The organism is Subtercola sp. YIM 133946 (assembly GCF_036553535.1).
Classification (GTDB): Bacteria; Actinomycetota; Actinomycetes; order Actinomycetales; family Microbacteriaceae; genus Subtercola.
On sequence record NZ_JAZHPE010000051.1, the window covers coordinates 1 to 52597 of the forward strand.

The following is a 52597-nucleotide window of genomic DNA, read 5'->3' on the forward strand; positions in this document are numbered from 1 at the left end:
TAGCGGGCCGCAGGCACGCGTATCGAAACCACCCCATGCGGAAGGGTTTCGATACGCGACGCATCGCGTCGCTACTCAACCCGCGAACTCGCCACGAACGTTGGTTGAGTAGCGGGCCGCAGGCACGCGGATCGAAACCACCCCATGCGGAAGGGTTTCGATACGCGACGCAGCGCGTCGCTACTCAACCAGTGAGGGCGAGCTTCTCGCGGATCTGGCGCTTGGTGCGGCCGAGCATGCCGGTCATGCCCCTGATGCGCAGCGGCGACACGGCCTGGGTGAGCCCGAGCATCTGCGGAAAGTCGTCGGGAACGGCCAGCACCTCGTCGGCGGTCAGACCGCTGAGCCCCTGCGCGAGAATCGAGGCGAAGCCGCGCGTCGTGGGCGCCTCCGCGGGCGCGGTGGCGTACATGTGCACGACGCGGTCGGCGTCGACCTCGACGAAGATGAACACCGGCGACTGGCACTCGGTCACCTTCTCGAAGAGATCGGGATGATCGCGGTAGTGCTCGGGCAGGTCGGGCAGCTCGTTCGAGAACTCGAGCAGCAGCTGCAGCCGGTCTTTCTGCGTCAGCTCGAGGAAGTCGTCGCGAATCTCGGCCAGGGCCGGGTGCAGCGCCTCGCTGGGGGTGGACTCAGACAGCGGCATCGGCTACCTCGAGACGTGCTCGCCGCGGTCTGCGCCCTGCACGATGGGCACGCGCACGGCTGAGCCCCACTCGGTCCACGAACCGTCGTAGTTGCGCACGCCCTCGAAGCCGAGCAGGTGGGTGAGCACGAACCAGGTGTGGCTCGACCGTTCGCCGATGCGGCAGTAGGCGATCACGTCGTCACTGTCGTCGAGGCCCAGGCCCTCGCGGTAGATCTCGTTGAGGTCGTCGAGCGGCTTGAAGGTGCCGTCTTCGGCCGCCGCCTTCGCCCACGGCACGTTGTGCGCGCTCGGGATGTGGCCGGCCCGCAGGGCGCCCTCCTCGGGATAGGCCGGAGCGGTGGTGCGTTCTCCGCTGTACTCTTCGGCCGAGCGCACGTCGATGAGCTTTCCGCCCGCGTCGAGGTGGTCGAGCACGTCGTCTTTGAAGGCGCGGATCTCGACGTCGCTGCGCTCGGCGATCGGGTACTCGCGAGGGGTGATGTCGGGTTCGTCGGTGGTGATCGCGCGGCCCTCGGCGATCCACTTGTCGCGTCCGCCGTCGAGCAGCCGAACATCCTCGTGGCCGAACAGGCTGAACACCCAGAGGGTGTAGGCGGCCCACCAGTTGCTCTTGTCGCCGTAGATGACCACCGTCGAGTTGCGGTCGATACCACGGCTGCCGGCCAGCATGGCGAACTGCTCGCCGAAGATGTAGTCGCGGGTCACCGGGTCGTTGAGGTCGGTGTGCCAGTCGATCTTCACGGCGCCCGGAATGTGCCCGGTCTCATACAGCAGCACGTCTTCGTCGCTCTCGACGACGACGAGGTCGGTGTCGCCGAGGTGCTCAGCCAGCCATTCGGTGCTCACCAGACGGTTCGGGTGGGCGTACTCGGCGAATTTGGGCGTGGTGTCGGCTTCGACAGCCATTGTTACCTCCGGTTTGCGGCCGTGCGGCCGGTGGATCAAAGTGCGCTTTAATTACTGTGATGACAACTGACAGCGGCAGTACAACTATTCCCTTGCACCTTGTCGATCTGCGGCCCACCCTGAGCGGGGCCGAGATGGCTGCCGTGTTGGTTCCTCCGCGCCAGTTTGACACGGCATCCTTCGAGTCCTACAGGCCCGACCGCGATTACCCGTCACAGGGCGAAACACTGCACAGGGTGCGTGACTTCGCCAAGACGTGGGGGCCGGTCAAGTCGGGCGGCCTGTTCGGCCGCGGCAAGAAGGGCGCCGCCGCCGCCAAGCCGGGCATCTACCTCGACGGTGGGTTCGGTGTCGGCAAGACACATCTGCTCGCGGCCCTCTGGCACGCGGCACCGGGGCCCAAGTACTTCGGAACGTTCATCGAGTTCACCGCCCTGGTCGGCGCCCTCGGCTACGCCGAGACCGTGAAGCTGCTCACCGGCGCCACGCTCATCGCCATCGACGAGTTCGAGCTCGACGATCCGGGCGACACGATGATGATGACCCGCCTGCTCGGCGACCTGGTGGCCACAGGCACCAAGATCGCCGCGACCTCGAACACCCCGCCGAACGCGCTGGGCGAGGGTCGGTTCGCCGCCCAAGACTTTCTGCGCGAGATCCAGGCGCTGGCCGACCGCTTCGAGATCATCCGTATCGACGGCCTCGACTATCGCCGGCGAAACATCGAGGGGCACGCGCGCACCCTCGACCAGGCCGGCCTCGACGAGGCGGTGGCCGCTCTCGACGCCGCGGGCAGCCGCTACACCGTCGACTCGTTCGCCGAGGTCATCGGCTTTCTCGGCTCGATCCACCCGTCGAAGTACGTCAAGCTGCTCGACGGGCTCGACGCCCTCGTCATCACCGACGTCGAGGTTCTGCTCAACCAGACGGATGCCCTGCGGTTCGTCGCCTTCATCGACCGCGTCTACGACGCTCAGCTGCCCGTGTACGCCACCGGCCTGCCGCTCGACGAGGTCTTCGCCGGCGACATGATGAACGGCGGCTACCGCAAGAAGTACCTGCGTTCGGTGTCGCGGCTCATCGCGTCGACGCAGCGCTGACATACCCCCCGAAAGAGGGGTTCAAACTTCAATCGAATTGTCGGCAGCTCGAAACACAGTTGTTACAAAGCCGTCAATCGCGTTACGAACGCGAAACATAGATTCACTCCTCCCGAAACCTCGACCCACGAAGCTAATGGCGTAGCCGAGGCGAGCAGACCCGATTCGTGGGGTACGTCTGCGCACCGGTGCAATTACTCGGTTCGAGAGAGGTAAATTTTCGATGATGTTTCTAGCAGACGATCCAACAGCGCTAGACGTCCAAGGCTCGGTCAACGCCTTGTGGCTGCTGGTCGCCGCTGCCCTCGTTCTCATCATGACCCCCGGCGTCGCCTTCTTCTACGGCGGCATGGTCAAGGCGAAGAGCGTTGTCAGCATGATGATGATGAGCTTCGGCGCGATGGGCCTGGTCGGCGTGCTGTGGGTGTTCTATGGATACGGCATGTCGTTCGGTACGACCGCCATCCCCGGCCTGCTCGGCAACCCGTTCGACGGCTTCATCTTCTTGCAGAGCTTCCTCGGAATCGGTGACGGCGGTGGAATGGACCCCGACCTCGCCAGCCTCGCCTTCGTCGGATTCCAGGCGACCTTCGCCATCATCACCGTCGCCCTGATCTCGGGTGCGATCGCCGACCGCGCGAAGTTCGGGGCCTGGATGGTGTTCGCCGGGTTCTGGGTGACCATCGTGTACTTCCCTGTCGCGTTCTGGGTCTTCAACCTCTCTGAGGGCTGGGCGCCGACCTGGGGTGTCAACGACTTCGCCGGTGGTACCGCGGTGCACATCAACGCCGGCGCGGCGGGCCTCGCGCTCGCTCTCGTGCTCGGCAAGCGCATCGGGTTCCAGAAGGGCATCCAGAAGCCGCACAACGTTCCGCTGACCCTGCTCGGCGCCTCGCTGCTCTGGTTCGGCTGGTTCGGCTTCAACTCCGGTTCTGAGGCCGCCGTCGACGGTGTCGCCGCCATCGCCTGGATCAACACGCTCGCCGCCCCCGCCGCCGCCATCATCGGCTGGCTGATCGTCGAGAAGATCAAAGACGGCAAGGCAACCTCGATCGGCGCCGCATCGGGCGCCGTGACCGGCCTGGTCGCCATCACCCCCGCGTGTAACATCCTGACGCCCGGCTGGGGCCTGCTGCTCGGACTGCTGGCCGGTGCGCTCTGCTGCCTCACCATCGAGCTGAAGTTCAAGCTCGGCTTCGACGACTCGCTCGACGTGGTGGGCATCCACCTCATCGGTGGTCTGTTCGGTACCCTCTACATCGGTATCTTCGGCGCCGGCATCGGCCTGCTCGACACCGGCAGCTTCGCGCAGCTCGGCAAGCAGGCCGGCGCGGCGTTCGCGGTGATGGGTTACTCCTTCGTTCTCGCCTGGATCATCGGCACGATCATCCAGAAGACGATGGGCTTCCGTATCACGAGCGAAGACGAGATCGCGGGCGTCGACACTGTGGTTCACGGCGAAGAGAGCTACGCGCTCGACCCGGCCTGACAACCGCACCTGCACCAGCAGTAGACAGCAGAAGAACCGGGCGTCGCTCCTTCGGGAGGGCGCCCGGTTCTTCGTCGTTCCAGGGCCTGCTAGTCGCTCTTCAGCAGGTTCTCGCGCACCTGGCGGCGCAGCACCTTGCCGATGAGCGACACCGGCAACTCGTCGATCTCGACCACCCTGCGGGGCACCTTGTAGGCGGTCAGATGCTCGCGGCAGAAGTCGCGGATCGCCGTCTCGTCGAGCTGTTCGCCCGATTTCAGCACCACCGCAGCGACGACCTCCTCGTCGCCCCTCGGGCCCGGCAGCCCGATGACGGCCACGTCGTCGACGGTCGGGTGCATGCGAAGGGCGTCTTCGACCTCAGACGGCGCCACGTTGAAACCGCCCGTGATGATGAGCTCTTTGATGCGGTCGACGACCGACACGTAACCGTCTTCGCTCAGCGAGACGATGTCGCCGGTGCGGAACCAGCCGTCTTTCAGCAGAACATCCTTGGTCTGGTCGGGCTTGCGCCAGTACCCCTGGAACACCTGCGGGCCGCGGATGAGCAGCTCGCCGGCCTCGCCGAAGGCCCGGTCAGTCGCCACATCATCGGGGTCGACCACGCGGATCTCGGTGTTCGGAAACGGCAGCCCGATCGATCCGGCGCGGCGCGTGGGCCCCACCGGGTTGGCCAGGGCCACGGGCGAGGTCTCGGTGAGTCCGTACCCCTCCACCAGCCGACCGCCCGTGAGGTTCTCCCACAGCTCGACTGTCGGCACGGGCAGCGGCATCGCGCCCGAGATGGCGTACCGGATGCTCGTCAGGTCGATGCCCCGCTCGGTCGCGGCCTGGGCGAGACGCTGGTAGATCGGCGGCACCGCGGGCAGAAAGGTCGGTGGATGCTTCTTCGCCGCCTTCAGCACGAGGTCGACGTCGAACCGCGGCAGCAGCACGAGCCGCGCACCGATGCTCATCGCGAAGGTGAGGCAGAGCGTCAGCCCGTAGGCGTGGAAGAGCGGGAGCACGCCGTAGAAGACCTCGTCGCCGTCGTTCAGTCCGGGCACCCAGGCGCGCCCCTGCAGCGCGTTGACGTGCAGGTTGAGGTGGGTGAGGATCGCCCCCTTCGGCGTGCCCGTGGTGCCGCTCGTGTACTGCAACAGCGCGACGTCGTCGACACTGGGGCCGGGCACCGACGCTGCGATGCGGCGGTTCTGCAGCAGCGATTCCCACGTGGTGGTGTGGCGCACCTTGGCATAGAGGGCCGTGCGCGACTCGCGCGCCTTCTTCACCGGCAGCCGCAGGGCGATGCGTGTCGAGAGCGGCATGCCCCTCACGATGTCGACCGAGACGAGCTGTGTGATGCCGAGGTCGTCGGGCATGTTCTGGATGGTCTCGCACACCTTGTTCCAGGCGATCGCCACTGTCGCGCCGTGGTCTTCGAACTGGTGCCGCAGCTCGCGCGGTGTGTAGAGCGGATTGTGTTCGACCACGATCGCGCCGAGCCGCAGCACGGCGTAGAACGCCACGACATGGGCCGGGCAGTTCGGCAGCACCAGGGCGACCCGGTCGCCGTGCTTCACTCCGAGCGTGCGCAGGCCCTCGGCGGCCCGTTCGATCTGCTCGCCCAGCTCGCGGTAGGTCGTCTCCTGGCCGAAGAACTCCAGCGCGACAGAGCGGCCGAAGCGGGCGACGGAGTCGGCGATGAGGTCGACGAGCGAACCCGTCGGAAGCTCGATGTCACTCGGCACGCCTTCGGCGTAGCTCGACAGCCACGGCCGGGGAGTGGGTGATTCGACAGAACTGCTGGTGCTCATCAACGTGCGGGCTGCCCTTCGTGGCCTCGATGCCAAACTTCAGACCTCATTATGCGCACGATCGACAGGCCGGGCCGAAGTCGGCTGTCGACAACCCACAATCGCACCGGGATGTTCGCTTCGGCATTAGCACGAATCGTGAATCGGCGCCACGGTCTATTCGGCGTGCACGGGCCGCACGTACGCTGAATGACGAGCGATGCCCGAACTGGGGCACACAGAAGAAGGAGCAGCACTATGGGACTTCTTGACAACGCTAAAGAGGCCGCAGAGGCCACCGGCGAGAAGATCAGCCGCACCGTCGACGACGTCAAGGGGCGCGTGTCAGACAAGGCCGACGAAGCGAAGGCCAACGCCGACGTGAAAGCCGCCGAAAAGAACCGCGACGCGACTGAGGCGAAGAACGACTACAAAGAGAGCCTGCGCGACTAGGTTCTCTTCACCAGACTCGAGGCCCGGCTGCCCTGCGAACCGCAGGCACCGGGCCTCGTTCGTTCTGCCCACCGCACCATCGCCTAGGGTGTGCTCATGGGTAGGTTTCCGGGCTTCGTGCGCGCACTGTTCTCCGGTACGCCGAGGGTTTCTCGCGCACCGCGCGTCTCCCGCGCACCGGCGGCCGCGACGGCCACGGTGCAGGTCGATCCGCGCAGCGTCGCCGACGTGCGGCTCGGCTACGCACCCAAGGCAGACTCGCGGCCAGACCCGGGCGAGATCGTCTGGACGTGGGTGCCCTACGAGGAGAACGACGGCCGCGGCAAAGACCGCCCCGTGCTGATCGTGTCGCGACTGACCTCGTCGACGTGCCTCGGCGTGGCCCTGACGAGCAAGTCGCACGAGGGCGACCGGGGCTCGGTGGCCATCGGCTCGGGCGCCTGGGATCGCAGCGGCCGGGCATCCTGGGCCCGCATCGACCGTCTCTTCTGTGTGCACGACCGCGGTATGCGGAGGGAGGGGTCGGCTCTGGATGCCCGAACCTACGCCGTCGTCGCGCAGGCCATCAGGGCGCGCTACCGCTGGTAGACCGGCGCGTCAGGGGCCGTCGGGCGTCACCTCGTTCGCGGCAGGGCCGCCCGTGGTGTCGCGGTTCGCGGTCGTGAGGATGAGGTGCGCGACCAGCGCCGTCCAGCCGGTCTGGTGCGAGGCGCCGAGCCCCTGCCCGGTGTCGCCGTCGAAGTACTCGTAGAAGAACACGTTGTCGCGCCACCGCGGGTCGGTCGAGAGCAGGTCGTAGCGGGCATCCGCCGGTCGCCGGCCATCGCTGCCCGGTGTGAACAGCGAGATCAGCCGGGCCGAGAGCGCGTCTGCGACCTCGTCGAAGGTGAGGAAGGTGCCGGAGCCCTCGGGGAATTCGACCGTGGTCGTCGGCGAACCTGTGGCGCCGTAGTTGCGCAGGGCCTCGACGAAGAGCACGTTCAGCGGAAACCAGACCGGCCCGCGCCAGTTCGAGTTGCCGCCGAACAGCCCTGACGTCGACTCGGCCGGCTCGTAGTCGACCGACGCCTCGACGCCGTTCACCTCGACACTGAACGGATGGTCGCGGTGGTAGGCCGAGATGCCCCGGATGCCATGGTCGGAGAGCATGCCCTCTTCGTTGAACACCTTCGCCAGGATGCGTTTGAGGCGGTCGGGCGACACCAGGGCGAGCAGGAACGACGGCACCCCGTCTTTGTCGTGCTGGTGGAACGACTGCGCCATCTCGGGGTGGATCGACACAAACCACACCACCCGGTCGCGAAACTCGGGCAGCGCCACGAACTCGTTCGTGTCGAAGACCAGCGACGCCACCACCGGCACGAGCCCGACCAGCGAGCGCACCTTCATCGGAACGTCGCGGCCGTCGGCGAGGTGCAGCACGTCGTAGAAGAACGCATCCTCCTCATCCCACAGGCCGGTGGCGTTCGCCGAGTTCGCGATCTGCAGGAAGTGCTCGATGAACTTCGTCGCGACATCTTCGTACGAACGATCGTTGCCGGCCAGGCGCAGGGCGATGTTCAGCAGGTCGAGGGCGTACATCGCCATCCACGCCGTCGAGTCGGCCTGCTCGAGGTAGCCGACCTCGGGCGGCAGTTTCGACCGGTCGAGCGGGGCGATGTTGTCGAGGCCCATGAAGCCGCCCTCGAAGAGATTGTTCTCGCCGCGGTCTTTGTTGTTGGTCCACCAGGTGAAGTTCATCAGCAGCTTGTGGAAGACGCGGGCGAGGAAGCCGTAGTCGGTTCCGCCGTCGAGCAGGAAGACGTGCAGGGCCGCCCAGGCGTGCGTAGGCGGGTTCACGTCGGAGAAGTTCCACTCGTAGGCGGGCAACTGCCCGCTCGGGTGCATGTACCACTCGCGCAGCATCAGAATGAGCTGCGCCTTGGCGAACTCGGGGTCGATGTGCGCCAGCGTGACGCAGTGGAAGGCGAGATCCCAGGCGGCGAACCACGGGTACTCCCACGGGTCGGGCATCAGAATGACGTCGTGGGCGTCGAGATGCCGCCAGCTGCCGTTGCGCACCGCCGCACGGCCGGCCGGCGGCGGGGGAGTCGCGGGATCGCCGTCGAGCCACTTCTGAACGTTGAAGTGAAAGAACTGCTTCGACCAGAGCAGCCCGGCGAAGGCCTGCCGCAGCACGCGAGCCTCGTCGGCCGAGGCCGCCGACGGCGTCAGCTCGCGGTAGAACTCGTCGGCCTCGCGCCTGCGACGGTCGACCACCGCGTCATAGCTCGACGTGTCGATGCCGAGGTCGGCCGGCGCGGCGACGTCGAAGTGCGGCTCGTCCGCGCTCGTCAGCCGCACCCTGATCACCCGCGACTGGCCCGGCTGCAGCGTCACCTCGTAGTGCAGCGCCGCCTTGGTGCCGACCTCCTCGGGGTTGACCGTCGCCGCACCGTCGACGATGAAGTCGTTGATGCCGTCTTTCGGGTACGCAGGCGAATCGGCCGCGGCCTCGCCGAAGACGCGGGCGGTGTTCGTCTCGTTGTCGCAGAACAACGGATGCCCGTCACCCGCCACACCCGAACCCTCACCCTGCAGATACAGCATTGCGGTGCTCGCCTGTCGCCCGACCACGCGTGACCCCTCGCGCGACAGCTGCGGCTTCGGGTCTTCGTTCGCATACCCCCAGGCCCAGGTGTTGCGGTACCACAGTGTCGGCAGCACCTGGATGGTCGCGGCATCCGGCCCCGCGTTCTCGACCGTGATCTGCATGAGCAGGTCGTGCGCACCCTGCTTGGCATAGTCGACGGTCACCACCCAGTACCTCGATTTGTCGAAGACTCCGGTGTCGACGAGCTCGTACTCGGGCTCGGTCTTCGAGCGGTTCGCGTTCGTCTCGACGAGGTCGTTGTACGGGTAGGCGGCCTGCGGGTAGTGGTAGCGCCACGAGTTGAACGAGTGGGTGGGGGTGCCGTCGAGGTACCACCAGTACTCTTTGGCGTCTTCGCCGTGGTTGCCCTGCGGGCCGGCGAGGCCGAACATCCGCTCTTTCAGAATCGGGTCGGCGCCGTTGTGCAGGGCGAGGGCGAGACACCACTTCTGCCCCAGGTCGCTGAACCCGGCCATGCCGTCTTCGTTCCAGCGGTAGACGCGGCTGCGGGCGTGGTCGTGCGGAAACGACGCCCAGGCATCGCCGTCGGCGCTGTAGTCTTCGCGCACCGACCCCCACGCGCGCTCGGCGACGTACGGGCCCCAGTCGCGCCATTCGACCTCGCCGCTGTTCGCCTGCGCCAGCCGTCGGTGCTCTGCGTCGATGTCGTGCCCGTCAGTCGCCATAGGCTCATTCTGGCGTACAGCGTGCTCGTGCGGCATCGACCGCTCGGTTGGATGCTCGGCGAGGCGTCTCGGCCGCCGTCGCACGTCTGCCGCCTGAACGACGGTGGCCGCCGTGGCGCCCCGGCCGCCTGTGCCGCTAGCGGTCGACCCTGCGGTAACCGCTCTCGAGCAGGGTCTCGGCGCGGTCGCGGTAGAGCTCCTTGACGTTGCCAGGGCTCTCCGCCCACGAGTCGCCGGGCTCCATCGTGTGAAAGATCAGCCGGGCGAGGCGTTCGAGGTCACGCGGGGTGGTCTCCCGGGTGCGCCACTCGTCGGCGATGCGGGCCACGCTCTGCATCGTCTCTTCGTACGACTGGCGCAGATCGCCGATCGTCGCCTTCACGCGGTCGACGAACGGGGCGTCGGGGGAGCTGGGAACGTCGGTCGTGGCGTTCTTCTTCGGGTACGTGTTCCAGTCGGCACGTGCGCTGCCGTAGGGAGCCATCGGGTGAGGCCTTTCGGGTTCGAGACAAACGTCGAACGCGGTCATCTGCGCCCGACACCTACTCAATCTACGAGAAGCTGGAGAAAACTCAACACCCCAGAACGGGGAGACGGCGAGCTCACAGCCACCCCCGAGCGGGCTCGCAGTCTCGAGGGTCAGGATGGCCCTGTCGGCGGCCCCGCCGGCGCCCTGACGCCCCGGCGGATTGGTGGAGAACCATGCATGACCTGATCGACGATGCGGTGAAGGGCGGCGTTCTGCTCGCCGCGACGTGGGCTGTCGTGGCGGTGCCGGTCGCCCTCGTGCTGGGCCGCATCCTGCACGCCCGCGAGTCGCGGGGCTGACCCCGGCTCGCAACGAGAGCCCTCAGCCGTAACCATCGGCTGGAGCCGACAGCTCGAACCGTCGGCCGAAGGCGTCAGGGGCGGCGCCAGGCGAAGATCATGGCGGCACCGAGTAGAGCGACGACAGCGGCCGAAACGATCCAAAGAACGAGCACGATACCCCCCAGGTAGTCCTTCGACACTACCACCCCCGAACGGGGTACAAAAGTCTCACGGGGGGGGGGGGGGGCAAAGAAAGAACCCCGGCCTGAACGCTGTGACAGCGTCAGACCGGGGCTTGGGGGTGGGCGATACCGGACTCGAACCGATGACCTCTTCGGTGTGAAAGTGTCTAAGCCGGTTCAACCCTGTTCAGCGAAGTGCAACACGGTGCAACGACTCCCGCGCCGTTATAGGGATCGGGAGCCCCTGAGCTTCAGTCTCGTGACTTCTCGTTCAACATCGTGACGCGTGCGAGATTCAAAGTTTGCCCCAGATTTGCCCCAGACGGGGCAGGGAGCGCGAATGCGACATCATCATGCTGCACTGGCGCGAGGTGCGCGTAGATCATCGTGGTCGTAATGCTGGCGTGACCGAGCAGCTGCGACACTCGCTCGATCGGCACACCGCCTTGGATCAGCCACGACGCGTATGTATGCCGCAGATCGTGGATGGTCGGATTGAGATCCACGAGGCCGGCCGCCTTCACAGCCGGCGCCCACACCCGCTGTGAGAAGTTCCGGTCGTCCCGCGCCCCACCACGGGGCGCCGGGAACAGGAGCCCAGATCGGCACATGCCCTCCTTGTGGCGCAGCCCGCACGACGGCGCTGAGACGATCTGCAGTCGTTCCACGACCCACGGGAGCACAGGCACGTGTCGCTGCCGCTTGCCCTTCGGATACGGCTTGATCTCGGTACCGTCCCACACGTCCGCGATCGTCACCAGTCCGCGTCGCAGGTTGAGGTTGTGTGTGTGCTGGCCGGCCATCTCGCCCCAGCGGGCGCCGGTGCCGACAAGCCAGTCGAGGACCGCACGGTCAGTCTCTCCGGGGACCGCGCTGACGAGCGCGTGGTACTGCTCTTGAGTGAGGTAGACCTGCCGGCCGGGTGCGAGCGGTGCCAGCTTGATTCTGAGCGCGGGGTTCGCGCCGATCAGGTCCGCGTCGACGGCGGCAGACAACGACGAGACTAACACGTTCAGGATGCGGCGCACGGTCTTGCCAGCACGATACTTGGCAGGTTGACCCTCGCGGGCCGTGTTCTCGGCAGCGATGTCGTTGACCCACACCTGCACATCGTGCTTGCGGATGTCGATCAGAGGCCGATCCTTCCAGAACGGCATGATGTGTGTGCGAATCATGCTCGCCTCTGACGACCTCGTCGAGTTCTCGATGACACGGGCACGGTCCCAGCGCTCGAACCACTCGCCCCAGGTGATCTGGCCGAGCTTCGGGTCTCGCCATCCTGGCGTGCGCGCCTCAGCTTCGAGCTGCGCTGCCGCTCGTTCTGCTTGCGCCCTTCGGGAGTACTCCGAGGCGGTCGACCGACGGCCGCCATCCGCTACGCGATAGAGGCCGCGGTACTTCCCCGTAGGGAGCTTTTCTGCCCAAGCCATTTGGGTTCCTGTCGTGAGTTGAGGGGGAGCGAGAGGTACGTCTCGAGCATGTGCGGTGTGACGTCGAGTTCGAGGCACCACTGCGCCTGGTCGGTGTGGACTCTGGCGATCGCGGCGAGGTGGTCTGGTGCGATGAGGTGTCGGGCGGCCCAGCGGTCTGCGAGGAATTCGTTCCGGGGTGTGGAGTCGTCGTGTCCGAGGCAGACGTGACCGAGTTCATGGGCGAGGATGCTGCGCTCGTGAAGTGCCCGCATCCCTCGTTTGAGGATGATGGTGCGGCGTTCGGGGATCCAGAGGCCGTGAGCAGTGCGAAGCCGTCCGAAGACTACTTCGATGTTCAGCCGGTCGGCGTGTTCGAACGGGTCGTACATGTGCTCCCCAGCCTCAGAGTGTGTCGGGATCAATTTCCTTTGCGCTCGGGTCGAAGCCAGCTGCTTTCTTGTCGAACCGGTCGTTCAGCTCGTCTTCATCGATCGCAGAGAGATCATCGCCCCGACCTACGACACTGAGTCGAGGTCGGGGCGGCTTGGGCGTGCGTAATCCTGCCCAACCGAGCAAAGACGCGGGCTCAGTTTCGAACAGCAAGGCGAGGCCCTCGAGGTCTCGTATGTCGAATGCTCCCAGGCCCTGGAGCCTTCGGGAGACGTAGGACTGGGATCGTTCGATCGCCTCGGCCACCTCGGCCTGATTGACCTTCCTACGGGCCATGACACTGCGAATTTCTTCCGCGACGGACTCTACGAGGCCGGGTTCATTTATGCTCACGGAATGCAATTATGCCTATCCGCATGAACTATCGCAAGTAGACTTGAATATCTTGCCGAGGGTGGTAGCGTATGCGGCATGGAATCAAAGTTGCACCAGCGCATAGCGGCGGAGATCCGGGCGGATATGGCTCGGAAGAAAATCACGCAGTCGACTCTCATGGAGGCGCTGCTGATGACTCAGCCCTCTCTCTCGAAGCGGCTCACCGGTGAACGCCCTTTCACCCTGAGTGAGATGGAGAAGGTCTGCGGCGTACTGCGCATTGCTCCGAACGAGCTACTGCGTCGAGCCAACGATGTTGACCTCCAGGCGGCGGCGTCATGACCTTCCTCAGACTCACGAAGTTCCGGTGTGACTCCTGCTCAGCGGAAGAACTCGTTCGAGAGGGCGATGACTTCGAATTTCGGTCGATCAGTGCTCCGCATCGGGCAGAGACCCGTCAGCTGAAGGGTGACTCGGGCTCGATGGTCCGCGACGCCTTCAACGTCATCTTGGCACGGGGATGGCTGTTGACTCGCTACAGAGGGCTCGACGGACAATTTGTGCGCTACTCCCGATCCATCGCCATCGAAGAGCGTCTCACCTCGCCGCGCAGTCTGTTCACCATCTGCTCACGATGTGCGCCCTCGTGGGAGCCGCCATTCTCCGCGGCCGCTGAGGCCGAGTTGACCGAGCGAGCACGCTCTCTCGGGATGACAGAAGGCGAACTTGCCGTTCGGCGTGAGTTGTCCGAGCTCAAAGCCCGACTTGACGCCATCGAGTGCAGGGGGAGCCAGTCATGAACCGCTTCGACGTTGAAGAGACCGCGACCTACGCCCGGCGCCACCCAAACACGATTCGCCGCCTGCTCGAGTCTGGCGAGCTCCACGGCTCGCAGCCGAGGAAGGGCGGTCGCTGGCTCGTCAAAGAGGAGTGCGTTGACGCATACCTCGACGGCGTTCCCTGCCCTCACAAACAGAACGTGACTTCGATTGGCCAGAAGCGGGGCGCAGCGTGATCCGGACATTCCGGCGGGCGGCCGTCACCGCTCCTCAGTCCCAGCCCGAACTGCAGGCAGGGGGTCGTGTTCCTAGCGCGACCCCCACGACGCTCATGCGGCAGCTGCGCAACGCCGTCATCGATGAGGCGGTCATCTCGACCGCCGCCGTCCTCCCGATCGCTGCCCTCGTCGTCTGGGCCGCATCCCTCTCCACCAGGTAACAACCCCAGTTCTGCTGCGCCGCCACACCCAAGCGGCGCAGTTCTCATCAAGAAGAGAGAACCGCAATGAGCAGTGAATATTACGACCGCGCGGGACAGCCGATCAGTCGCGACGAGTGGGTCGAGACCTTCGACACCGACAAGATGGTCGCCAAGACCACAGTTGGCAACAGTGACGTGTCCACGGTGTACCTCGGCCTCAATCACAGCTGGGGTGATGGTCCGCCGCTGATCTTCGAGTCGATGATCTTCGGTGGTGCTCGTGACCAGGACCAGTACCGCTACTCGACCGAGGAGCAGGCGCTGGCGGGCCACCAGAAGCTCGTCGACGAGCTGGAGGCAGAGCGTTCGGCGGTCGCGAGGCATGTGCTCTGGCACTTCGGTGACCGGGCACACGGCCAGCAGCCGGGCCACTTCCTCGCCGCCCTGATGACCGCCTACGGGCTCGCTGATTCCGGCAACCGGGAGAAGCTCCGTGCCACGTTCCCGGACTACGGGACGGCCATGGATTCAGTGATGAACGAGCCTGATGGAGCACAGAAGCTCGTCGAGGTCGCGGGGGTGTTCCTGTGATGCGCCGGCGGTCGACCTACATTGCCCCTGAGCGCGTCGCCCTGGTGCGGAGTATCCGGTGGTCGCTCTGTGTGGCGACCGGTGCTGTCGGCGCCGTGCTGCTGGCTCTGACGTCGACGGGTGGTTTCTGATGCTGCGCCCGGTGCTGAGGCTCGCCCTCGCGCTCATCGTGTTGAGTTTCGTGGCTGCGGCTGCGTGGATTCGGTTGGGTGGGTCGAGCTGATGCAGACCATCGAAGCCATCGCGCCGGTCGAGATCGTCGAGGTCGACGAGCGCAGCGAGAATGCTCCGGCGTGCGAGTTCTTCAAAGTCGGCCGCGGGACGTGCAACGAGAAGCCCATCTGGATCGTCCGCCATCATTGCTGCGGGCTCACCTGGCTGTGCTGCGCAAAGCACATGGACGTTCTGTTGCCCTCAAACGAGACGTCGGTTGTCTACGGCTGTTCAAGGTGCCTGTCGACAGCTTCGTCTCTAAGGAGCATGGCTGACGTCATCCCGATCGGGAGCGCATCGTGAGCCGCCCAGTGGAGTTGTTCCGGTTCTGGGTCGGTGGTCTTCCGGTGCAGCAGGGCAGCAAGACTGTGTTCAACGGGCGGCCTGTGGACGCGAATCAGTCGAAGCTCAAGCCATGGCGCGGCCGCATCCGGGACGCGGCGGCGATGGCGTACGACGGCGAGCGGATCGACCAGGCCGCGATCGTGAACATCGAGTTCCGGTTCGAGCGGCCGAAGAGCGTGAAGCGCGAGTTCCCTTCGGTCGCTCCTGACCTCGACAAGCTCGTGCGCGCCGTCTTCGACGGCCTCACGGATTCCAAGATCTGGCGCGACGACTGCCTCGCTGTGGACCTTCACACGACGAAGCGTTACGCCGACCAAGCCGGGGCGCTCGTGCGTGTCGGCACCTACCCAACAAGAGAGAAGTGAGTCATGGGAATCAATCTGTCCGGCCAGGTGCCGGGCGAGCAGCTCAACGGGCTGCCCGACATGGAGCAGGATCTGCTCGACGCCCGCACCCCGGAATCGTGGTTGGCGATCGTCGTGATGGAGCGCTCGAAGCACTCGTACGACGACATCAAGCAGGTCACGTCCGCGGTGGTCCGGTTCCAGCACATCGAGCCGATCGAGGACGAGGACGACGCGAAGGCGGTTCGCAGCTATCTGGAGAAGGCGTACCAGCGTCGTACGGGCGCCGGGAGCATGGAAACGACGCTCGAGATTCCGGACGACGAGCCGGTCGCCTCTGACGACGCCGAGGCGCCTGCAGAGCCTGAGCCGACCGCCCCGGTGGACATCACCCGGGGCAAGAAGACCAAGGAGCCGATGTGGGAGCCCGAGCCCGAAGGGCCCGGTGTCGCCTGATGGTCACCGCAACGAAGACCCGAGCGAAGAAGGCTGAAGCCCCCACGCTCGACGGTGCCGCATCCCGGCTGGTTCGGAAGAACTTCGGGAACGGGCACGCCTACTACCTCGACGGCGTGAAGCTCGACGGTGTCACAACCCTCATGGGCGACGGCATGCGGAAAGCTGCGCTGGAGAACTGGGCCGGGAACGTCACCGCAGAGTACGCGGTCGACAACTGGGCCGAGCTCCAGAACATGGCTCCCTCCGCCCGGCTTAACACGCTGAAGAAGGCGCGCTTCTCGGTACGCGACGAGGCCGCACGGCGAGGTTCCGAGGTGCACGAGCTGGCCGATCAGATCTCGAACGGCCGCGAGGTGCTCGTGCCCGACGAGATCGCCGGCTACGTGACCTCCGCGGTCCGGTTCTTGGATGACTGGCAGATCCGGCCGATCCTCTCAGAGACGTCGTGCTACTCAATTAAGGGCATGTACGGCGGCACCCTCGACGGTGTCGCGACGTCGGCCGTCTGGGACGAGAAGTGCGGTGAGAAGCGCGTGATTCTCTTCGACTGGAAGACGAACCGTACCGGGATCTACGGTGAGACCGCCCTGCAACTGGCCGGCTACGCGAACGCTGACGCCTACGTGGGCGACGACGGTCTCGACCACCCGATGGCGGAGCTCGGGATCACCGATCACTGGGCCGTCTGGGTGCGGTCGGACGGCTATGACGTGTACCCGATGGACAACTCGGAAGACACCTACCGGACGTTCCAATACGTGGCCACGGTGGCGCGTCGCACGGGCGGGAAAGACAAGCCGCTCGATCGTCTGAAGGGCGACGCACTCTACGTTCCCGGGGGTACCCGATGAGCATTCGACTGATCACTCTGAGCGGCTGCGACGACCGGACAAAGGCCCTAGTCGACCTGAGCGACGAGCAGGCCGAACTCGTCGGGAAAGTGCTCAACGCAGTCTCGACCGCTTCGCAATACAGCTGCCAACCACGGGGGTCCATCGTGTCGGACGTTCCCGAGCCTGACGAGGACGACGAACCGATCGTCGAGGTGACACTGTGAGCGACCAGCAGGTAGCTGTCTACGAGCACCCGGCGGCGTCCGACCTCGAGCAGTGGGCCCGGGACCTGACGACCGCGTACCAGGCGGCTCGGCAGCTGGTGACGACGTCGTTCGTGCCGGCCTCGTACAAGGGCAAGCCGGAGGAGGCGGCCGCGGCGATTATCACGGGGCAGGAGCTCGGCCTGTCGCCGCTCGCCGCACTCCGGTCGATCGACATCATCAACGGCACCCCGGCAATGCGTGCAGTGGCCCTCCGGGCGCTGGTGCAGAACGCGGGGCACGAGATCTGGACGGACGAGTCGACGGCGACGCAGGCGATCGTGAAGGGGCGCCGGAAGGGCTCTGACAAGGTCGAGCAGTCGGTGTGGACGATGACACGGGCACAGGGTCTGGGTCTGCACACGAAGGACAACTGGCGGAAGCAGCCGATCGCGATGCTGCTGGCCAGGGCGACATCGGAGCTCGTGCGGCTGATCGCGGCTGACGTGCTGCTGGGTATCCCGTACTCGGTGGAAGAGGTCATCGACCAGGGCGAGATGCAATCGGAGCCGGTTGCTGAGGATGCTCCTCGGCAGCGTGCGTCGCGGTCGGTGAAGCGGAAGCCGATCGAGTCGGCGCCGCAGCCGCAGCCGGAGGAGCCGCCGCTGGACACGGACGAGGCTGACCCGGCGACCGGGAAGGTCACTGAATCCGTCGTTGAGCCGGTGTCGGCCGAGCCGATCCCTGAGCAGATCGGGACGCTCGTGGGTGGGCAGCTGCAGCCGACGATGCCGTTCGAGGGCAACCCGCTGGACTACACGCAGGAGGAGATCGACTCGTGGAACGAGTTGCCTCCGGATGACGGGGGCCGCTGATGAACGGCATCGGTGCTCTCGGCTTCCTGGTCTTCCTCGTGGCGACGATCGTGTGGACGGCCGTGGTCGGCTTCAACGGGGTAGGGCTGCTGTTGTTCGTGGCGATGTTCGTGTTCTTCGTCATCGGGATCTGGCGAGAAAAGCTGCTGGACCGATGATCAACCCGGCCACGCAGGAGCAAGTCCTCGACCCTGAGACCCACACGCCGGTGAGAGACCCGGCGCAGATCGAGACGGCCGCATCGGTCGTCCGGGCTCAAGTTCGAGGGCTCGGGCACACCGAGCAGGGCCGGCAAATCAAGACCCCGGATTCGATCATTCAGGACCTGGAAGTGATCAAGGCGGTCGCGGCCGACAACGTCGAGATCCTCCGTGAGGCGGATCGCACGCGGCGGGCGGCGCGACGGATGCACTCTCGGGCCCGCCTGGTCGCCATGAAGCGGTCGGAGCTGAAGTCCGCGGACGAGCGGAAGGCGGAGGCCGAGGAGGCGTGCATGGCCGAGTGGGAACTCGCGGACTCGGCCGAGGTGGCCTATGAGTACGCGAAGTCAGTTGCCGGTCTGGTGGATCTGGCGAAGTCTGCGACGCAGACGCAATCGAAGCAAGTCGAAATCATGTACCAGCTAGCAGGAAGGGGCCAATGATGTGGCCTGACGGAATGCGGATCGGTCCGATCCGAGAGTGGCCGGGCACTCTGACCCCGGCGAGCCAACGGCAGTTCTCACGGTTCAAGACGAGCGGCTACGACGGCGGCTATGCCCGGAAGAGCGTCCCGCTGTCGTCGACTCTGGAGCTTCTCGATCGAGAGCTTTCGGCGTTGGGCTCGACTGACCGCGAGATGCTCGTGGCGATAGCGCCGGCCGACTTCCGCTTGGACGGCAAGCCCCGGGCGCAGGCCCGAGCCGAGCACCCCGGCGTGATTATCTCGTTCAAGGCAAAGCTGGGCGCGCTTTCGTATCCGTGCGACACCTTCACCACCTGGCAGGACAACCTGCGGGCGATCGCCTTGGCGCTGGAGGCGCTGCGGAAGGTCGACCGGTACGGCGTGACGAAGCATGGTGAGCAGTACCGCGGTTTCATGGCAATCGAGGGCACGGCGATTCCGTCGAGGGTGACGAGCGTGCAGCAGGCTCTCGACGTCCTCTACGCGGCGGCCGGCGTGATCGTCGAACCGGGAGTGATCTACGAGCCCGAGGGGTTGGCAAGGATCGCGCGCCGAGCCCTATTCAAGACTCACCCGGATCAGGGCGGCGATGCTGCAGTGTTCCAGCGCGTCATCGCTGCGCAAGCGTTCCTCGAGAAGGCCGGGGCGCTCTGATGGGCACGCTCGATCTGTATGTGGACGGTTTCCCGCACGGCACCGACGAGGGCTACCGGATGGGCTGCCAGTCGAACGGGGCTTGCCCTCGTGACGAGGACGGTCTGCAGTCGTGTAAGCAGGCTGCGATCCGGTTGAAGTCGGATTGGCGGTACTCGCTGATGGTGAAGCAGGGTGCGTCGGAGTTGGAGGCTGCGCGGGCGCTCGGTGCGCCGGCAGCGAAGGTCAGCCCGAACGTGCACGCGGAGCCCGAGCCGGTCGCTGAGGAGCGGATTGTGTTCGATGACGAGCGCTCGGTCCGTCCGGCCCCGCACGTGGCGTTCTCGCCGGCGCAGGAGAAGGCGGCGGGACCGAAGCCGCGACCGGTGCGTAACCCGGCTGAGACCGTCGTCCCGCTCGCCCCCGAGGCGCTGACTGACGTCGCGGTCGATCCTGATAAGCCGAAGTTCGGAAAGCTCGCGCTCGACGATCCCGCGTTTCCACATGGCACAGTCTCTGGTTACTCGCGGGGTTGCCGGGTGAAGAACTACCAGTGCCCCGGTGATGAGAACGGCCAGACCTGCCCGGCCGCGGCGAACGAGTATCAGGCCGAGCGGAAGAGGATCCAGAAAGCTGCGAAAGCTCTTGTAGCCCCCCCTGTCGAGGAGGTACCGGCCGTGGCTGAGCCGATCGAGGTCGAGCTGGGCGAGAACGGGTCGGTGTCATTCGTCGACGCCGCATACGCCGCCACCGGCCCGGGTCCGGAGGTGTCCGCGCTCGAGCTGATCACTGCCGAGCGTGACGAGCTCCTGGCGAAGCTGACGGCCGCGAACGATCAGACGAAGCTCATGTCGGACTCGTTCGACGCCGACTCGGCACTGATCCAGGCACAGCGGGTCGAGATCGAGCAGCTGCGGGGAGTGGTCAACTACTCGTACCGCTGGTTTGTGTTCCAGCAGGACCGCGAGTGGGCTGTAACTCTGCGCGACGGCTCAGGCGCGCTGAGCGGCATGTTCCGGATGTTCGACACCCGCGAGGCTGCCGTCTCCTACGCGCTCATCCACTCCGGCGAGGTGACCCAGGATGCCTGATGCGTTCAAGGTGGGCGACCTGGTCACCGTCTCGATGGGTACGACGGTCTACCGGATTCTGGCGATTGACGAGCAGAAGGACGCTGCCGGGCAGCCATACCGGATGTCTCGTCTCGAGTTGGAGAAGGGTGGCCGTGACACTCGCCTGGAGGAGACGTCGCGTCTCAAGCCTGCGAGGACGAAATGAAGCCCCTATTCGTACTCACCGGTTTCTTCATTCAGCTTGCCGCCGAATCGACGCACGAGCTTCTGCAGCACGATGTCAGAACCTTGACCCACGAAGAGTCGATACTCGTCGCCAAGTCCTTCGCGCAGGGTGGCGATTCCGCCGCCCTTTGCGGCCGCGGTCGAGATTCTGAAACTGATGTCTTCGAACTCCTCCTCCGTGTAGATCGGGATGTTCTTGCCGAAATAGGTGAGCTTGTAAATCGTGTCTGTCGTGATCGCCATGCCCGCACTCTATCGGCGGTGACCTCGTGAGCGCCATCACCGTAACCGACCTTTTCTGCGGAGCTGGCGGCTCAACGACCGGTGCCGTTCAGGTGCCCGGCGTGCACGTGCGCATCGCCGCGAACCACTTCAAGATCGTCACCGACATCCACGCCCTGAACCACCCAGACACCGACCACGCCGTCGTCGACCTTCACCTCGAGCGACCGAGCTTCTTCCCGAAGACCGACATGCTCTGGGCGTCACCGGAGTGCACGAAGTGGTCGCAGGCCAACGGGTCCAAGATGCCCGCGATCGACGAGGGACTGTTCGAGGACCCGCTGTCCGATGACGCGAAGACCCGCTCCCGGCTGCTGATGTTCGACGTGCTCCGCTTCATCGAGTACCACCGCTACCGGCTCGTGATCGTCGAGAACGTAGTCGACATCGCCACGCAGGCGCAGTACCGGACGGCGTGGGCGATCTGGCGGCAGGAGTTGCGCGCGCTCGGTTACGAGTTCCGGGTGCTGTCTCTGAACTCGATGCATGCGCAGCTGCTCGGCACGCCCGCGCCGCAGTCCCGCGACCGCATCTACATCGTCGCCTGGCCCGCCGGCGCCAAGGCCCCAGATCTCGAGCGCGTCGTCCAGCCTCGCGCGTACTGCGACCGCTGCTGCGTCACGGTCGAGTCGGTGCAGTCGTTCAAGCCCAACCGCAGCGTTGGCCGCTACCGGCAGGCGTACGTGTACTGCTGCCCCCGCTGCGGCAGCATCGTCGAGCCAGGCTGGCTGCCCGCGGCCGCCGCGATCGACTGGTCGATTCCCGGCGAGCGTGTCGGCGACCGGCTCAAGCCGAAGACTCGAGCCCGCATCGCAGCGGGCATCGCGCGGTACTGTGGCCCGCTGCACATCGAAGCCGCTGGAAACACGTACGACGCGGCCGACCCGAATCACCTGCATTATGGGGACCCGGACGCGTACTACCGCGCCTGGCCGATGAGTGAGCCACTGAAGTCGTTGCACACGACGAACTCGAAAGGTCTCGCAGTGCCCGTCGAGGGCCGCGCGGGGGTGGATGCTCGGACAGTCGATGCTCCGTTCCGCACGCTGACGACGCGAGCTGAGACAGCCTTCGTCGCCGAGATGTACGGCACGAGCACCGCCCGGCCGGTCACCGAGCCGGCAGGCACGTTCACCGCCGGCGGCAACCACCATGCACTGGTGCAGCCGCTTGTGGCCTCCTACCACCAGGACCGCGTCGACATGAGCGACCCGTCGACCGACTACCTCCCCACCACCACGGCGGGCGGTATTCACCAGGCGCTCGTTCAGTCGTACTACGGCGGAACCACCGAGGCCCGACCAGTCACCGACCCCGTCGGGACGCTGACCACTGTCGACCGATACGCGCTCATCCACCGGAACAACACCGGCGGCGCCGAAATGACGACACCAGCCACGGAGGCGCTACGCACGCTCACCACGGCTGGCCATCAGGCACTCATTCACGCCGGAACTCCGACGGGTCGCCCGCGAGTCTCACCCGCCGACCTGAAGGCCGCTGAGGAGATGGTGCCGGACGTGCTGTTCCGCATGTTCCAGCCGCACGAGGTCGCCGCGGGGATGGCGTTCCCGGCCGACTACAAGTGGCAGCCGCCGGACCGCGCGAAACCGATCTCGAACCGCGACTTGGTGAAGGCAGCCGGCAACGCTGTGACCCCGCCCTGCTCGCGCGACATCATCGGCGTGTGCGTCGAGTCCCTCGGGTACGACGTGGAGCTAGCAGCATGACCGCCCCAACACCTGCGACCCGGGCGGCGTTGCTCGAGCGCGACGGCCACCGCTGCATCGTCTGCGGTGCGATCACCCGCCTCGAGGCACAGCACCGGCAGGCAGTCGGCATGGGCGGGTCGAAGCGCCGGCCGACGCTCGTCGAACTGGTAGCGGCGTGCACGGTACACAACAACGCATTCGAGGCCGAGATGCAGGAGTACGCGATCGAGCACGGCTACAAGGTGCGGAAGTGGGTGAAGGACTGCGCGCTGGTGCCGGTCTTCTACCCCCGGGATCTGGCTTGGTTCCGCCTCGAAGACAATCGGCGCATTCAAATCACGGTGCGCGAGGCACAGCAAATGTTCGACGAAGTCTATGGAAAGGCAGCATGATGAGCCCTCTGCTCACACTCAACACGGGCGCTGACCCGTCGATGGATTACGACACCTTCCTCCGGGACAAGGTCGCGTTCGATCGGAAGTTCGGATTCGACGTCGACGACGCCGAGATCAGCCCAATCCTGAAGCCGCATCAGAAGGCGATTGTGAAGTGGGCGGTCCGCGGCGGCCGTCGTGCGATCTTCGCGAAGTTCGGTCTGGGCAAGTCGATAATGCAGCTTGAGACGCTCCGTCTGGTGCTCACTCGAGTCGGAGGCCGAGCGCTGATCATCGCGCCGCTGGGTGTGCGCGGCGAGTTCATTCGCGACGGCCGGAACCTGCTCGACCTCGATGTGACCTTCGTGCGCCGCAGCGACCAGGTCGACGGGCCCGGAATCTACGTCACGAACTACGAGTCAGTTCGTGACGGCAAGCTCGACGTGTCGTTGTTCGAGGCGGTGTCGCTCGACGAGGCTTCAGTGCTGCGCTCGTTCGGGTCCGAGACGTACCAACGGTTCCTGCAGCTGTTCGAACACACCCCGTTCCGGTTCGTGGCCACGGCAACCCCCTCGCCGAACCGGCACAAGGAGCTGATCCACTACGCCGGTTACCTCGGCATCATGGACACCGGCGCCGCGCTGACGAGGTTCTTCAAGCGCGACTCGTCGAATGCGGGCAACCTGCAGCTGCACCCGCACAAACGGGATGAGTTCTGGCTGTGGCTGAACACCTGGGCGTGTTTCCTCGCACGTCCGTCGGATCTCGGATTCTCCGACCGCGGCTATGCCCTGCCCGACCTTGACGTGCAGTGGCACCGGCTCGAAGCCGACATCGCATCTGACGCCGTCGACCGCGACGGGCAGGGTCTCATGTTCCGAGGCGGCGCGATGTCGGCGGTCGAGGCCGCGCGCGAGAAGCGGCGCACCATGGAGTTGCGACTCGACGAGATGATGCGCATCGTCCGTGAGCACCACGCCCGCCCGGGCCGCGACCAGATCATCATCTGGTGCCACCTCAACGACGAGCAGTCCGCGATCGAGAAGGCGCTGCTCGCCGAGGGCATGTCGTACTCATCGGTGCACGGCTCCCTGTCCGACGAGGAAGCCGAAGCACGGCTGGAGCAGTGGCGCGAGCACGGCTCCTACGCGCTGATCGGGAAGCCGGTGATGCTCGGGCAGGGCATGAACCTGCAGCAGTCCAACACCGCGATCTTCGTCGGCGTGAACCACAAGTTCAACGAGACAATCCAGGCTGTGCACCGCATCCAGAGGTTCGGGCAGAAGCGGCCGTGCACCGTGCACATGATCTATGCCGAGACCGAGTCCGACGTGCGCGAGACCCTCGAAGATAAGTGGGTCGAGCACGACCGCCTCGCCGACACGATGTCGTCGATCATCCGACGTCTCGGCCTCAACCCGGCGGCGGTGAGTGCCGAGCTGACCCGCGCGATGGGTGTCGAGCGTTCCGTGTACACCGGCAACGACTGGACCGTCGCGCTGAACGACTCGGTCGTCGAGGCACGAGAGCACCTCGCCGAGGGCTCGGTCGGTCTCATCGTGACGTCGATCCCGTTCGGCAACCACTACGAGTACTCGCTGAACTACGCCGACTTCGGTCACACCGACGACAACGCGCACTTCTGGTGGCAGAACGACTACCTCACCCCGTCGCTGTACCGTGCCCTGAAGCCCGGGCGCATTCTCGCCGTGCATGTGAAGGACCGGATGCTGTTCGGCTCCGTCACCGGGAAGGGCGTCTACACCGTCTCGCCGCTGCACGCCGAAGCGATCGCGCACTACACCGGCCACGGGTTCGACTACTTCGGGATGATCACCGTCACCACCGACGTCGTGCGCGAGAACAACCAGACGTACCGGCTCGGGTATTCGAAGATGCTGAAGGATCACTCCAGCATGGGCGTCGGCTCACCCGAGTACGTGCTGCTGTTCCACAAGCCGCAGACTGACCGGTCCGTGGGGTGGGCTGACGAGCGCATCGTGAAGCGACTGGAGGAGTACTCCCTCGGCCGTTGGCAGATCGACGCGGCCGCGGAGTGGCGCACCGGCGGGAACCGGCTGCTCACCGGCGACGAGCTCGCCCAGCTATCGCCGGAGGCCCGCTCACGGCTCTTCACGCAGCAGTCGACGGTGAACGTCTACGACTACGACGAGCACGTGGCCCTTGCGGAGAAGCTACTCGCATCTCACTCGCTGCCATCGACGTTCGCGTCCCTGGTGCCCGGGTCATGGCGGCCAGACATCTGGCACGACATCAACCGGCTCGACACCCTCAACTCGGAACAGCGCCGCCGCGACGTCGAGAACCACATCTGCCCGTTCCCGCTCGACATCCCGCGCCGCCTCATCGAGGAGTGGTCGAACCCGGGCGAGTTGATCTACGACCCCTTCGGCGGCATCGGCTCAACAGCCCTGTGCGCGGTCGAGGCAGGCCGGCGCGCGTACTCGTCGGAGCTGAATCCGGCATCGGTGGCCGACTCTCTGGTGTACCTCCGCCGGCACGACAACCGGCAGTCGATCCCGTCACTCTTCGACTTGGACGACGTGGCCTGATGGACCCCTCGAAGCTGCTCGTCTGGCTCCGCAACCGAGCCGAGAACGCCCCATCGCAGATCATGCGGACGACGTACGCGGGGCTGGTGACGCGAATCGAGCGCGGAGATTTCAACGAAGAGGGAAGCAAGTGAGCTGGTTCAAGGTAGACGACGGGTTCTTCTCGTCGCGCAAGGTGCTCTCCATCCCGAAGGGTAGGCGTCTCGCGGCGATCGGGCTGTGGACGATGGCGGGCGCCTGGTGCGCGAAAGAGCTGACGGACGGTGTCGTTCCCGAGTTCGTCATCGAGGAGCTAGGCGGTACGCAGGCGATGGCCGAGGCACTCGCAACCGCTGGCCTCTGGTCGCGCGAGGGTTGCGCGTTCGTTTTCACCAACTGGTTGGAGTACCAGCCGGCGCGTGACTCCGTGGAGGGTCAACGGGCTGCGTCTCGTCAGCGTCAGGCGGAATGGCGGGCGAAGAAGGCAGGCGTAACGAAGGAGTCACAGCGTGACACGGGCGTTAGTAACGGTGTAACAGATGCGTTAGTAACGCCTGTGTCACAGCACCCCGACCCGACCCGACCCGACCCCACCCGACCCGACCAGTTAAAGAACCTCTCTTCACCTCGCGGTGAAGGTGCGTTCGCTGAGTTCTATATGGCGTACCCGCGGAAGGTGGGCAAGGAGGCGGCGCGGAAGAAGTTCATCGCTATCGCGAGGAAGGTCGACCCGCAGCTGATCATCGAGGGCGCTCGTCGGTTCGCTGCTGATCCGAATCTGCCGGAGAAGCAGTATGTGCCGCATCCGGCGACGTGGTTAAACGCGGGTCGGTGGGATGACGAGCCGTTGCCGCCTCGAGAGGGTGGTCTGCCGGTGACGCCGTTGGTGGAGCCGGGGAACGAATGGATGCAGCGATGACGGGTCTAGGAGTTTTCTGGAACCCCGGTCGTGTTCATCTCGTAGAACTCGTCTGCCAGGTATCGCACGTCGGCCTCCGCCACTCTTTCACCGCGGAGGTAAGTGGCCAGCACGTTCTGGATACCCACCAGCGAGCTGTACCGACTCCTCGCTGGCTGGGATGGGTCGGCCACCGGAAGCTCGTCGTAAATGCTCAGTACGAAGAAGCCGTGCGCGAGTGCGTCTCGCAGATTCTGGTCGGGCAGGAGAAACGACTCAGCTCTGGCGAGCAGGATGCTCTTGATCTCGTCATCGCTAAACGGAACGAGCGCATCACCAGCCCTGTCCCGGCGGGCGATCATACGAGCCAGAACAAAAACGAGATCATTGACGATCGCGAATATCGTCGTGGCGTGTGCGGCGCTGGCTGCTTTCGCCGCATCCTCTTGGGCGAGCTTCCGGGCGAGGTTCTGTATTTTGGTCGCCCTACGACCCCTGAATACCTCGATCGCGTAGGCCGGAACGAGACCCACGATAGCGCCCAGCGAGATGAGCAGCGCCTGATTTCGGAATGCATCCATCCCGGCACTCTAGCGGGGGTGTTCTCATGATCACTTCCGAGCAGGCGATGATCGCTGCGATCCTCCTCGACGAGCGCGAATTCCGCACATGCGTGACCGAGTGCATCCCTCTCGACTTCGAGGACAAGCGCGTAGGGATGATCTTCGCCGGCATGGCGGCAATGTTCCGTGAGCGCGAACCGATCGACGTGATCACCGTGTCCGATCATCTCCTCGAGTGGGATGTGCGCGGCATCACGGCGATCGACTTTCACAGCTGGACGTCTGAGGTGTCGTCGTCGGCGCACGCCGGGACGTATGCGCGGCAGGTGCGGAAGGGGGCGATGCAGCGCGGACTGCAGGAGGTCGCGACCAGGCTGTCGAATGAGAAGGACGTCGACCCCGGGATCGCTCTGGCGAAGGCGCAGGAGCGGCTGAAGACGCTGCGTGACGGGCACGTGCAGACGTCGTTGGAGGCGCGGACGCTCGGCACGGTGCTCCTGGATGACAACGACGAGTACGACTGGGTCGTCGAGGATCTGCTCGAGCGCAACGACCGGGTGCTGCTGACCGGCACAGAAGGTGCCGGGAAGTCGACGTTGGTTCGACAGATGGCGATCCTCGCTGCGGCCGGCGTGCACCCGTTCACGTTCTTCCCGACGAAGCCGGCGAAGGTGCTCGTCGTCGACGCGGAGAACACAGAGCGGCAGTGGCGGCGGGCGGTACGGCCGCTGGTAACGAAGGCGGCGCTGCGGGGGAGGGTGAACCCGGCCGACACCGTCTCGTTGGCGTGCACGCCCCGCATCGACCTGTCGAAGGACTCGGACCTGGGCGAAGTGCACCGGATGATCGACGAGGTCCACCCGGACATCCTCTTCATCGGGCCCCTGTACCGGCTGACGCCGCGCGCGATCAACGACGACGACGACGCGATGCCGATCCTGGCGGCCCTGGACACGTTGCGGGAGCGGGGCTGCGCGATGGTCATCGAGGCGCACGCCGGGCACGCGAAGTCCGGGGGAGCGGTCGGCGAGCGGGACCTGCGGCCGCGCGGCTCCGCGGCGCTCATGGGCTGGCCCGAATTCGGGCTCGGGTTGCGGCCCGACAAGTCCGCGAACGCGTCGAACCGGTTCCAGCTGATCCGGTGGCGTGGTGACCGTGATGCACGAGCTTGGCCTACGCAGATTTCGCGTGGGTCATCGGATTGGCCGTGGACTCCCACGACCAACTTTCAAGGGAGGCAGTACTGATGTTTGACGATCTACACCCTGAGGGGGACCCGTTCATCGGGGAGAAGTTCCGCAGCACGGACAAGCGCGACATCGAGCCGCGCGTGCTGTTCGTTCACAGCCTGGCCACGAGCGAGGGCTACCCGTTCCCCGGCCACTACAGCGTCGAGATGCTCGAGGCACCCGACTATCGGGCGACGCCGGCGGGCCGCCCGTACGAGGACCGCCGACGGACGTTCAGCGAGAGCACACTCCGCAACCACTGGGAGAAGGTGAGTCACTGATGGGCATGATCGTTCGCACAGTCGCGAAAACTGTTGAGCTCGCCATTGTTGAGATCTCCGACAGCCACAAGGTGTCGCTGAAGCAGACCGAGGGCGCGTTCATGACCTCGTCGACGACGGTGGAGTATTCGCCTGACGAGGCCGAGCAGCTGGCGCTCGAGCTGATGGAGGCCGCGTCCGGACTTCGGGTGATGCTGGCCCTCGACGCGAAGGTGGCCGAGAAAGCGACAGCGCATCATGCGGTGGTCGTGGCGTACTCGGCGCACCCGAGCGACCCGCACTTGAGTCTCAAGATCGAGTGCCCTGAGTGCATCGCTGAGTGGGGCTGGTGCGTTGACCGCACCGGGGCCGCCGATCGGCTCGCCGCGTTGGCGCTTGAGCATAACAAGCAGGTTATTTTCTGATGGGCGCGCGCGACACCCTGGACCAGCTCGAGGCGGCTCGTGAGGAGAACATCCGCCTCGAAGCCGACAACCGGCGGCTCGAACGAGAGAACGCGGGCCTGCGCAAGGAGATGCACCTCGGCATCCAGCTCGACAATCACCACAACGCAGCGCTGTGCCCGTACTGCAACCCGGACGGATGGGTCTTCGTCCCTCGGGTGAACGTGGCATTCAAGGCCGGAACGCCTGAAGACAGCGACGTAGTGCGCCTGCGGATTGTGGCGAGAAACCTCCGCACCGGATTCGAGGTCGGCGGGAGCCACACCAAAGAGGCGATCGCGAAGCTTTGCGACGACATGGCGAGGGCGATGGAGGACTATCAGTGACCGATTTGTGCATTCGTGGGCACTACGAGCTCGCGCCGGCCGAGGACGACGAGGGCAACCCCGTCACCGTGCGTCACGACGTCGACGGCGTCGAGTGGTGGGACGTCCGGCCGGCCGAGGCGACCTACGGCAACCTCTGCGGACGTTGCTTTGCGAGGATCCGGTACTACGTCGGCCAGACCCCGCAGCTACTTTCTCACATCCGTTCGCACGTGAAGCCAGCCATGCAAGCCGCTCGAGCTGAGCGGGTGGCCGGCACGCGCGACCTGGTCATCCCGATCAACCCGACCGCCTCGGACGACTCGCACGACCTGTACGCGATGCTGGCGAACTGGATGACGTCGTTCGCTCGCTCGCTGAACTGCGACCCGCCGGTGACTCTCTGGGAGTCGTTCCAGAAGGACATCGACGTGCGCTACATGCCTGTCTGGGCGGAACAGCGGGCAGCGTTCGGCCTCACCCGGGCCCTCGCGAACTGGTACATGTACCGGGAGGCACAAATCTCGTACCTGATGGCAACGGCCGCGTTCCACGACGAGCTCGTGGAGATGGTCGGCCCGCTGATGGCCCGCTACCCGCAGGCCCCGCGGAAGCAGGCTCACACCCGGGCCAGGGTGTGCCCGCAGTGCGACGAGGCCCGCATCCAGGCGCACTGGGTCGGTGCCGGCGCTCACGACGTCGTCGTGGAGTGCTTCGATCCGGAAACCACCGACCCGTACAAGGGCTGCGGTTACCAGGTCCCGCGCGAGCAGGTCGACCGGTACATCGATTGGGGGGAGTGGTGATGACGTTCTTTGCGAAGTACGCGGGTCGTTGCGTCATCTGCGAGGAGAAGATCGAGGTCGGTGACCACGTCGCGAAGATCCAGGCGGGCGTCGTGCATGTCGTCTGCCCGGAGGATCGCCGCAAGCCTGCGGAGGTCTGTGGAGCGTGCTTCTTGGAGAAGCCCTGCCCGTGTGAGGACGGACTGTAATGATCGAACACACTCAGACCATCATGGGCAGCGCCAACCCCGATGCTGTGCCTGGCAACTGCATGCAGACTGCTGTCGCTGCTCTGCTCGACCTGCCGGTAGAGAAGGTGCCGCACTTCATCCTGTTCGGCAATGACTACGACGCGGCGTTAGTGATGTGGCTGAGATCTCGAGGCAAGCGGCTTCGCGTCTACGTCGACGACGAGCACCACCGATTCGCCTGGGCGCGCGCCGGCATCAATGCCCGTCTGCTGAACGGCGCGCCGAATGGCCAGATGATGATTGCTGTCGGCCACTCACCGAACGGCCCCTGGGGTCACACCGTGCTCTGGAAGGCGGGTGCCCTGGTCTGGGACGTGCATCCCGCCCGAGCGGGCATTGTCGGCGAGCCGTATGAGTTCTGGCAGGTGACGGACGCATGTGCGATCTAGATCCGTATGTGGGCTTCGTGATGCCGTGCGGTCGGCGATTCGAAACCGACGTCGAAGCTCTGCTGCACGCCGAGGGGTGTGGCATCTGCGTGGTCCACCTGGACGATGAAGGAGAAGCACGATGAGTGACGAGCCAGGCGTCGTACGACGACAACCGATGTCCTATCAGGAGGCGATGGAGCAGCACGAATACTTCATTGAAACTGGCGAGTCGCCTGAGCGTATCCGTGCGGCCTTCTCGGTCATGCAGAACGCCTACTACCGAGAGCAAGGCGCTTACGACGACTTCGACGATGATGAACCCGGGCCGGAAGAAGACTTCTGGGATGACCGCACGACACCAGGGAGGAACGGCTGATGAGAGTTGCAACCATTCCCGTGTTCGCGAACGCGGAGCACTGCGGGCACTGGGATCACGAGGACTGCGACGAACCCCGCGCCCTTGACGACATGGCGATGACTACGAACGAGTACTGGGCAACGCATTTCGTTGCTGGTATCGACGGCGAGGTGGTGCTGTGCTACCTGTCGCCGGAGGGCACGGAAATCATGGCGTGGTGCGCTGACCTGGGCGGGTGGGAGCCGGTCTCTGATCACCGACGCTACTGCGCCGCCCCTGCTGTTTTGGGGTATGACCCAACGAAAGGACAGAACGATGAGTGACGAGCTGCAACCGATCGCAGAGATGGGTTACTACGCCCGTGGCTGCCGTTCTCGCGCCAAGCTTCTGCGAGTCATGGAGCCCTACACCCCGGAAGAACACGCGGCTGAGAGCGAGGCTTGGGCGGATCGAATCGAAGCGTGGCTGACCCTTCTCGCTGACCATGACCGGCGTATCAAAGCCGAAGCCGCACAGCAGATCCGGGACTACTGGGACGCAAACGGCGACATCATCGACACGAACAACGGGGCACGGCTCGCATTCGAAGCGATTGCGGTGCAGATTGCGGAGTCCCCCTGATGACTACTGAGTACGACACAACGAAACTGATCGAATTCTCGAAGGGGCATCGGCAGACGACACGTCGCGGTCAGGAGGAATGCCAGCAGTGCTTCAACGCATGGCCCTGCCACGTTCGCCTTCTCGCTGATGCCCTCGCCGCCTCACTCCCAAGGGAAGTGGCAACGGTTCACACCGATTACGAGAGTGCGCGCGCGAGCATGGCGGCGCTGGGCGATCCGATTGACCTGCCACAGACGTTCGTGGTGGTCATCGATCAGCACGGCCCGATCTCGACTCACTTCGGTTGGCGTGACCCCTACCCTGCCCCTTCTGTCACCCCTGGTGGGGAAGAACAAGGAGACGAGGCGTGAGAATCACTGATCGCGCAATTCTCGCGCTCCGCTCGCTCGCCTCGTGGATCGACAGTTTCGGCGACGATAGGCACCTAACCACCGACCCGCTGTGCAGGCACTATCGCGCGGCGCGGCCCGGCAGTCGCCTCGACCGCGCATCCCGCGGTGCCTCCTGCGTCCCCTGCATGGTCTGGCGGGCGTCCCATGCCTGACCGCTATCACTGCCGGTACTGCGGTCTCGGGTTCGTCGTCCCGTCGCTGCGCGAAGACCACGAACGAACCGAACACCCGAGGGGGAAGTGATGCCCGAGCGCGTAAAGCTCAGCCGCAAGAAGGGCTGGCGCAAGCCGGAGAACACCGTCGTCGTATCCCGCCCGACGAGGTGGGGCAACCCATGGTTGATCTTGACTCCCGGCGGTCGGATCCTGGCGGTCCAACGATTCCGCGAGATGTTCACCATCGACGTCGAGGCGCGGACGGCTTTCGGCTACCCCGATCCTGAAGAGATTCGGAGGGATCTCGCCGGCAAGAACCTCGCGTGCTGGTGCCCCCTCGATCAGCCCTGCCACGCTGACGTGCTCCTCGAAATCGCGAACAGCTGATGACACCCGAGGAGCAAGTGGAGCTTGCCCAGCTGATCAAACGCCAGAAGTCCGAGTGGCTGCAGGTCCACGAGGCCCGCCGTCTCCACGAGCTGCGCACGAAGCGCGCGAGGATGCGTCGATACGGATCCGATGTCGCGGAGGCGCTCGACCGTGACTGAATTCCTCAGCATGCGTGACGCCGGACGCCGCGTCCGCCGTTCCCGACGCACCATCCGACGATGGATGTCGCAGGGAATGCCGTTTGAGTGGATAGATGGACGCAAGTTCGTCGAGCTCGACGTGCTGCTCGCCACGCTCCGAACGAAGATCTCCGCAAAAAAAAGTCACCAATATCGGAAACAGGTTTGACAGCCTACGGAGTGGCCCCTCCAGTATGGAAACTAAGCACTACTGACCCCGACCGACACCCGGTTCGGGGTCGACGTGTTTCTGGCCCCGGTTCTCTTCTTGACGGGGCCCAGCTACAGGGCCGACAACCTGGCGCAGGGGTGCGTGAACTCGTCATCTGGGGCGGCCGGCGCTGGGAACTGGCGGCCGCCCCTACGGCCGCGGAGTAGCTCAGTTCGGCAGAGCGACGGGCTCATATCCCGTAGGTCACCGGTTCAAATCCGGTCTCCGCAACGACCCATTTCCCGGGTGCGATCCTCGCCCAGCGCAGAGACCCATGCGTCCTGCCGCGGCGACCGGAGCACCGCTACTTCCAACCCGAGGAGCCGACCATGGCCGACAGCGCAGTAGTGACGAACGACGGCAAAGGCACGCTCACCCTCACGGTGAAGTCGGCCAAGCTGTCGCAGAAGAACCACGTCGACACAAAGTTCGCCGACGGCACAGTCCTCGGCACCGACTACACCCTCATCCCCGCGATCGACCCGACCGACGCCGCCCGCGACTGGACTGTGCAAAGCAACGACGGTTCGACGCTGGTGGCGACCGCGAGTGTCTAAAGTTACGACCACCTTCGCTGACGGTACGAGCATCGACGCTGTCTACGACGTCGGCGTGCCCATGCCGGTCTTCCCGGAGGTGAAGTGGGCGGATCTGGCACCTGTCGCGGATGAGCACTACGGCAAGACGCTGAAGCGCGCCAAGGCGGGCAGCCAGGTGCTGCTTCTAGCGAACGCGAAGCTGTCGAGCATCGGCAACTCCGACGTGAACATGTGGCAGGCGATCGTCACGAACGTGTCGGCGCTGATCGGTGTGCAGGGCGCGCCCGCTGTGATCCAGATGCTCGCCGATTCGTTCACGAACTACGCCGACCCGCCTTCGTGGCCCGGCCAGACGCTGGGCGCCGGGGCGCTGCGGTGGGGACCGAACAACGGCACCCTCAACCCGCGCGCGCCGATCAGCATGAGCGATCTGACGTTCATCGGTGCGGACCAGCACCACGGTGCGATCCGGATGTTGTGGATGGGGATCTACAACTACATGAGCAAGGGGGCGGTCGCGAAGCGGATCACCCTTCAGCGCATGTCGAGCTCGAACGGGAACAGCCCGAAATACGGTGAGACGTTCGCGTGGACGGAGTACCTCACCGACGGCAGCTACCTCGACGACTTCGTCATCAGCGGCCTCGACCCGATCACGGGCGCGAGGGTCGGCGGCGGTCTGTTCGGTGCTGCGGGGGCGAAGAACCTCCGCATCAAGAACATGCGCGCCACCGACTCGGACCGCAGCGGCGTCTCGCTCAGCCGCGCAGGCACGGACCCGGCGAAGTGGACGGTCACCGACACGGTCACCATCGACGGACTGACGGTGCTGAACAACGCGAACCACAAGGAGAACGCCGGGACGCCCGAGTGGCGGTTCGCCCCGGTGAACCTCGAAGACGTGCACGGCCTGATCAGCATCTCCGGCCTCGTCGCCGGCATCGACCCGTACGTGTCCGCCGGGTGGGATGCCACGATGATCAGTCACGGCTCCGCGCAGTACGACAACCCCACCCCGATGCTGGTGCAGCCGGTGTCGTGGACGTCGCCGTCGTGGGCGCAGGGAGCGTTTTCGATCGCGCTGTGGGGCAAGCAGGTCACCCGCCCGATCGTGAAGGACACCAGCGGGAAGATCCTGCAGCCGGTGTTCGTCGAGTCCACCCCGACCGGCGGTGCCGGCGTGACGCTCGCGATGGTGCCGAAGATCGACCCGAAGACGCAGTACGCACTCGTGCACCGCAACGACTACACCGCATAGAGACAGAGACACGCTCATGACCCAGACCGTCAGCCTGAAGAACAGCCTCGCGACAAGCTACGCGAGCCTGGCTCTGTACTCCGCCCTGTACACCACCGTGCCCGGTGCGACTGCCGGCACCGAGCTCACCGGTGGAGCGACACCCTACGCTCGGCAGCCGCTCAACTGGTCCGCACCGGCCAACGGTGTCATCACCGCGACCGTTACGCACGTGCTCCCGCCGTCGGTCGTCGTGAAGGGCGCTGGCGTGCACAGCGCCGCCACCGGCGGAACGTACCTGGACGGGGCGACGATCCTCGACGTGACCACGAACGCGCAGGTCAGCCCGCAGTCGACGCTCACCCTGGTGTACACCGCAACTGTGAGCTGAGCCCGTGCCGTACAACGCCTTCGGGATGGAGTCCGGCACAGCAGACGGCGCCACCGTGGTCGCCGGCACGTCTGGCGTCAACACGATCGGCGCCACCGGGATCACCCCGAACACGGGCACGATCACGTTCTCGAACCTGCTGGTCTGGTCAGGTTTGCTCGGGATCCGGTTCCTCTCCGGCGCGGGAGCGCAGTGCTTAGCACGCTTCCCCACGCCCGCAAACTCGATGACGATGAGCATGGGCGTACCGTTCGCGGTGGAGGCGAAACCGGCCACCAACGCAACCGTGTTCGCGGGCCTCCGCTACGCAAGCGGCTACGCCTGCCGAGTCCAGTGGTCAGCCAGTAACATCATCCAGGTCTTCGACTCGGCCTCCGGCAACATCCTCAACGTGATGACCGGGGCCGTGCCCGGTGCGCAGTACTGGCTCAGCATCGGCGTCGTCGTCGCCACGTCCACGACGGGGTACATCCTCGTCGAGGTCTACAACTGGGCTGGCGTTCTGCTCGGCTCGGCGACCTCGAGCGCGTACAACCTCGGCACGGCCGCGCTCGTCACCACCGACGTCGGGATCATCAACACCAACCCCACCGCTGGCACCGGGGTCCGGATGGACTTCGTTCAGTTCAACAGCGACAACGCGGCCGGCATCAAACCGCCGGCATCGTTCACTGCCTCCGTGGGGCTCAGCGCAGCAGCAGCACTCGCCACGCCTGCACGCGCATCCTTCGCGACCGCACCGGCCCTGCAAGCAGCCGCAGCGCTTGGCGTGACCGGTTCAGCAGCACACGCTGCAACGCCTGCGTTCAATGTGCCCGTTGCTGTGAGTCTCGAGGCGACCAGCCACCTGAACGCGGCGGCCGGCCTCAGCTCATCGGTCACCCTTGCCCCCGCCGGCAGCGTGAGCTCGTCAGCGTCCGTGGCCACCGCCTCGGCCTCAGCCCTCGCCGCTCAGGGCGCGCAGGCCGCCCAGGCGGCCGCCGCAGCAGCGGTGGTACCAGTCCTAACGGTCGGTGCCAGCTCGGCGCATTCGACCGGCGTGGATACAGCAGCCGAGCTCCAGTTCACGGCTGAGGCGTTCGCATCCGCATTCGGCCTGGCCGACCTTCTGGCCATGGTCACGCTCACCGTCGCCGAGGCAGCAACACCCCACGACCTAGTCCTCATAGGCAGCGTCGACACGGCCGGATGGGCGGGCACCACGGCCGAGCAGGGCTACACGGGCACGTACGAAGATCCAGGATGGCAGGGCACCTCGTGAAGACCATTCGTGCCGAAGACACTGCCCGCATCGTGCCCACCCTCATCGAACCCGACGGCACCCCGTACACCGGCGAGTTCACCGCCTGCGTGGTCCGCCACGGCGTGCGACCCGTCGCAGGCGACTACCAGGCCACCGAGGACGTCGACGGCAAGCCGGGCATCCTCGTCAGCGGCCTCAGCGTCGGGATCTACGACATCTGGGCCCACGTCGACGTGACTCCGCAGCACCTGAACATCCCGTGCGGCCAGCTCAGCGTCGCCTGATCCGGAGGCGCACCGCATGACGCACGTCCCTCGAAGCCTCCGCCGCCTCGCAGCCGTCCGCAAACAGGTCGCCAGGATGAACGAAGGCTCCCGCATCATCAGAGCCGAGCTCGAGCGCAACAACCAAGACGGCACCGTGTTCGACAACTCCGGCTACTACGAGCGCAGCTGGTCAGAGACCGAGCACGTCATGGCCAGGAAAGCAGGCTTCTGATGACGAACCCGATCATGACCGAGCACATCGAAGAAGACGCCGCCGGCAACGAACTCGGGAAGCGCTACTGGTGGTGGTGCCCAGGGTGCGACACGCTCCACGTCTTCGATAACCGCTGGACCATGAGCGGCACGCTCGAGGCTCCCACGTTCGACGGCTCGTACCTCAGCCGCAGGAACCGCTGGAACCCAGAGACCCGAGAGCACGACATCCCCTTCGGCGAGGTGTGCCACTCGTTCGTGAGAGCCGGCCGTATCGAGTACCTGGCTGACTGCACGCACCGCCTCGGCGGTCAGACGATCGACATGGTCCCGCTGCCTGACGGCTGGGCATGATGGACACCCACTACTGCCCCGTCTGCCACAAGCCCTGCGCCACCGCGTGCCTCGAACCCATCGGACACGACGGGCACGGCGCCCCAATCTACGCCCACCAGATGTCGTCACCACGAGAGCGGGCACTGGCCGAAGGTCGCACCGCCGCATGGGAGTGGGACCTCGCAGTCGACCTCGGCTACCAGCCCGAGTCCTGGACAGGAATGTGGAAGCTGATCCCGCATCCGTTCACCATCACCGCAGATGGCGTCACCGCAGTCGAGATCGAGTACGAACCCGGCACCATGAAGGCGATCTGGGCTGACGGCCACCCAGTCACACACGAGGTGCATCACCCTCTGCCCGCAGGGTGGAAGGTCATCACCGTCGCGTCGTTCACGAGACTGCCAGCGTACTTCGCGCACAAGGATCAGGAGTGACCATGCCCACGCAGGATCGCCGCATCACAGTCACCATCAAGATCGAGGGCGAAGAGGAACTCATCGCAGCGATGACCCGAGCCACCCAAGCAGTGAGGAGCCTCGTCTACGAGCTGCGTGCCGCTCACATCAACGAGGATGACCTACCCACCGCAGTGCGTGGCGTACTCCAGCTCGTCAATGCCCCCGACCTCGACGAGGCAGAGATAGCCCGCATCGTCTCAGCGCAGAACGACAGCGCCCTTCGCAGCGCAGGCTGATGCGCACCTGCGCAGTACCCGGATGCCCCGAGATCTACCCCAAAGCCCAAGGCTCACGCTGTAGAGCACACAGGGCAGCCCACGACAGGGCGAGGGGCACACGACAACAGCGCGGCTACGACAGCGAGCACGACCGCCTCAGACGACGATGGGCCCCACTCGTAGCACGAGGCCAAGTCAAGTGCGCACGATGCCACCAACCCATCACCCGCCACCAGCCATGGGACCTCGGCCACACCGACGACCGCACCACATGGACAGGACCAGAGCACGCCAGCTGCAACCGCAGCGCAGCAGGAGTCAAATCACACCTCTGACCCCTCATTTTGGGCCTCAGGGGGTGGGGGGATGCCCCTTCGGAGGCCCCTCTGCCGGACCGCCGGGGAGGTAGCTAAACATCTCGCCGGAATCAAAGAATTGCCCAGGTCGCCCTCATGACGCTCACCCGGTGCCACTGTGGCACGCCATTCAACGCGTCGCCGCGGCAGATCCATTGCTCGCCGCGCTGCCAGCGGAACGCCTCGCTCGCACGTCGAAGAACGGCGTCGAACGTAGAGTGCGCGACCTGTGGGGCGACAATCGCTCGGGGCATCAGCGTTCGCTGGTGCTCTCCCGAATGCGGGCCACATGAAGGCACTCGGGTGTGCGCGCTCGAAGGATGTTCGGTCGTCTTCTGTCCCATCCGGGCGATCGACCAGTGCTGTTCGGAGCTTCATGGGAAGGCGCACTACAACCGCTTGTCTCGAGCTGACGGTCGGCAGAAGAGCCCGATCTGGGACGAGCGGCGCCGGGCGAACTGGAAGAAGCGCTACGCGCTCACTCGCGGTGCTGCTGACGGTGAAGACTTCGATTACCTTGACGTGTTCGAAAGGGACGGCTGGGTCTGCGGTCTCTGCGACGAAGATGTCGACCCCGACTGCACGTGGCCCGACCCAATGAGCCCGAGCCTCGATCACATCTTCCCCGTCACCCTCGGTGGCCCGCATCGACCAGACAATGCTCAGCTCGCTCACCTGCAGTGCAACCTGCGCAAGGGCAAGAGCCTCATCCTCGTCGCAGCCTAAGGAGCCAGCATGCCTCGTGGTGGTACTCGCACGGGCGCCGGGCGGCCTCCTGACACGTCGTCGTTGGCCGAGGCGGTCCGCCTGGAGTCCGGCGCGATCCGCACGCTTCCTCGGGCGCGGTCTGGGGCGGCGCCGGCGTGGCCGTTGTCGAAGGCGTCGGCTCGGGAGAGTGCGGTGTGGCGGCAGCTGTGGAGGTTGCCGCAGGCGGTCGTGTGGGAGGAGCAGTCGTCGCACCGTCAGGTGGCGATGCATGTGCGGACGTCGGTCGAGGCGGAGGTGTCTGGTGCTTCGGCGTCGCTGCGGAGTTTGCTGCTGCGCCAGGAGAACGCGCTTCTGCTCAGCCATCAGGCTTTGCTGACTGCTGGCTTCCGGATTTCGACGCAGCAGGCTGCAGCCACGGTTTCGGCATCCACGCCGGCCGCGGCGAAGAGGCAGGTGCCGTCGTCGAGGGGCAGATTGAGAGCTGTGGAGGATGTCGGACCCGAGTAACGAATTCAGCATCAACTTCCCGACGCTGGGGTATCTGCAGGCGGACTGGCTGGCGTGGCACTGCCCGATCCCGGACGGCTTCCGCAAGGGGCAGCCGTTCGTGCTCTCGGACTGGCAGCTGTGGTGCACGGCGAATCACGGCCGGGTTCGCCCGGAGACGCCGTGGCGGCCAGAGAATCCCATCAAGAACCAGGCGTTCACGAACCGTCGGTCGTTGGTCGTTGGTCCGCAGAAGTACGGGAAGAGCCCGTGGGGCGCCGGCATGACGCTGCTGATGGCGTTGGGCCCGGATCTCTTCGCGGGCTGGGCGGGCGACGATGACGTCTACGACTGCGCCCGGCACGGATGCCAATGCGGATTCGTCTACGAGTACGAGCTCGGCGAGCCCATGGGGATGCCGTGGCCGACTCCGCTGATTCAGCTCATGGCGACGTCGGAAGACCAGGTCAACAACACTTGGCGTCCGCTGCAGCAGATGGTGCTCCGCGGGCCTCTAGTCGAGCGCGTGCGTGTCGGCGAGAAGTTCATGCGCATCGGCGACGATGGCGTGATCGAGAAGGTGACCTCGGCTGAGTCCTCTCGGCTCGGTAACCCGACGACCGGGTTCGTGCAGGACGAGACGGGCATCTACACCAAGACGAACGGGCTGCTGGGTACGGCGCAGACGATGCGCCGCGGCACGTCCGGCATGGGCGGCCGCGGCATCGAGCTCACGAACACGTGGGACCCGGCTGAGGTGTCGACTGCGCGGTCGACGTTCGAGTCCAAGGCACCTGACATCTTTCGGTTCTACCGTCAGCCGCCGAAGAACCTCAGCTACAAGAACAAGCGCGATCGCCGCAAGATCCACGCCTACGTGTACTTCGGCGCCTCGCACGTTGACCTCGACAGCATCGAGGCCGAGGCGTTCGAGTTGCTCGAGCAGGATTCGGCGCAGGCCGAGCGCTTCTACGGCAACAAGCTGGTCCGCGGATTGGGCACGTGGATGCCGGACGGACTCTGGGAGAGCCACTATGCCCGACCAACTCTGGTTGCCAAATCCGCCTGACGGCACTGCGATCTGTCTCGGCTTCGACGGGTCGGTCAACAACGACCACACCGCATTCGGTGCCGAGACCATGGACGGCTACTCGTTCACGCCCCGGTGGGGACCGAACAGTGTAGCGACGCACTGGAACCCGATCGAGCACGGTGAGCGGATCCCGCACAGCGAAGTCGAGACTGCGCTGGGGGAGATGTTCGACCGTTTTGAGGTGGTGCGGGTCTATTGCGACCCGCAGGACTGGGAGACCGACATCGAGGCGTGGGCTCTGGCGCATGGCGAGGAGAAGGTCGTGCAGTGGCCGACGAACAAGGTCGAGCGCATGTATCCCGCGATCCGCAGATTCGAGGCCGACCTGCGGGAAGGCTTGATCCGCCACGACGGGTGTCCGGTCGCTGCTGCTCATATCGGGAACGCGAAGAAGGTGGGCAAGCCGGGCCAGAAGTACCTCCTCGGGAAGCCGAACGAGACCCAGAAGATCGACGTCGCGATGACTCGAATCATCGCGCACGAAGCGAAGTCAGATGCGCTGGCCGCCGGGTGGGAACCCCGGAGACCGCGACGAGTGCGCGTATGGCGCGGATGAGTAGGTAACGCATGGCGACGCAGATGGAGAAGGAGCGCGATCGCCTTCGGGCGAAGCTGCTCCGGGAGCACCGGCTGCTCGACAAGTCCGACGCTTACTTCGAGGGCCGGCAGCCGCTGCGATTCCTCGCACCGACGCTCGAGAAGGAGCTCGGCTACCGCCTGTCACCGATCGTCATCAACCTGGCCATGTTCGCCACGGATGTCTACGACAACCGCCTCGATATCGAGTCGTTCCGCATCGGCGGCAAGGGTATCGCCGACGAGGAGCTCGGCCGGATCTTCGCCGAGAACGACGGCGACCTTCTGTCGCAGCAGGCGCACCGTGAGAGCCTCGCTCTGGGCCGCTCGTACGCGATCGTCGGTCCCGGCGAGGACGTGGGCGACGCCGCCATCATCACCGCTGAGTCGGCGTTCGATGCGATCCACGAGGACGACCCCGTCACGAAGGCCGTCCGCCACGGCATCAAGCAGTGGACCGACGAGGACAGCACGCGCTGGGTGACCTACTACCACCGCGAAGGTCGCAACACCTGGTACGCCGCCAAGGGAAGCACGTGGCGCGAAGACGAGAGCCTGGCTGTCACCAACGACTACAACCTCTGCTCGCTCGTGCCTCTGCCGCATCAGGGCCGCATGCTTGGGCGCACGGTCCGGAATGTTGATCAGCGCCTCGGCCGCCCGGTGTTCGACGACATCATCCCGGTGATGGACGCGCTGAACAAGATCAGCTCGGACATGATGGTCTCCGCCGAGTTCCACGCCCTCCCGCGTCGATGGGCTACAGGTCTCGAAGAGTCCGACTTCATCGACGACGACGGAAACCCGATCGACACGTACTCGATGATCGGCGGCCGCATCTGGGGCACGGAGTCCGACAAGACGAAATTCGGTCAGTTCCCCGAGGCGGACCTGCAGAACTTCCATAACACGATCAAGCTGCTCACCCAGATCGTGGCGATGCAGCTTGGTCTGCCGGCGCACTATCTGACGTTCATGGGCGACAACCCGCCATCAGCTGATGCGATCCGGTCGTCTGAGGCGCAGCTGGTGAAGCGCGCCGAGCGACTGCAGCGGTCCTACGGGTCACGGTGGCGCCAGGTCATGAAGCTCGCGCTGCTCGAGCAGGGAACCGCCAGGAAGGACACCGAGCGCATCGAGGTCATTTGGCGGGACCCATCGACCCCAACCATCTCGCAGAAAGCAGACGCGATCGTGAAGCTCGTGCAGGCGAAGGACGGCCAGGGCCGGTCGATCGTGCCAATCGAGCAGGCGCGCGAGGACCTCGGCTACACCGACGAGCAGCAGAAGCGGATGCTCGACTACGACCAGAACGGCGACCCACAGGTCACGGCTGCGCTTCGCGCGCTGAGGGGGACCGGTGTCGACGCCTGACACGGCGGCCGAGCACTACACGCAGCAGCAGCGCATCGGCGCCGTCACCGCGAGCGGAGCGAAACGCCTCTGGGCTTTGGTCGGCGACGACTTCGACAGCGGCTTCTCTCGCATCGAGGATCGGCTGCTCGAGCTGATCACAGCGGGTCAAGCTGCCGCGGCCAGGACGGGCGCAGCGTACGTCTCCGACGTGCTCTACGAGACTGACCAGGTCGACCTTCCCACTATGACCGTCGATCCGGAGTCGTTCGCTGGAACAGCTCCGGACGGCCGCGACCTCGGCGGCATGTTCTACAGTGCCGTCACGTCGGCCAAGGAGGCCGTGAAGAACGGCGCCACGCTCGACGCCGCGCTGCAGCAGGGCCGCAACGAGGTCGTGAAGCTCGCGCTCACCACCGTGTCGGACGCGAACCGAGAATCGATCGGCACGGCGATGGGCGTGCGTCCGGCGGTCGAGGGCTGGGTGCGGATGCTGAACCCGCCCTCGTGCGGCCGCTGCGTGATCCTCGCCGGGAAGTTCTTCCGATGGAACCAGGGCTTCCAGCGGCACCCGCGCTGCGACTGCCGCCACATTCCATCGTCGGAGGCTTTGGCCGGCGACTTCACGACCGACCCGTACCAGTACTTCAAGTCGCTGGGCGGCGCCGAGCAGGAGAAGCTCTTCGGCCGGGTCGAGGCACGTGCGATCAACGACGGCGCCGACATCTACCGGGTCATGAACACGAAGGCGCGCGGACTCGCGACTGGCGGCCAGCAGGCTCGGAAGTACGGGACACCGTCGCGGCTGACCGTCGACCAGATCTACCGGCAGGCCGGGCACCGCACGAACGCGATCCGGATGATGACCGAAGAGGGCTACGTCACGGGCCCACAGACCGCGGCCGGCAACATCCTCGGCCGCGTGAATGGCTTCGGCCAGCTCGGCAGAGGCGGCACCAGGCGCGCTGCGTCCGACTCCATTGTCGAAGCGACCATGACCGGGATCCGAAACCCGCTGAACCGCTACACGATGACGGCAGCCGAGAGGCGCGTCTACGACTCCTGGTACCGGGCGAACGCGGCGAAGTCGGGCTACTGGCCGGCATCGATTGGCGCGAACTCTGCGGACAAGTTCACGCGACTCAAGAAGATCACCGCGGAGCAGCGCGGTCTCGTTGAGCGGGAGCTGCAGACGCAGCTCGACGACCTCCCGAACCAGCCCAAGCAGGTCAACGACCTCGCCCGGCAGCTCGGGCTCATCTGACTTCTCACCAACAGGTGAGGCGCCCACGTCAAGCGTGTTGACGGTTGTGCCGACGGGCCAAAAACGGACTGTGCCGACGGGCCGAAAACGGGAAAGGAATCACCCACTCATGAAAACCAGCACTCACACTGCGTTCGGGCCTCGCGCCATCACCGCCAACGACATTCGCGGCATTCGATACCTGATGCCACCGGACGACAACAACGGCGACGGAGGGGGCGGCGGCGACGAGAAGAAGTTCTCGCAGGCCGACGTCGACCGCATCACAGGCGAGCGTCTTGCGCGCGAGCAGAAGAAGTACGAAGGCTTCGACGACTTCAAGGCCAAGGCCGAAAAGTGGGTAGCCCACGAGGCCACCGTGAAGCCGAAGGACGACGACAAGTCCAAGGACGACGACAAGCCATCGGGCCCGTCGGACGAGGACGTGCAGAAGCGCATCGACGACGCCCTGAAGGCGGAGCGTGTGCGCAGCGGCTCGAAGCTCGTCAGCCTCGAGCTCGACAAGGCCCTCGCGGACCGGGTCGTGGAGCCCAGCAAGCTTCTCGGCTTCGACCGCACGGAGTACGTCACTTCTGAGGGCGACGTCGACAAGTCGAAACTCGCCGAGTGGGTGAAAGAGAACACCACCGAAAGCCAGGCGCCGCGACCGCGCCGCGACCCCAGTCAGGGGCAGCGGGACTCGTCGGCCAATGGGGGATCGGTTCAGTCCGGCCGCGACGAGTACGAAAAGCGTCACGGCAAAAAACAGCAGTAACTCACCCAACCCCTCCCGAAAGGAGACCACCATGCCTCGCATTTCCAGCGAGACCATCGGCACCGGTGACATGTCCTGGCTCGGCTCGACTCACGGCATCGCGAACGCGCGCACTGAGACGATCGACATCTCGGCATTCACCGCCAGCACCCACTTCCCGAACGGCTACATCCCGTCCGGGTTCCCCCTCGCGAAGGTCGGTGGCCTCATGGTCCCCTACGACCCGACCGTCGGCGTCACCACCAACGCAGGCGTCCTCGCCGGCCACCTCCTCACCGACTACCGAGTCGTGGGTGGATCCGCCGGCACCGACACCGCAGCACCGGTGATCGACCACGGACGCGTCAAGGCCTCCAAGGTCGCGGCGCTCCTGGCCGCCCTGTCCACCTTCGTCGGGCCCACCATCCCGGCGAAGAACGCCACGACCATCGTTTACATCTAGGAGGGATGACCAATGGCACTCTGGACTGACATCGTCGAGCCCGCAGAACTCACCGGGTACGCCCGCGCCGCCCTCGCCGACTACGAGGCCGCCCGCGGCACTCTGGCCCGCTTCCTCCCGAACCGTGAGGTCGCCGACGTCGTCGTGCGCTTCGTGGCCGGATCGACGGGCCTCATCGAGACCGCGAACTTCCGCGCCTTCGACGCGGAGCCCGAGGTGGGCCGCGGCCCGTCCGGGAAGCGGGTCACGCTCGAGCTCCCCGCCCTGGGCCAGGAGCTCCCGGTCACCGAGTACGTGCAGCTGCGGCAGCGCAACGCGTCGGACGATCAGATCCGAGCACAGCTGTTCGACTACACCGGTCGAGCGGCGCGGTCGATCGCGGAGACCATCGAGCGTCTCCGCGGCATCGTGCTCACCACCGGCAAGGCGACCATCAACCCGACGAACTTCGGCGGCAGCTTTCAGGCCGACGATGACTTCGGTCGTTCCGGCGGGCACACGGTGGCCGCGGCGTCGGCATGGTCGGGTCCCACGGTCGACATCCTCGGCGACCTGCAGTCGTGGTTCGACACCTATCTCGCCGACAACGGCGAGGAGCCCGGCGCGATCCTGGCAAGCACCCGCGTAGTGCGTGCCATGGCGGCGAACAACCAGTTCAAGACGGCGCTGGTCAGCGGCTCGTCTCGCCCGGCAACGGTCGAGCAGGTCAACGACACGATCGTCGGCAACGGTCTTCCGCCGATCATCCGCTACGACCGACGTGTGAGCGTCGGGGGCACCAGCACGAAGGTCATCCCCGATGACCGACTTCTGCTGCTGCCTGCGGCGGTCGACACCAACGACTGGGAAGGCACCCAGCTCGGCGCCACGTACTGGGGCCAGACGCTCACTGCGTCGGACCCGACGTACGAGATCGCCGACGTCGACCAGCCCGGTGTCGTGGTCGGTGCGTACCGCAACGAGAAGCCGCCGATGATCGCGCAGATCATTAGCGACGCGATCGGCATGCCGGTCCTCGCGAACGCGGACCTCTCGTTTGTCGCGGACGTCCTGTGAGCGCCGAGCGGACGCTCGCGGCCGCCGTGCATCTCGACGGCATGGTCTACCCGGCTGGGACTTCGGTCCCGGCCGAGGTCGCGGAGCGGATCACGAACCCGAAGGCCTGGGGCGACGAGCCGACCAGGGCCGAGTCGTCGGTGAAGACCGCCGGCAAGGCCCCGAAGTCGAAGGGCTCCGGCAAGAAGGCCGAACCGAAGGCAGCGCCTGCGGCCCCGGCCGGGGCTCCAGACGCCTCCGACACTGCCAGCGGCGAGACCGACCTGGTCGCGCCGCCCCGTGTGGGCGCCGGCAGCGGCACCGACGCGTGGCGCAGCTACGCCCTGGCTGCTGTCGCGAAGGCCGGTCTGAACATCGACATCCCGGAGGGCACGAAGCGTGACGACATCGTCGCCGCGCTCGAGGAAGCCGGGATCAGTACGAAGCCGAAGGAGTAGGTCATGGGGTGGGTGGACGTCAGCGCGGAGGACATCACGTCACGTTGGCGTCCACTCACATCCGCCGAAGACTCGACTATCGCGACCCTCATCGAGGACGCACAGGACGAGCTCGAGGACGAAATCGACGCGGCAGGCTACCTGCCGATCGATTGGAATGACCCGAAAAGCGAGCGCCGCTACAAGCGCACCGTCGCCGGTATGGTCAAACGCCTCCTTCAGAACCCCGAGGGATTCCTCTCAGAGACGATCGAGGGCGAGTACAGCTATCAGCGCGCGGCCGCCCTCGCGTCCGGCGCGCTCAGTGTCAACCCTGACGAGCTGGCGAAGTTCGCCCCGAACCGCCGGCGCCGTCGAGGCGCATTCACGATCCGGTTGTCGTCATGAATGAGGCACTGGTCAATCGGGCGCGGGAGATGTCCAAGGCGACGCTCATGACGGACGAGTGCGTCATCGGATTCAAGGCCCGGACCGGCCCCATGGACCAAGAGACCGGACGCTATCCGGAGGCCGTCACCTCTCCGGTGTACAGCGGGGTCTGCCACTTCATCGCGGGCGGGACTGAGTCAAGGGTGGTGGACACCGGCGGCCAGCGGGTCATCGATCAGACCGACGTGGTCAAGGTGCCCGTCATCGGGTCGGAAGCGATCGAACCGCGCATGATCGTGGTGTTCACGAAGTCGCAGTTCGATCCCGGCCTCGTTGGGGTCGAGGCGAGGATCTCTGGTCCCTCTCATTCCGGGATCGCGGCCTCGCGGAAGTTCAGTCTGGAACAGGTGAGCTGATGGCCGACGAGATCAAGATCGACTTCTCCGACTTCCAGAAGCTCTCCGCCGACCTGGGCAAGGTGCCTCGAGCTGCGCGGCCGCTCATGCGGAAGGCGATCGAGGTCAACTCGCGGAACGTACGCGACACCTGGCGGGACAAGCTCAGCGGCTCACCATCTCTGCCGGCCCTGCCCGCCGCGGTCACATACGACGTCACCTCTGACGAGTCCCCGCGGGCGCCGATCGTCGGCCAGATCGGCTTCGACAAGAACCGCGCCCAGGGCCCGCTCGGCAACATCTCCGAGTTCGGCTCACCGGCGAAGAACACCCCGCCGAGCGGCTACGGCTCAGCGTCCCTCGCGGAGAACGTCGACGACCTCGAGAAGGGCCTGTCGAAAGCCGTCGACGACGCGCACAAGCAGGTGGGGCTGTGAGCCAGCAGCACGACGAAGCCCTCGAGGCGATCGTCGCGACCACGAAGCTCGGTGAGGCGTTCTTTCCTGGCGAGGTTCCCAAGGGCCAGGGTCTGCCGTACGCGGTCTACTGGCCCTCGAACGGTACGGACACCCAGCCGCGGTTTGCGAGCGGCTCTGTGAGGCAGCAGCCGTCTTGGACGATCTGGTGCGTTGGTGACACACCAGAGAACGCCGGATGGGTGTTCGGCGTCCTCAAGGCCAAGCTCTTCCCGGGAGGGCTCGGCATCATCCCCGACGTACCCGGCGAGCATCCGGGCCCGTTCTGGTTCCGCTCGCCGCAGCCGTTGCAGCGCGACGACGACGCGAAACCGTCGATCTTCTGGCACACCATCGAGACCGGCTTCTTCTCCGACCTCACCTGACCCCATCTCTCACCGCCAACGCCCTTAGGAGGGTTCCTCGTCATGCCATTCCAACGTGTGCGCCAAGTCGGCGGCCCAGCTCACCAGTTCGACATCTCGATCGGCGAGCTCGAAGCACATCCCGACCTCTACGAGGTCCTCGACGACGTGGTCGTGGATTCACCGCGCGACGTCGTTTACATCGAGCCAACGGTGCCGCAGAAGCAGCCCCGTAAGAAGCCGGCCACCGGGCCGAAAACATCCGTGGGGAAAACGGAAACCACCTCTGAAGGAGAAGGCCAGTGACCACCATCGAAAGTGTTCCTGCGGGTACGGTCAGCAATGGCCAAGCCCTCATTCTGTTCGTCCCGGCGATCGCGAACATCTTCGCGCCCACGGTGGCGGAACTCACCGCCGTCGGCGTGAAGCGACTCACGTACGGTCTGACCGGAGACGGCTACAAGCACTCCGTCACGATCGGCAAGATCCGGATCAACCGGTTCACGCTCCCGCAGGAGATCCAGTCGATGGGCACCATCGTCGACGACCTCACGCTCACCGCGCCGTACACGAACACGCCGAGCGACACCGTGCGTCTCGCCCTGCCGAAGGACCAGACCGGGTTCATCGTCGAGCGGTTCGCGGTCGCCAACTCGGTCGACATCGCAGCCGCGCAGCTCGTCGACGTCATCCCCATCAAGGCGGGCCTCGCCACGAAGGATCAGCCGGTCAAGGACCAGGAGCTGACCCGCACGCAGGACCTCTACGTCACCTCGAGCGTCGCCCGCGACGTCACGGTCGCGGCGTAGCCAAAAGAACCCGGCCGGGGTCCATCCCCCCACGGAGCCCCGGCCGGCCTAACACCTTGTGGGGGAACATCCGTGGGAGGAAACCATGTCAACATTTGCCGAGCTGCGCGCCAAGCAGGAGCAGATCGAAGCCGAGAGGTCCGAGACAGAGAAGCCGATGGAGGTGCAGGTCACCTTCGGTGGTGAGCTGATCACGTTCCACGTCAAGCCTGTCGCCGGCACCTACTGGGCGAGCGTCACCGCCCGGTGCCCTGCCCGTGCGGAGTCGCCGATCGACGTTCGCTACGGATACAACCCAGACGCGGCCGCGCGCATTGCACTCCCGTCGAGCCTGGCCCGTCTAGAGGGCGACTTCGAGCTTCCCGGGATTCCGAAGAAGAAAGAGGGCGACGAAAACCAGGCCGCCTGGGACTTCTTCTTCGACAGCCTCTCCGCGCCCGATCTCAAGCAGATCACCGCGGCGCTGTGGGTGCTGAATCAGTACAACCCTGAGCAGCTGACGGAGTCACTGAAAAAAGCTTCAACCGCCGACTCGACGGTGAAGCGCGACTCGCTCGAGAGCTCGGAATCAGTCTCAAGCGACTCTACGGCTGGGAACCGAGCAGCACGACGACGTACGAGTACGACGAAGAAGGCCGCCTCGCCCGCTCAGTGACGACGACGGAGCCGGAGTGGGACGGCGACCAGGTCGCGTTCTTGCTCGCCTCCACCGAGCGCCAGCACGGCAAGAACAAGTACGGGGTGCCGTGGGATGTCGCCACTAACAAGGCATACGCAGACCGGATCCACGTCGACCTCGTCATCGACTATGTCGAGCAGGCCGTGATGCGCACTCAGAAGGAATACACCGGCGAGGACTACACGCCGACCGATATGGCTGGCTGGATGTGGGAGGCCTACGTCGACGAGGCCTATTCGGTCCGTGAGTAGAAGTAGATGTACCCGCCGAACGCGGCGAGCATCCCGCCGAGGATGATCACGCCGAACCCGATGTTCGCGGCTACGTATCCGCCGGTGATGACACCGATGCCGGAAATCAGCGCGCCGAAAGCGGCGACCAGCAGTCCGTAGGCGACCAGCGTCGCCCACGTCGGACGTGTCGTTTTCGTTCTCCCCATGCCGCCGAGCATACAGCCCCGACCGAGCACCGACGAGAGGTTTCTCCATGACCGATCGTCAGGTATTCGTCGAAGTCGGCGCCGGCGCGACAGGCTACTTCGCGACCTTCGAGAAGATCCAGGTCGAGACCGACAAGGCCACAAACGCAGCGCAGAAGTTCGCGAACCAGACCGACGCCATGCAGCGCGTCGGCACCGCGTCCCTCGCGATCGGCACGCTCACAGCTGTCGGTGTCGGGCTGGCGATCTCGAAGTACGCCGAGTTCGACCAGGAGATGTCGAACGTTCAGGCGGCCACGCACGAGTCGGCCCAGAACATGGACCTCCTCCGCGAGGCCTCGCTGAAGGCCGGCGCCGACACCGTCTACTCGGCCACCGAAGCGGCGCAGGCTGTCGAGGAGCTCGCGAAGGCGGGGGTCTCGACCTCCGACGTCCTCGGCGGCGGCCTGTCGGGCTCGCTCAGCCTCGCGGCGGCCGGCGGTGTCGATGTCGCGGACGCTGCGCAAACCGCGGCCACCGCGCTCACGCAGTTCAAGCTCAGCGGCGCCGACATTCCGCACGTCGCGGACCTCCTCGCGGCCGGCGCCGGGAAGGCGCAAGGCTCGGTCTCTGACCTGTCGATGGCGCTCAATCAGGGCGGCCTCGTCGCGTCGCAGGCTGGACAGTCGATCGAAGGCACCACCGCGACGCTCGCCGCGTTCGCATCGGCCGGGCTGATCGGCTCCGACGCCGGCACGTCGCTGAAGACCATGCTTCTCGCGCTCGAGTCCCCATCGACTCAGGCGCAGAAGGTGATGGACACCTACGGCATCTCGGTCTACGACGCGTCCGGGAAGATGCTCGACTACGCCGGCATCGCCGATCAACTGCAGACGAAGCTCGGCGGCCTCAGCCAGCAGCAGCGGAACGCTGCACTGTCGACCATCTTCGGCAACGACGCGATCCGCTCGGCTTCGGTGCTGTACGACCAGGGCGCGGCGGGGATCACCGACTGGACGGCGAAGGTCAACGACGCCGGCTACGCGGCCGAGACCGCGCACGACAAGCTCGACAACCTCAACGGTGACCTCGAGTACTTGTCGGGGTCTGTCGACACCGCACTGATCCAGTCGGGGTCGGCGGCGAACGACGTGCTCCGTGGGCTCGTGCAGGCCGCCACGAGCCTCGTGAACGCATTCGACGATGCACCGCAGCCGATCCAGACCGCCGCGCTCGCTGTCGGCGTGCTGGTGGCCGCTGTGACGCTCCTCGGCGGGGCGTTCCTCATCGGTGTCCCGCAGATCGCGGCGTTCACCGGCGCCCTCGCAACACTGTCGGCGTCAGAGATCCCCGCAGTCGCGGCGAGCGCCGCCGGCCTCACGAAGACGATCTCCACAACGGGGTCGGTGCTTCGTGAGACGGGCGCGTTCCTGACCGGTCCGTGGGGTGTCGCACTCGCTGCCGCCACGGTCGGTGTCGTCATCCTCTCGCAGCAGCTCGATAGCCTCCAGGCTTCGGGCGCTGAGCTCACGAACAGCCTTGTCACGGCGAAGAGCGCGCAGGACGTGTTCAATGTCGCTGGGCAGGGCAAAGATGTGAAGTGGGTTCAGGACGTCACGAAGGACCTTGGCAACCTGCAGAACGTGCTCAACGCGGCCGACGACCAGGCGAAGAACGTCTTCGCCCGGTTCGACAGCTCGCACTTCGGCGCGTTCGACGCTCTGAAGAGCATCGGCACGCAGCTGGGCACGCTGGCGACCACCGATCTGCCCTCGGCCGAGCATGCGTTCTCGCTGCTCGTCGCCCAGACGGACGGCACGGACCGCTCGATCCAGCTGTTGCTCGACCAGATGCCGGCCTACAAGCAGGCCCTCGTCGACCAGGCCACGAAGCTCGGGGAGACCGCCGACAACGCGACGCTGCTGAAGCTCGCGCAGGAGGGCGGCGTACCTGTCACCGAAGACGCCACCGCGGCGTACGAGGCGGCGTCGGGCGCAGCGGTCGATCTCGGCAAGGCCGTGAAGGACCTGATGGACGCGATCGACGCCGCGAACGGTGTCGGCCAGGACGCGGTGTCCAAGAACATTGCCTACCAGCAGTCGATGTCGGACCTGAACGACCAGATGCAGAAGATCGCAGACGGTACCGAGGGATACGCGGCCACGCTCGACACGACCACGCAGGCAGGCCGGGACAACCTCGGCATGCTCAATGACCTCGCCGACAGCGGCGAGCAGGCCGCGAAGGCGCAGTTCGACCTCGACGGGAACACGCAGACCTATCAGGCGACGCTGCAGTCGGTGCACGACTCGATCTACGAGCACGCGAAAGCCCTCGGTGCTTCTGACACGGAAGCGGCGAACCTCGCGGACAGCATCGCCCGAATCCCCTCCGACACGGAGTGGAAGGTCATCGCGCAGACCGCGGACGCTCAGGCGGCCGTCGACGCGTTCCTGTCCCGGAATAACCAGCGGCGGATCACGATCTCGACGCAGATCGTCGACGCCGGCGGGAACGTCACCGGGCACTCGGGGTCGGGCACGACAGTCAACGAGCGCGGCGGCATGTACTCGTACCAGGCGTTCGAGGACGGCGGGTTCCCGACAGGGATCTACGCCGGTCAGCAGAACGCGCTGTACAAGTTCGCGGAAAAGAACGTCCCTTGGGAGGCGTTCATCTCGGGCAAGGCCGGCGAGGAGGCCCGCAACCGCGGGATCGTCCTGAACGCTGCGAAACGCCTCGGGATGCCGACGTACGTGGCCGCCTCGAGCGGCGGTGCGTCAGGCCCGACCGGTTCCGCGCCG

General features: G+C 65.6%; 75 protein-coding genes and 1 tRNA gene (1 of these 76 cut by a window edge). 65 read left to right on the top strand and 11 right to left on the bottom strand.

Annotation, left to right across the window (positions count from 1 at the left end):
- Positions 1–184: 184 nt before the first annotated feature.
- Positions 185–649, bottom strand: a complete 465-nt coding sequence (locus V3W46_RS17630; protein WP_331784451.1) for a SufE family protein — start codon at positions 647–649, stop codon at positions 185–187.
- 3 nt (positions 650–652) lie between these two features.
- Complete coding sequence (locus V3W46_RS17635; protein ID WP_331784452.1) at positions 653–1558, bottom strand: sulfurtransferase; 906 nt, start codon at positions 1556–1558, stop codon at positions 653–655.
- Positions 1559–1617: 59 nt separating this feature from the next.
- Here V3W46_RS17635 and zapE point away from each other — a divergent pair, with 59 nt between their 5' ends.
- Together zapE and V3W46_RS17645 are read left to right on the top strand one after the other, a co-directional pair.
- Entirely contained in the window at positions 1618–2658 is a 1041-nt protein-coding gene (gene zapE / locus V3W46_RS17640) for a cell division protein ZapE (protein WP_331784453.1), read from the top strand.
- Between the two features lie 223 nt (positions 2659–2881).
- Entirely contained in the window at positions 2882–4147 is a 1266-nt protein-coding gene (locus tag V3W46_RS17645; RefSeq protein ID WP_331784454.1) for an ammonium transporter, read from the top strand.
- An 89-nt stretch (positions 4148–4236) separates the two neighbouring features.
- On the opposite strand, the gene V3W46_RS17650 is transcribed toward V3W46_RS17645, so the two are convergent.
- Entirely contained in the window at positions 4237–5943 is a 1707-nt protein-coding gene (locus V3W46_RS17650; protein WP_331784455.1) for a long-chain-fatty-acid--CoA ligase, read from the bottom strand.
- 237 nt (positions 5944–6180) lie between these two features.
- Here V3W46_RS17650 and V3W46_RS17655 point away from each other — a divergent pair, with 237 nt between their 5' ends.
- Both V3W46_RS17655 and V3W46_RS17660 read left to right on the top strand, forming a co-directional pair.
- Positions 6181–6375 (top strand): hypothetical protein, encoded by a 195-nt coding sequence (locus V3W46_RS17655; RefSeq protein WP_331784456.1) that lies wholly within the window; start codon positions 6181–6183, stop codon positions 6373–6375.
- A gap of 96 nt (positions 6376–6471) precedes the next feature.
- Complete coding sequence (locus V3W46_RS17660; protein ID WP_331784457.1) at positions 6472–6963, top strand: type II toxin-antitoxin system PemK/MazF family toxin; 492 nt, start codon at positions 6472–6474, stop codon at positions 6961–6963.
- 9 nt (positions 6964–6972) lie between these two features.
- On the opposite strand, the gene V3W46_RS17665 is transcribed toward V3W46_RS17660, so the two are convergent.
- Positions 6973–9693: an MGH1-like glycoside hydrolase domain-containing protein gene (locus V3W46_RS17665; protein WP_331784458.1), complete on the bottom strand. Its 2721-nt coding sequence runs from the start codon at positions 9691–9693 to the stop codon at positions 6973–6975.
- Positions 9694–9829: 136 nt separating this feature from the next.
- Entirely contained in the window at positions 9830–10177 is a 348-nt protein-coding gene (locus tag V3W46_RS17670) for a hypothetical protein (RefSeq protein ID WP_331784459.1), read from the bottom strand.
- 218 nt (positions 10178–10395) lie between these two features.
- Here V3W46_RS17670 and V3W46_RS17675 point away from each other — a divergent pair, with 218 nt between their 5' ends.
- Positions 10396–10521, top strand: coding sequence for a hypothetical protein (locus V3W46_RS17675; protein WP_331784460.1), 126 nt, complete (start codon positions 10396–10398; stop codon positions 10519–10521).
- Positions 10522–10936: 415 nt separating this feature from the next.
- Here V3W46_RS17675 and V3W46_RS17680 read toward each other — a convergent pair whose 3' ends face one another.
- Genes V3W46_RS17680 through V3W46_RS17690 form a run of 3 tightly spaced genes read right to left on the bottom strand, consistent with a single transcriptional unit; the run spans position 10937 to position 12880 of the window.
- The gene (locus V3W46_RS17680; RefSeq protein WP_331784461.1) at positions 10937–12115 is read right to left on the bottom strand and encodes a tyrosine-type recombinase/integrase; all 1179 of its coding nucleotides are present in this window, start codon (positions 12113–12115) and stop codon (positions 10937–10939) included.
- Positions 12061–12486, bottom strand: a complete 426-nt coding sequence (locus V3W46_RS17685) for an ImmA/IrrE family metallo-endopeptidase (protein ID WP_331784462.1) — start codon at positions 12484–12486, stop codon at positions 12061–12063. Before V3W46_RS17685 ends, V3W46_RS17680 begins: the two co-directional genes overlap by 55 nt.
- Positions 12487–12499: 13 nt before the next feature.
- Positions 12500–12880 (bottom strand): helix-turn-helix domain-containing protein, encoded by a 381-nt coding sequence (locus V3W46_RS17690; protein WP_331784463.1) that lies wholly within the window; start codon positions 12878–12880, stop codon positions 12500–12502.
- A 78-nt stretch (positions 12881–12958) separates the two neighbouring features.
- Between V3W46_RS17690 and V3W46_RS17695 the strand changes: the two genes are divergently transcribed.
- From V3W46_RS17695 to V3W46_RS17765, 15 genes are all read left to right on the top strand, one after another.
- On the top strand, positions 12959–13204 hold the full coding sequence (locus V3W46_RS17695) for a helix-turn-helix domain-containing protein (RefSeq protein WP_331784464.1): 246 nt from the start codon (positions 12959–12961) through the stop codon (positions 13202–13204).
- 454 nt (positions 13205–13658) lie between these two features.
- Positions 13659–13877, top strand: coding sequence for a helix-turn-helix domain-containing protein (locus V3W46_RS17700; RefSeq protein WP_331784465.1), 219 nt, complete (start codon positions 13659–13661; stop codon positions 13875–13877).
- Entirely contained in the window at positions 13874–14080 is a 207-nt protein-coding gene (locus V3W46_RS17705) for a hypothetical protein (RefSeq protein ID WP_331784466.1), read from the top strand. The genes V3W46_RS17700 and V3W46_RS17705 overlap by 4 nt, the downstream gene beginning before the upstream one ends.
- A gap of 66 nt (positions 14081–14146) precedes the next feature.
- Entirely contained in the window at positions 14147–14653 is a 507-nt protein-coding gene (locus V3W46_RS17710) for a hypothetical protein (protein WP_331784467.1), read from the top strand.
- Positions 14654–14875: 222 nt separating this feature from the next.
- Positions 14876–15169 carry a hypothetical protein gene (locus V3W46_RS17715; protein ID WP_331784468.1) on the top strand — a complete coding sequence of 98 codons (294 nt, stop codon included), beginning with the start codon at positions 14876–14878 and terminating at the stop codon, positions 15167–15169.
- Positions 15166–15576, top strand: coding sequence for a RusA family crossover junction endodeoxyribonuclease (locus V3W46_RS17720; protein WP_331784469.1), 411 nt, complete (start codon positions 15166–15168; stop codon positions 15574–15576). Before V3W46_RS17715 ends, V3W46_RS17720 begins: the two co-directional genes overlap by 4 nt.
- A gap of 3 nt (positions 15577–15579) precedes the next feature.
- Positions 15580–16011: a hypothetical protein gene (locus tag V3W46_RS17725; protein ID WP_331784470.1), complete on the top strand. Its 432-nt coding sequence runs from the start codon at positions 15580–15582 to the stop codon at positions 16009–16011.
- Entirely contained in the window at positions 16011–16865 is an 855-nt protein-coding gene (locus V3W46_RS17730; RefSeq protein ID WP_331784471.1) for a hypothetical protein, read from the top strand. Before V3W46_RS17725 ends, V3W46_RS17730 begins: the two co-directional genes overlap by 1 nt.
- Positions 16862–17071, top strand: coding sequence for a hypothetical protein (locus tag V3W46_RS17735; protein WP_331784472.1), 210 nt, complete (start codon positions 16862–16864; stop codon positions 17069–17071). Before V3W46_RS17730 ends, V3W46_RS17735 begins: the two co-directional genes overlap by 4 nt.
- Complete coding sequence (locus V3W46_RS17740; RefSeq protein WP_331784473.1) at positions 17068–17925, top strand: hypothetical protein; 858 nt, start codon at positions 17068–17070, stop codon at positions 17923–17925. Before V3W46_RS17735 ends, V3W46_RS17740 begins: the two co-directional genes overlap by 4 nt.
- The gene (locus tag V3W46_RS17745; RefSeq protein WP_331784474.1) at positions 17925–18083 is read left to right on the top strand and encodes a hypothetical protein; all 159 of its coding nucleotides are present in this window, start codon (positions 17925–17927) and stop codon (positions 18081–18083) included. Before V3W46_RS17740 ends, V3W46_RS17745 begins: the two co-directional genes overlap by 1 nt.
- Entirely contained in the window at positions 18080–18568 is a 489-nt protein-coding gene (locus tag V3W46_RS17750; RefSeq protein WP_331784475.1) for a hypothetical protein, read from the top strand. The genes V3W46_RS17745 and V3W46_RS17750 overlap by 4 nt, the downstream gene beginning before the upstream one ends.
- Positions 18565–19242: a hypothetical protein gene (locus tag V3W46_RS17755; RefSeq protein ID WP_331784476.1), complete on the top strand. Its 678-nt coding sequence runs from the start codon at positions 18565–18567 to the stop codon at positions 19240–19242. The genes V3W46_RS17750 and V3W46_RS17755 overlap by 4 nt, the downstream gene beginning before the upstream one ends.
- Complete coding sequence (locus V3W46_RS17760; protein ID WP_331784477.1) at positions 19242–20312, top strand: hypothetical protein; 1071 nt, start codon at positions 19242–19244, stop codon at positions 20310–20312. Before V3W46_RS17755 ends, V3W46_RS17760 begins: the two co-directional genes overlap by 1 nt.
- Complete coding sequence (locus V3W46_RS17765) at positions 20305–20499, top strand: hypothetical protein (RefSeq protein ID WP_331784478.1); 195 nt, start codon at positions 20305–20307, stop codon at positions 20497–20499. Before V3W46_RS17760 ends, V3W46_RS17765 begins: the two co-directional genes overlap by 8 nt.
- A 5-nt stretch (positions 20500–20504) precedes the next feature.
- Here the strand turns inward: V3W46_RS17765 and V3W46_RS17770 are convergent, their stop codons facing one another.
- Positions 20505–20762, bottom strand: a complete 258-nt coding sequence (locus V3W46_RS17770; RefSeq protein WP_331784479.1) for a hypothetical protein — start codon at positions 20760–20762, stop codon at positions 20505–20507.
- A 26-nt stretch (positions 20763–20788) separates the two neighbouring features.
- Between V3W46_RS17770 and V3W46_RS17775 the strand changes: the two genes are divergently transcribed.
- From V3W46_RS17775 to V3W46_RS17790, 4 genes are all read left to right on the top strand, one after another.
- Positions 20789–22531, top strand: coding sequence for a DNA cytosine methyltransferase (locus V3W46_RS17775; protein WP_331784480.1), 1743 nt, complete (start codon positions 20789–20791; stop codon positions 22529–22531).
- On the top strand, positions 22528–22905 hold the full coding sequence (locus V3W46_RS17780; RefSeq protein WP_331784481.1) for an HNH endonuclease: 378 nt from the start codon (positions 22528–22530) through the stop codon (positions 22903–22905). Before V3W46_RS17775 ends, V3W46_RS17780 begins: the two co-directional genes overlap by 4 nt.
- Entirely contained in the window at positions 22905–25460 is a 2556-nt protein-coding gene (locus V3W46_RS17785) for a DNA methyltransferase (protein ID WP_331784482.1), read from the top strand. The genes V3W46_RS17780 and V3W46_RS17785 overlap by 1 nt, the downstream gene beginning before the upstream one ends.
- Positions 25461–25590: 130 nt before the next feature.
- Positions 25591–26358, top strand: coding sequence for a hypothetical protein (locus V3W46_RS17790; protein ID WP_331784483.1), 768 nt, complete (start codon positions 25591–25593; stop codon positions 26356–26358).
- Positions 26359–26363: 5 nt separating this feature from the next.
- Here V3W46_RS17790 and V3W46_RS17795 read toward each other — a convergent pair whose 3' ends face one another.
- Positions 26364–26918 (bottom strand): hypothetical protein, encoded by a 555-nt coding sequence (locus tag V3W46_RS17795; protein ID WP_331784484.1) that lies wholly within the window; start codon positions 26916–26918, stop codon positions 26364–26366.
- 26 nt (positions 26919–26944) lie between these two features.
- On the opposite strand from V3W46_RS17795, the gene V3W46_RS17800 reads away from it, so the two are divergent.
- The 40 genes from V3W46_RS17800 to V3W46_RS17995 all read left to right on the top strand — a co-directional run bounded on the left by V3W46_RS17800 (position 26945) and on the right by V3W46_RS17995 (position 49626).
- Entirely contained in the window at positions 26945–28147 is a 1203-nt protein-coding gene (locus V3W46_RS17800) for an AAA family ATPase (protein WP_331784485.1), read from the top strand.
- Positions 28147–28410, top strand: a complete 264-nt coding sequence (locus tag V3W46_RS17805; RefSeq protein WP_331784486.1) for a hypothetical protein — start codon at positions 28147–28149, stop codon at positions 28408–28410. Before V3W46_RS17800 ends, V3W46_RS17805 begins: the two co-directional genes overlap by 1 nt.
- Positions 28410–28814, top strand: coding sequence for a hypothetical protein (locus V3W46_RS17810; RefSeq protein WP_331784487.1), 405 nt, complete (start codon positions 28410–28412; stop codon positions 28812–28814). Before V3W46_RS17805 ends, V3W46_RS17810 begins: the two co-directional genes overlap by 1 nt.
- Positions 28814–29179, top strand: a complete 366-nt coding sequence (locus tag V3W46_RS17815) for a hypothetical protein (protein WP_331784488.1) — start codon at positions 28814–28816, stop codon at positions 29177–29179. The genes V3W46_RS17810 and V3W46_RS17815 overlap by 1 nt, the downstream gene beginning before the upstream one ends.
- The gene (locus V3W46_RS17820; protein WP_331784489.1) at positions 29176–29964 is read left to right on the top strand and encodes a hypothetical protein; all 789 of its coding nucleotides are present in this window, start codon (positions 29176–29178) and stop codon (positions 29962–29964) included. The genes V3W46_RS17815 and V3W46_RS17820 overlap by 4 nt, the downstream gene beginning before the upstream one ends.
- Positions 29965–30151: 187 nt before the next feature.
- The gene (locus V3W46_RS17825) at positions 30152–30583 is read left to right on the top strand and encodes a hypothetical protein (protein WP_331784490.1); all 432 of its coding nucleotides are present in this window, start codon (positions 30152–30154) and stop codon (positions 30581–30583) included.
- 121 nt (positions 30584–30704) lie between these two features.
- Positions 30705–30941, top strand: coding sequence for a hypothetical protein (locus V3W46_RS17830; protein ID WP_331784491.1), 237 nt, complete (start codon positions 30705–30707; stop codon positions 30939–30941).
- Positions 30941–31246 carry a hypothetical protein gene (locus V3W46_RS17835; RefSeq protein WP_331784492.1) on the top strand — a complete coding sequence of 102 codons (306 nt, stop codon included), beginning with the start codon at positions 30941–30943 and terminating at the stop codon, positions 31244–31246. Before V3W46_RS17830 ends, V3W46_RS17835 begins: the two co-directional genes overlap by 1 nt.
- Entirely contained in the window at positions 31239–31544 is a 306-nt protein-coding gene (locus tag V3W46_RS17840; protein WP_331784493.1) for a hypothetical protein, read from the top strand. The genes V3W46_RS17835 and V3W46_RS17840 overlap by 8 nt, the downstream gene beginning before the upstream one ends.
- Positions 31544–31897, top strand: a complete 354-nt coding sequence (locus tag V3W46_RS17845; RefSeq protein WP_331784494.1) for a hypothetical protein — start codon at positions 31544–31546, stop codon at positions 31895–31897. The genes V3W46_RS17840 and V3W46_RS17845 overlap by 1 nt, the downstream gene beginning before the upstream one ends.
- Positions 31898–32181: 284 nt before the next feature.
- Positions 32182–32481, top strand: a complete 300-nt coding sequence (locus V3W46_RS17850; RefSeq protein WP_331784495.1) for a DUF4326 domain-containing protein — start codon at positions 32182–32184, stop codon at positions 32479–32481.
- Positions 32481–32642: a hypothetical protein gene (locus V3W46_RS17855; protein ID WP_331784496.1), complete on the top strand. Its 162-nt coding sequence runs from the start codon at positions 32481–32483 to the stop codon at positions 32640–32642. Before V3W46_RS17850 ends, V3W46_RS17855 begins: the two co-directional genes overlap by 1 nt.
- On the top strand, positions 32635–32832 hold the full coding sequence (locus V3W46_RS17860) for a hypothetical protein (protein WP_331784497.1): 198 nt from the start codon (positions 32635–32637) through the stop codon (positions 32830–32832). The genes V3W46_RS17855 and V3W46_RS17860 overlap by 8 nt, the downstream gene beginning before the upstream one ends.
- A 199-nt stretch (positions 32833–33031) precedes the next feature.
- A tRNA-Met gene (locus V3W46_RS17865) sits at positions 33032–33105 on the top strand.
- A 98-nt stretch (positions 33106–33203) separates the two neighbouring features.
- Positions 33204–33431: a hypothetical protein gene (locus V3W46_RS17870; protein ID WP_331784498.1), complete on the top strand. Its 228-nt coding sequence runs from the start codon at positions 33204–33206 to the stop codon at positions 33429–33431.
- Positions 33424–34671 carry a hypothetical protein gene (locus V3W46_RS17875; RefSeq protein WP_331784499.1) on the top strand — a complete coding sequence of 416 codons (1248 nt, stop codon included), beginning with the start codon at positions 33424–33426 and terminating at the stop codon, positions 34669–34671. Before V3W46_RS17870 ends, V3W46_RS17875 begins: the two co-directional genes overlap by 8 nt.
- A 16-nt stretch (positions 34672–34687) precedes the next feature.
- Positions 34688–35041 (top strand): hypothetical protein, encoded by a 354-nt coding sequence (locus V3W46_RS17880; RefSeq protein WP_331784500.1) that lies wholly within the window; start codon positions 34688–34690, stop codon positions 35039–35041.
- Between the two features lie 25 nt (positions 35042–35066).
- Entirely contained in the window at positions 35067–36302 is a 1236-nt protein-coding gene (locus V3W46_RS17885) for a hypothetical protein (RefSeq protein ID WP_331784501.1), read from the top strand.
- Positions 36284–36568 (top strand): hypothetical protein, encoded by a 285-nt coding sequence (locus V3W46_RS17890; RefSeq protein ID WP_331784502.1) that lies wholly within the window; start codon positions 36284–36286, stop codon positions 36566–36568. Before V3W46_RS17885 ends, V3W46_RS17890 begins: the two co-directional genes overlap by 19 nt.
- A 16-nt stretch (positions 36569–36584) precedes the next feature.
- Positions 36585–36782: a hypothetical protein gene (locus V3W46_RS17895; protein ID WP_331784503.1), complete on the top strand. Its 198-nt coding sequence runs from the start codon at positions 36585–36587 to the stop codon at positions 36780–36782.
- The gene (locus tag V3W46_RS17900) at positions 36782–37117 is read left to right on the top strand and encodes a hypothetical protein (protein WP_331784504.1); all 336 of its coding nucleotides are present in this window, start codon (positions 36782–36784) and stop codon (positions 37115–37117) included. The genes V3W46_RS17895 and V3W46_RS17900 overlap by 1 nt, the downstream gene beginning before the upstream one ends.
- A gap of 101 nt (positions 37118–37218) precedes the next feature.
- Entirely contained in the window at positions 37219–37536 is a 318-nt protein-coding gene (locus V3W46_RS17905; protein WP_331784505.1) for a hypothetical protein, read from the top strand.
- A complete protein-coding gene (locus V3W46_RS17910) occupies positions 37533–37796 on the top strand; it encodes a hypothetical protein (RefSeq protein ID WP_331784506.1) in 264 nt (87 codons plus the stop codon). The genes V3W46_RS17905 and V3W46_RS17910 overlap by 4 nt, the downstream gene beginning before the upstream one ends.
- A 641-nt stretch (positions 37797–38437) precedes the next feature.
- The gene (locus V3W46_RS17915; protein ID WP_331784507.1) at positions 38438–38860 is read left to right on the top strand and encodes an HNH endonuclease; all 423 of its coding nucleotides are present in this window, start codon (positions 38438–38440) and stop codon (positions 38858–38860) included.
- A gap of 472 nt (positions 38861–39332) precedes the next feature.
- Positions 39333–40397: a terminase gene (locus V3W46_RS17920; protein ID WP_331784508.1), complete on the top strand. Its 1065-nt coding sequence runs from the start codon at positions 39333–39335 to the stop codon at positions 40395–40397.
- Positions 40363–40977 carry a terminase gene (locus tag V3W46_RS17925; RefSeq protein ID WP_331784509.1) on the top strand — a complete coding sequence of 205 codons (615 nt, stop codon included), beginning with the start codon at positions 40363–40365 and terminating at the stop codon, positions 40975–40977. The genes V3W46_RS17920 and V3W46_RS17925 overlap by 35 nt, the downstream gene beginning before the upstream one ends.
- 11 nt (positions 40978–40988) lie before the next feature.
- Complete coding sequence (locus V3W46_RS17930) at positions 40989–42371, top strand: phage portal protein (protein WP_331784510.1); 1383 nt, start codon at positions 40989–40991, stop codon at positions 42369–42371.
- Positions 42358–43614: a hypothetical protein gene (locus tag V3W46_RS17935; protein ID WP_331784511.1), complete on the top strand. Its 1257-nt coding sequence runs from the start codon at positions 42358–42360 to the stop codon at positions 43612–43614. The genes V3W46_RS17930 and V3W46_RS17935 overlap by 14 nt, the downstream gene beginning before the upstream one ends.
- A 109-nt stretch (positions 43615–43723) precedes the next feature.
- Positions 43724–44368: a hypothetical protein gene (locus tag V3W46_RS17940; protein WP_331784512.1), complete on the top strand. Its 645-nt coding sequence runs from the start codon at positions 43724–43726 to the stop codon at positions 44366–44368.
- Positions 44369–44399: 31 nt separating this feature from the next.
- Entirely contained in the window at positions 44400–44810 is a 411-nt protein-coding gene (locus tag V3W46_RS17945) for a hypothetical protein (RefSeq protein ID WP_331784513.1), read from the top strand.
- A gap of 12 nt (positions 44811–44822) precedes the next feature.
- The gene (locus V3W46_RS17950) at positions 44823–45866 is read left to right on the top strand and encodes a major capsid protein (RefSeq protein WP_331784514.1); all 1044 of its coding nucleotides are present in this window, start codon (positions 44823–44825) and stop codon (positions 45864–45866) included.
- Positions 45863–46303 (top strand): hypothetical protein, encoded by a 441-nt coding sequence (locus tag V3W46_RS17955; RefSeq protein WP_331784515.1) that lies wholly within the window; start codon positions 45863–45865, stop codon positions 46301–46303. Before V3W46_RS17950 ends, V3W46_RS17955 begins: the two co-directional genes overlap by 4 nt.
- A gap of 3 nt (positions 46304–46306) precedes the next feature.
- The gene (locus V3W46_RS17960; protein ID WP_331784516.1) at positions 46307–46690 is read left to right on the top strand and encodes a Gp19/Gp15/Gp42 family protein; all 384 of its coding nucleotides are present in this window, start codon (positions 46307–46309) and stop codon (positions 46688–46690) included.
- Positions 46687–47088: a DUF6093 family protein gene (locus tag V3W46_RS17965; protein WP_331784517.1), complete on the top strand. Its 402-nt coding sequence runs from the start codon at positions 46687–46689 to the stop codon at positions 47086–47088. The genes V3W46_RS17960 and V3W46_RS17965 overlap by 4 nt, the downstream gene beginning before the upstream one ends.
- Positions 47088–47504, top strand: coding sequence for a hypothetical protein (locus V3W46_RS17970; protein ID WP_331784518.1), 417 nt, complete (start codon positions 47088–47090; stop codon positions 47502–47504). Before V3W46_RS17965 ends, V3W46_RS17970 begins: the two co-directional genes overlap by 1 nt.
- Entirely contained in the window at positions 47501–47908 is a 408-nt protein-coding gene (locus V3W46_RS17975) for a hypothetical protein (RefSeq protein WP_331784519.1), read from the top strand. The genes V3W46_RS17970 and V3W46_RS17975 overlap by 4 nt, the downstream gene beginning before the upstream one ends.
- Before the next feature lie 42 nt (positions 47909–47950).
- A complete protein-coding gene (locus V3W46_RS17980) occupies positions 47951–48193 on the top strand; it encodes a hypothetical protein (protein ID WP_331784520.1) in 243 nt (80 codons plus the stop codon).
- Positions 48190–48696: a phage tail tube protein gene (locus V3W46_RS17985; protein WP_331784521.1), complete on the top strand. Its 507-nt coding sequence runs from the start codon at positions 48190–48192 to the stop codon at positions 48694–48696. The genes V3W46_RS17980 and V3W46_RS17985 overlap by 4 nt, the downstream gene beginning before the upstream one ends.
- A gap of 58 nt (positions 48697–48754) precedes the next feature.
- Positions 48755–49351: a hypothetical protein gene (locus tag V3W46_RS17990; protein WP_331784522.1), complete on the top strand. Its 597-nt coding sequence runs from the start codon at positions 48755–48757 to the stop codon at positions 49349–49351.
- Positions 49348–49626 (top strand): hypothetical protein, encoded by a 279-nt coding sequence (locus V3W46_RS17995; protein WP_331784523.1) that lies wholly within the window; start codon positions 49348–49350, stop codon positions 49624–49626. Before V3W46_RS17990 ends, V3W46_RS17995 begins: the two co-directional genes overlap by 4 nt.
- On the opposite strand, the gene V3W46_RS18000 is transcribed toward V3W46_RS17995, so the two are convergent.
- Positions 49608–49814: a hypothetical protein gene (locus V3W46_RS18000; protein ID WP_331784524.1), complete on the bottom strand. Its 207-nt coding sequence runs from the start codon at positions 49812–49814 to the stop codon at positions 49608–49610. The genes V3W46_RS17995 and V3W46_RS18000 overlap by 19 nt on opposite strands.
- 47 nt (positions 49815–49861) lie before the next feature.
- On the opposite strand from V3W46_RS18000, the gene V3W46_RS18005 reads away from it, so the two are divergent.
- Positions 49862–52597, top strand: the 5' portion of a protein-coding gene (locus V3W46_RS18005; protein WP_331784525.1) for a phage tail tape measure protein. Its footprint extends 114 nt past the window's final position; only the first 2736 of its 2850 coding nucleotides appear in the window; its start codon is at positions 49862–49864; its stop codon lies off the right edge, out of view.

Coding starts and splice junctions, on each gene's coding strand:
- V3W46_RS17880 (WP_331784500.1), top strand. CDS start 34,688: ATGACCCAGACCGTCAGCCTGAAGAACAGCCTCGCGACAAGCTACGCG.
- V3W46_RS17665 (WP_331784458.1), bottom strand. CDS start 9,693: ATGGCGACTGACGGGCACGACATCGACGCAGAGCACCGACGGCTGGCG.
- V3W46_RS17635 (WP_331784452.1), bottom strand. CDS start 1,558: ATGGCTGTCGAAGCCGACACCACGCCCAAATTCGCCGAGTACGCCCAC.
- V3W46_RS17765 (WP_331784478.1), top strand. CDS start 20,305: ATGCCTGATGCGTTCAAGGTGGGCGACCTGGTCACCGTCTCGATGGGT.
- V3W46_RS17940 (WP_331784512.1), top strand. CDS start 43,724: ATGAAAACCAGCACTCACACTGCGTTCGGGCCTCGCGCCATCACCGCC.
- V3W46_RS17760 (WP_331784477.1), top strand. CDS start 19,242: ATGGGCACGCTCGATCTGTATGTGGACGGTTTCCCGCACGGCACCGAC.
- V3W46_RS17805 (WP_331784486.1), top strand. CDS start 28,147: ATGTTTGACGATCTACACCCTGAGGGGGACCCGTTCATCGGGGAGAAG.
- V3W46_RS17960 (WP_331784516.1), top strand. CDS start 46,307: ATGGGGTGGGTGGACGTCAGCGCGGAGGACATCACGTCACGTTGGCGT.
- V3W46_RS17850 (WP_331784495.1), top strand. CDS start 32,182: ATGCCCGAGCGCGTAAAGCTCAGCCGCAAGAAGGGCTGGCGCAAGCCG.
- V3W46_RS17855 (WP_331784496.1), top strand. CDS start 32,481: ATGACACCCGAGGAGCAAGTGGAGCTTGCCCAGCTGATCAAACGCCAG.
- V3W46_RS17945 (WP_331784513.1), top strand. CDS start 44,400: ATGCCTCGCATTTCCAGCGAGACCATCGGCACCGGTGACATGTCCTGG.
- V3W46_RS17630 (WP_331784451.1), bottom strand. CDS start 649: ATGCCGCTGTCTGAGTCCACCCCCAGCGAGGCGCTGCACCCGGCCCTG.
- V3W46_RS17725 (WP_331784470.1), top strand. CDS start 15,580: ATGGGAATCAATCTGTCCGGCCAGGTGCCGGGCGAGCAGCTCAACGGG.
- V3W46_RS17980 (WP_331784520.1), top strand. CDS start 47,951: ATGCCATTCCAACGTGTGCGCCAAGTCGGCGGCCCAGCTCACCAGTTC.
- V3W46_RS17800 (WP_331784485.1), top strand. CDS start 26,945: ATGATCACTTCCGAGCAGGCGATGATCGCTGCGATCCTCCTCGACGAG.
- V3W46_RS17745 (WP_331784474.1), top strand. CDS start 17,925: ATGAACGGCATCGGTGCTCTCGGCTTCCTGGTCTTCCTCGTGGCGACG.
- V3W46_RS17695 (WP_331784464.1), top strand. CDS start 12,959: ATGGAATCAAAGTTGCACCAGCGCATAGCGGCGGAGATCCGGGCGGAT.
- V3W46_RS17645 (WP_331784454.1), top strand. CDS start 2,882: ATGATGTTTCTAGCAGACGATCCAACAGCGCTAGACGTCCAAGGCTCG.
- V3W46_RS17770 (WP_331784479.1), bottom strand. CDS start 20,762: ATGGCGATCACGACAGACACGATTTACAAGCTCACCTATTTCGGCAAG.
- V3W46_RS17930 (WP_331784510.1), top strand. CDS start 40,989: ATGGCGACGCAGATGGAGAAGGAGCGCGATCGCCTTCGGGCGAAGCTG.
- V3W46_RS17750 (WP_331784475.1), top strand. CDS start 18,080: ATGATCAACCCGGCCACGCAGGAGCAAGTCCTCGACCCTGAGACCCAC.
- V3W46_RS17710 (WP_331784467.1), top strand. CDS start 14,147: ATGAGCAGTGAATATTACGACCGCGCGGGACAGCCGATCAGTCGCGAC.
- V3W46_RS17900 (WP_331784504.1), top strand. CDS start 36,782: ATGACGAACCCGATCATGACCGAGCACATCGAAGAAGACGCCGCCGGC.
- V3W46_RS17905 (WP_331784505.1), top strand. CDS start 37,219: ATGTCGTCACCACGAGAGCGGGCACTGGCCGAAGGTCGCACCGCCGCA.
- V3W46_RS17780 (WP_331784481.1), top strand. CDS start 22,528: ATGACCGCCCCAACACCTGCGACCCGGGCGGCGTTGCTCGAGCGCGAC.
- V3W46_RS17730 (WP_331784471.1), top strand. CDS start 16,011: ATGGTCACCGCAACGAAGACCCGAGCGAAGAAGGCTGAAGCCCCCACG.
- V3W46_RS17870 (WP_331784498.1), top strand. CDS start 33,204: ATGGCCGACAGCGCAGTAGTGACGAACGACGGCAAAGGCACGCTCACC.
- V3W46_RS17660 (WP_331784457.1), top strand. CDS start 6,472: ATGGGTAGGTTTCCGGGCTTCGTGCGCGCACTGTTCTCCGGTACGCCG.
- V3W46_RS17785 (WP_331784482.1), top strand. CDS start 22,905: ATGAGCCCTCTGCTCACACTCAACACGGGCGCTGACCCGTCGATGGAT.
- V3W46_RS17670 (WP_331784459.1), bottom strand. CDS start 10,177: ATGGCTCCCTACGGCAGCGCACGTGCCGACTGGAACACGTACCCGAAG.
- V3W46_RS17845 (WP_331784494.1), top strand. CDS start 31,544: ATGACTACTGAGTACGACACAACGAAACTGATCGAATTCTCGAAGGGG.
- V3W46_RS17925 (WP_331784509.1), top strand. CDS start 40,363: ATGCCCGACCAACTCTGGTTGCCAAATCCGCCTGACGGCACTGCGATC.
- V3W46_RS17755 (WP_331784476.1), top strand. CDS start 18,565: ATGATGTGGCCTGACGGAATGCGGATCGGTCCGATCCGAGAGTGGCCG.
- zapE (WP_331784453.1), top strand. CDS start 1,618: ATGACAACTGACAGCGGCAGTACAACTATTCCCTTGCACCTTGTCGAT.
- V3W46_RS17840 (WP_331784493.1), top strand. CDS start 31,239: ATGAGTGACGAGCTGCAACCGATCGCAGAGATGGGTTACTACGCCCGT.
- V3W46_RS17890 (WP_331784502.1), top strand. CDS start 36,284: ATGGCAGGGCACCTCGTGAAGACCATTCGTGCCGAAGACACTGCCCGC.
- V3W46_RS17715 (WP_331784468.1), top strand. CDS start 14,876: ATGCAGACCATCGAAGCCATCGCGCCGGTCGAGATCGTCGAGGTCGAC.
- V3W46_RS17830 (WP_331784491.1), top strand. CDS start 30,705: ATGAGTGACGAGCCAGGCGTCGTACGACGACAACCGATGTCCTATCAG.
- V3W46_RS17810 (WP_331784487.1), top strand. CDS start 28,410: ATGGGCATGATCGTTCGCACAGTCGCGAAAACTGTTGAGCTCGCCATT.
- V3W46_RS17825 (WP_331784490.1), top strand. CDS start 30,152: ATGATCGAACACACTCAGACCATCATGGGCAGCGCCAACCCCGATGCT.
- V3W46_RS17700 (WP_331784465.1), top strand. CDS start 13,659: ATGAACCGCTTCGACGTTGAAGAGACCGCGACCTACGCCCGGCGCCAC.
- V3W46_RS17920 (WP_331784508.1), top strand. CDS start 39,333: ATGTCGGACCCGAGTAACGAATTCAGCATCAACTTCCCGACGCTGGGG.
- V3W46_RS17895 (WP_331784503.1), top strand. CDS start 36,585: ATGACGCACGTCCCTCGAAGCCTCCGCCGCCTCGCAGCCGTCCGCAAA.
- V3W46_RS17965 (WP_331784517.1), top strand. CDS start 46,687: ATGAATGAGGCACTGGTCAATCGGGCGCGGGAGATGTCCAAGGCGACG.
- V3W46_RS17685 (WP_331784462.1), bottom strand. CDS start 12,486: ATGTACGACCCGTTCGAACACGCCGACCGGCTGAACATCGAAGTAGTC.
- V3W46_RS17680 (WP_331784461.1), bottom strand. CDS start 12,115: ATGGCTTGGGCAGAAAAGCTCCCTACGGGGAAGTACCGCGGCCTCTAT.
- V3W46_RS17650 (WP_331784455.1), bottom strand. CDS start 5,943: ATGAGCACCAGCAGTTCTGTCGAATCACCCACTCCCCGGCCGTGGCTG.
- V3W46_RS17735 (WP_331784472.1), top strand. CDS start 16,862: ATGAGCATTCGACTGATCACTCTGAGCGGCTGCGACGACCGGACAAAG.
- V3W46_RS18000 (WP_331784524.1), bottom strand. CDS start 49,814: ATGGGGAGAACGAAAACGACACGTCCGACGTGGGCGACGCTGGTCGCC.
- V3W46_RS17675 (WP_331784460.1), top strand. CDS start 10,396: ATGCATGACCTGATCGACGATGCGGTGAAGGGCGGCGTTCTGCTCGCC.
- V3W46_RS17795 (WP_331784484.1), bottom strand. CDS start 26,918: ATGGATGCATTCCGAAATCAGGCGCTGCTCATCTCGCTGGGCGCTATC.
- V3W46_RS17815 (WP_331784488.1), top strand. CDS start 28,814: ATGGGCGCGCGCGACACCCTGGACCAGCTCGAGGCGGCTCGTGAGGAG.
- V3W46_RS17885 (WP_331784501.1), top strand. CDS start 35,067: ATGGAGTCCGGCACAGCAGACGGCGCCACCGTGGTCGCCGGCACGTCT.
- V3W46_RS17970 (WP_331784518.1), top strand. CDS start 47,088: ATGGCCGACGAGATCAAGATCGACTTCTCCGACTTCCAGAAGCTCTCC.
- V3W46_RS17655 (WP_331784456.1), top strand. CDS start 6,181: ATGGGACTTCTTGACAACGCTAAAGAGGCCGCAGAGGCCACCGGCGAG.
- V3W46_RS17950 (WP_331784514.1), top strand. CDS start 44,823: ATGGCACTCTGGACTGACATCGTCGAGCCCGCAGAACTCACCGGGTAC.
- V3W46_RS17835 (WP_331784492.1), top strand. CDS start 30,941: ATGAGAGTTGCAACCATTCCCGTGTTCGCGAACGCGGAGCACTGCGGG.